At 69.0% G+C, this 52,510-nt stretch carries 59 protein-coding genes and 1 riboswitch (2 of these 60 only partly in view); of the genes, 34 read left to right on the top strand and 25 right to left on the bottom strand.

Annotated elements, in window-relative coordinates:
* Nucleotides 1-94, bottom strand: partial view of an ornithine carbamoyltransferase gene (gene argF, locus AC1Q87_RS07340; RefSeq protein WP_492608328.1) — the beginning only. 842 nt of this gene lie to the left of the window's left edge; only the first 94 of its 936 coding nucleotides appear in the window; it begins with the start codon at nucleotides 92-94; the stop codon falls past the left edge of the window.
* Nucleotides 95-206: 112 nt separating this feature from the next.
* On the bottom strand, nucleotides 207-1,385 hold the full coding sequence (locus AC1Q87_RS07345; RefSeq protein ID WP_492609262.1) for an aspartate aminotransferase family protein: 1,179 nt from the start codon (nucleotides 1,383-1,385) through the stop codon (nucleotides 207-209).
* 225 nt (nucleotides 1,386-1,610) lie between these two features.
* Between AC1Q87_RS07345 and AC1Q87_RS07350 the strand changes: the two genes are divergently transcribed.
* Entirely contained in the window at nucleotides 1,611-2,021 is a 411-nt protein-coding gene (locus tag AC1Q87_RS07350) for a YbaY family lipoprotein (RefSeq protein WP_492608329.1), read from the top strand.
* A gap of 17 nt (nucleotides 2,022-2,038) precedes the next feature.
* Here the strand turns inward: AC1Q87_RS07350 and AC1Q87_RS07355 are convergent, their stop codons facing one another.
* A complete protein-coding gene (locus tag AC1Q87_RS07355) occupies nucleotides 2,039-2,863 on the bottom strand; it encodes an ABC transporter permease (protein ID WP_492608330.1) in 825 nt (274 codons plus the stop codon).
* Between the two features lie 251 nt (nucleotides 2,864-3,114).
* Here AC1Q87_RS07355 and gcrA point away from each other — a divergent pair, with 251 nt between their 5' ends.
* From gcrA to AC1Q87_RS07375, 4 genes are all read left to right on the top strand, one after another.
* Nucleotides 3,115-3,630: a cell cycle sigma 70 cofactor GcrA gene (gcrA, locus tag AC1Q87_RS07360; protein WP_492608331.1), complete on the top strand. Its 516-nt coding sequence runs from the start codon at nucleotides 3,115-3,117 to the stop codon at nucleotides 3,628-3,630.
* Nucleotides 3,631-3,727: 97 nt separating this feature from the next.
* Entirely contained in the window at nucleotides 3,728-5,185 is a 1,458-nt protein-coding gene (xseA, locus tag AC1Q87_RS07365) for an exodeoxyribonuclease VII large subunit (RefSeq protein ID WP_492608332.1), read from the top strand.
* A 47-nt stretch (nucleotides 5,186-5,232) separates the two neighbouring features.
* A complete protein-coding gene (locus AC1Q87_RS07370) occupies nucleotides 5,233-5,451 on the top strand; it encodes a DUF2093 domain-containing protein (RefSeq protein WP_183771867.1) in 219 nt (72 codons plus the stop codon).
* 94 nt (nucleotides 5,452-5,545) lie between these two features.
* The gene (locus AC1Q87_RS07375; RefSeq protein ID WP_492608333.1) at nucleotides 5,546-6,292 is read left to right on the top strand and encodes a M23 family metallopeptidase; all 747 of its coding nucleotides are present in this window, start codon (nucleotides 5,546-5,548) and stop codon (nucleotides 6,290-6,292) included.
* Here the strand turns inward: AC1Q87_RS07375 and AC1Q87_RS07380 are convergent.
* Nucleotides 6,289-7,203 (bottom strand): lysophospholipid acyltransferase family protein, encoded by a 915-nt coding sequence (locus AC1Q87_RS07380; RefSeq protein ID WP_492608334.1) that lies wholly within the window; start codon nucleotides 7,201-7,203, stop codon nucleotides 6,289-6,291. The two genes, AC1Q87_RS07375 and AC1Q87_RS07380, sit on opposite strands and share 4 nt — an antisense overlap.
* Nucleotides 7,204-7,329: 126 nt before the next feature.
* On the opposite strand from AC1Q87_RS07380, the gene AC1Q87_RS07385 reads away from it, so the two are divergent.
* Complete coding sequence (locus AC1Q87_RS07385) at nucleotides 7,330-7,731, top strand: helix-turn-helix domain-containing protein (RefSeq protein WP_183771864.1); 402 nt, start codon at nucleotides 7,330-7,332, stop codon at nucleotides 7,729-7,731.
* An 80-nt stretch (nucleotides 7,732-7,811) separates the two neighbouring features.
* A complete protein-coding gene (gene hisN, locus AC1Q87_RS07390) occupies nucleotides 7,812-8,627 on the top strand; it encodes a histidinol-phosphatase (protein ID WP_492608335.1) in 816 nt (271 codons plus the stop codon).
* On the opposite strand, the gene AC1Q87_RS07395 is transcribed toward hisN, so the two are convergent.
* The 3 genes from AC1Q87_RS07395 to AC1Q87_RS07405 all read right to left on the bottom strand — a co-directional run bounded on the left by AC1Q87_RS07395 (nucleotide 8,628) and on the right by AC1Q87_RS07405 (nucleotide 11,007).
* Nucleotides 8,628-10,148 (bottom strand): alpha/beta fold hydrolase, encoded by a 1,521-nt coding sequence (locus AC1Q87_RS07395; protein ID WP_492608336.1) that lies wholly within the window; start codon nucleotides 10,146-10,148, stop codon nucleotides 8,628-8,630.
* 2 nt (nucleotides 10,149-10,150) lie between these two features.
* Nucleotides 10,151-10,462 (bottom strand): SCP2 sterol-binding domain-containing protein, encoded by a 312-nt coding sequence (locus AC1Q87_RS07400; RefSeq protein WP_492608337.1) that lies wholly within the window; start codon nucleotides 10,460-10,462, stop codon nucleotides 10,151-10,153.
* 101 nt (nucleotides 10,463-10,563) lie between these two features.
* A complete protein-coding gene (locus tag AC1Q87_RS07405) occupies nucleotides 10,564-11,007 on the bottom strand; it encodes a DUF3617 domain-containing protein (RefSeq protein ID WP_492608338.1) in 444 nt (147 codons plus the stop codon).
* Nucleotides 11,008-11,164: 157 nt separating this feature from the next.
* On the opposite strand from AC1Q87_RS07405, the gene AC1Q87_RS07410 reads away from it, so the two are divergent.
* Nucleotides 11,165-11,776: an MSMEG_1061 family FMN-dependent PPOX-type flavoprotein gene (locus AC1Q87_RS07410; RefSeq protein ID WP_492608339.1), complete on the top strand. Its 612-nt coding sequence runs from the start codon at nucleotides 11,165-11,167 to the stop codon at nucleotides 11,774-11,776.
* Here the strand turns inward: AC1Q87_RS07410 and AC1Q87_RS07415 are convergent.
* Together AC1Q87_RS07415 and AC1Q87_RS07420 are read right to left on the bottom strand one after the other, a co-directional pair.
* The gene (locus AC1Q87_RS07415) at nucleotides 11,773-12,666 is read right to left on the bottom strand and encodes a class I SAM-dependent methyltransferase (protein WP_492608340.1); all 894 of its coding nucleotides are present in this window, start codon (nucleotides 12,664-12,666) and stop codon (nucleotides 11,773-11,775) included. The genes AC1Q87_RS07410 and AC1Q87_RS07415 overlap by 4 nt on opposite strands.
* Nucleotides 12,667-12,733: 67 nt before the next feature.
* Nucleotides 12,734-13,576, bottom strand: a complete 843-nt coding sequence (locus AC1Q87_RS07420) for a class I SAM-dependent methyltransferase (protein ID WP_492608341.1) — start codon at nucleotides 13,574-13,576, stop codon at nucleotides 12,734-12,736.
* Between the two features lie 261 nt (nucleotides 13,577-13,837).
* On the opposite strand from AC1Q87_RS07420, the gene AC1Q87_RS07425 reads away from it, so the two are divergent.
* Complete coding sequence (locus AC1Q87_RS07425) at nucleotides 13,838-14,293, top strand: Hsp20 family protein (RefSeq protein ID WP_492608342.1); 456 nt, start codon at nucleotides 13,838-13,840, stop codon at nucleotides 14,291-14,293.
* A 117-nt stretch (nucleotides 14,294-14,410) separates the two neighbouring features.
* On the opposite strand, the gene AC1Q87_RS07430 is transcribed toward AC1Q87_RS07425, so the two are convergent.
* From AC1Q87_RS07430 to gpmA, 4 genes are all read right to left on the bottom strand, one after another.
* Nucleotides 14,411-15,178 carry a crotonase/enoyl-CoA hydratase family protein gene (locus AC1Q87_RS07430; RefSeq protein WP_492608343.1) on the bottom strand — a complete coding sequence of 256 codons (768 nt, stop codon included), beginning with the start codon at nucleotides 15,176-15,178 and terminating at the stop codon, nucleotides 14,411-14,413.
* A 62-nt stretch (nucleotides 15,179-15,240) separates the two neighbouring features.
* Entirely contained in the window at nucleotides 15,241-16,500 is a 1,260-nt protein-coding gene (locus tag AC1Q87_RS07435; RefSeq protein WP_492608344.1) for a pentapeptide repeat-containing protein, read from the bottom strand.
* A gap of 80 nt (nucleotides 16,501-16,580) precedes the next feature.
* The gene (locus AC1Q87_RS07440; RefSeq protein ID WP_492608345.1) at nucleotides 16,581-16,997 is read right to left on the bottom strand and encodes a bifunctional diaminohydroxyphosphoribosylaminopyrimidine deaminase/5-amino-6-(5-phosphoribosylamino)uracil reductase RibD; all 417 of its coding nucleotides are present in this window, start codon (nucleotides 16,995-16,997) and stop codon (nucleotides 16,581-16,583) included.
* Between the two features lie 23 nt (nucleotides 16,998-17,020).
* Complete coding sequence (gpmA, locus tag AC1Q87_RS07445; protein WP_492608346.1) at nucleotides 17,021-17,734, bottom strand: 2,3-diphosphoglycerate-dependent phosphoglycerate mutase; 714 nt, start codon at nucleotides 17,732-17,734, stop codon at nucleotides 17,021-17,023.
* Between the two features lie 102 nt (nucleotides 17,735-17,836).
* Here gpmA and AC1Q87_RS07450 point away from each other — a divergent pair, with 102 nt between their 5' ends.
* The 4 genes from AC1Q87_RS07450 to AC1Q87_RS07465 all read left to right on the top strand — a co-directional run bounded on the left by AC1Q87_RS07450 (nucleotide 17,837) and on the right by AC1Q87_RS07465 (nucleotide 22,082).
* The gene (locus AC1Q87_RS07450) at nucleotides 17,837-18,082 is read left to right on the top strand and encodes a hypothetical protein (RefSeq protein ID WP_492608347.1); all 246 of its coding nucleotides are present in this window, start codon (nucleotides 17,837-17,839) and stop codon (nucleotides 18,080-18,082) included.
* A 14-nt stretch (nucleotides 18,083-18,096) separates the two neighbouring features.
* The gene (locus AC1Q87_RS07455; protein ID WP_492609263.1) at nucleotides 18,097-19,059 is read left to right on the top strand and encodes a KpsF/GutQ family sugar-phosphate isomerase; all 963 of its coding nucleotides are present in this window, start codon (nucleotides 18,097-18,099) and stop codon (nucleotides 19,057-19,059) included.
* A gap of 96 nt (nucleotides 19,060-19,155) precedes the next feature.
* Entirely contained in the window at nucleotides 19,156-20,655 is a 1,500-nt protein-coding gene (locus tag AC1Q87_RS07460) for a phosphomannomutase/phosphoglucomutase (RefSeq protein ID WP_492608348.1), read from the top strand.
* Nucleotides 20,656-20,777: 122 nt separating this feature from the next.
* Nucleotides 20,778-22,082: a UDP-glucose dehydrogenase family protein gene (locus AC1Q87_RS07465; RefSeq protein ID WP_492608349.1), complete on the top strand. Its 1,305-nt coding sequence runs from the start codon at nucleotides 20,778-20,780 to the stop codon at nucleotides 22,080-22,082.
* Nucleotides 22,083-22,139: 57 nt separating this feature from the next.
* On the opposite strand, the gene AC1Q87_RS07470 is transcribed toward AC1Q87_RS07465, so the two are convergent.
* The gene (locus AC1Q87_RS07470) at nucleotides 22,140-22,295 is read right to left on the bottom strand and encodes a hypothetical protein (protein WP_492608350.1); all 156 of its coding nucleotides are present in this window, start codon (nucleotides 22,293-22,295) and stop codon (nucleotides 22,140-22,142) included.
* A gap of 258 nt (nucleotides 22,296-22,553) precedes the next feature.
* Here AC1Q87_RS07470 and AC1Q87_RS07475 point away from each other — a divergent pair, with 258 nt between their 5' ends.
* From AC1Q87_RS07475 to AC1Q87_RS07485, 3 genes are read left to right on the top strand one after another with little or no spacing between them, the layout of a single operon-like run.
* Entirely contained in the window at nucleotides 22,554-23,231 is a 678-nt protein-coding gene (locus tag AC1Q87_RS07475; protein WP_492608351.1) for a DUF969 domain-containing protein, read from the top strand.
* Nucleotides 23,228-24,178, top strand: coding sequence for a DUF979 domain-containing protein (locus AC1Q87_RS07480; RefSeq protein WP_492608352.1), 951 nt, complete (start codon nucleotides 23,228-23,230; stop codon nucleotides 24,176-24,178). The genes AC1Q87_RS07475 and AC1Q87_RS07480 overlap by 4 nt, the downstream gene beginning before the upstream one ends.
* A complete protein-coding gene (locus AC1Q87_RS07485) occupies nucleotides 24,156-25,169 on the top strand; it encodes a DUF2891 domain-containing protein (protein WP_492608353.1) in 1,014 nt (337 codons plus the stop codon). Before AC1Q87_RS07480 ends, AC1Q87_RS07485 begins: the two co-directional genes overlap by 23 nt.
* Nucleotides 25,170-25,287: 118 nt before the next feature.
* Here the strand turns inward: AC1Q87_RS07485 and AC1Q87_RS07490 are convergent, their stop codons facing one another.
* A complete protein-coding gene (locus tag AC1Q87_RS07490; protein ID WP_492608354.1) occupies nucleotides 25,288-26,310 on the bottom strand; it encodes an adenosine deaminase in 1,023 nt (340 codons plus the stop codon).
* Nucleotides 26,310-27,662: a phosphoglucosamine mutase gene (glmM, locus tag AC1Q87_RS07495; RefSeq protein ID WP_492608355.1), complete on the bottom strand. Its 1,353-nt coding sequence runs from the start codon at nucleotides 27,660-27,662 to the stop codon at nucleotides 26,310-26,312. Before glmM ends, AC1Q87_RS07490 begins: the two co-directional genes overlap by 1 nt.
* 111 nt (nucleotides 27,663-27,773) lie before the next feature.
* Between glmM and glmS the strand changes: the two genes are divergently transcribed.
* A complete protein-coding gene (gene glmS, locus AC1Q87_RS07500) occupies nucleotides 27,774-29,594 on the top strand; it encodes a glutamine--fructose-6-phosphate transaminase (isomerizing) (protein ID WP_492608356.1) in 1,821 nt (606 codons plus the stop codon).
* Between the two features lie 4 nt (nucleotides 29,595-29,598).
* Here the strand turns inward: glmS and AC1Q87_RS07505 are convergent, their stop codons facing one another.
* The gene (locus AC1Q87_RS07505) at nucleotides 29,599-29,889 is read right to left on the bottom strand and encodes a hypothetical protein (protein WP_492608357.1); all 291 of its coding nucleotides are present in this window, start codon (nucleotides 29,887-29,889) and stop codon (nucleotides 29,599-29,601) included.
* 281 nt (nucleotides 29,890-30,170) lie between these two features.
* Here AC1Q87_RS07505 and AC1Q87_RS07510 point away from each other — a divergent pair, with 281 nt between their 5' ends.
* Together AC1Q87_RS07510 and AC1Q87_RS07515 are read left to right on the top strand one after the other, a co-directional pair.
* Entirely contained in the window at nucleotides 30,171-31,040 is an 870-nt protein-coding gene (locus AC1Q87_RS07510) for a UTP--glucose-1-phosphate uridylyltransferase (RefSeq protein WP_492608358.1), read from the top strand.
* A gap of 12 nt (nucleotides 31,041-31,052) precedes the next feature.
* The gene (locus AC1Q87_RS07515) at nucleotides 31,053-31,913 is read left to right on the top strand and encodes an SDR family oxidoreductase (protein WP_492608359.1); all 861 of its coding nucleotides are present in this window, start codon (nucleotides 31,053-31,055) and stop codon (nucleotides 31,911-31,913) included.
* 132 nt (nucleotides 31,914-32,045) lie between these two features.
* Here AC1Q87_RS07515 and chrA read toward each other — a convergent pair whose 3' ends face one another.
* Nucleotides 32,046-33,386 carry a chromate efflux transporter gene (gene chrA / locus AC1Q87_RS07520; RefSeq protein ID WP_492608360.1) on the bottom strand — a complete coding sequence of 447 codons (1,341 nt, stop codon included), beginning with the start codon at nucleotides 33,384-33,386 and terminating at the stop codon, nucleotides 32,046-32,048.
* A 2-nt stretch (nucleotides 33,387-33,388) separates the two neighbouring features.
* Nucleotides 33,389-34,135 carry an alpha/beta fold hydrolase gene (locus AC1Q87_RS07525; protein ID WP_492608361.1) on the bottom strand — a complete coding sequence of 249 codons (747 nt, stop codon included), beginning with the start codon at nucleotides 34,133-34,135 and terminating at the stop codon, nucleotides 33,389-33,391.
* 84 nt (nucleotides 34,136-34,219) lie between these two features.
* Between AC1Q87_RS07525 and AC1Q87_RS07530 the strand changes: the two genes are divergently transcribed.
* The 3 genes from AC1Q87_RS07530 (at nucleotide 34,220) to infC (ending at nucleotide 37,008) form a co-directional block, all read left to right on the top strand.
* The gene (locus AC1Q87_RS07530; RefSeq protein ID WP_492608362.1) at nucleotides 34,220-35,398 is read left to right on the top strand and encodes a glycosyltransferase family 4 protein; all 1,179 of its coding nucleotides are present in this window, start codon (nucleotides 34,220-34,222) and stop codon (nucleotides 35,396-35,398) included.
* On the top strand, nucleotides 35,398-36,372 hold the full coding sequence (locus tag AC1Q87_RS07535) for a glycosyltransferase family 9 protein (protein WP_492608363.1): 975 nt from the start codon (nucleotides 35,398-35,400) through the stop codon (nucleotides 36,370-36,372). The genes AC1Q87_RS07530 and AC1Q87_RS07535 overlap by 1 nt, the downstream gene beginning before the upstream one ends.
* A gap of 114 nt (nucleotides 36,373-36,486) precedes the next feature.
* Entirely contained in the window at nucleotides 36,487-37,008 is a 522-nt protein-coding gene (gene infC / locus AC1Q87_RS07540; protein WP_056016982.1) for a translation initiation factor IF-3, read from the top strand.
* A 74-nt stretch (nucleotides 37,009-37,082) separates the two neighbouring features.
* Here infC and AC1Q87_RS07545 read toward each other — a convergent pair whose 3' ends face one another.
* Nucleotides 37,083-38,012, bottom strand: a complete 930-nt coding sequence (locus AC1Q87_RS07545) for a homoserine O-succinyltransferase (protein ID WP_492608364.1) — start codon at nucleotides 38,010-38,012, stop codon at nucleotides 37,083-37,085.
* Between the two features lie 44 nt (nucleotides 38,013-38,056).
* Nucleotides 38,057-38,163, bottom strand: a riboswitch (SAM-I-IV-variant riboswitch).
* 273 nt (nucleotides 38,164-38,436) lie between these two features.
* On the opposite strand from AC1Q87_RS07545, the gene AC1Q87_RS07550 reads away from it, so the two are divergent.
* Genes AC1Q87_RS07550 through AC1Q87_RS07560 form a run of 3 tightly spaced genes read left to right on the top strand, consistent with a single transcriptional unit; the run spans nucleotide 38,437 to nucleotide 41,832 of the window.
* Entirely contained in the window at nucleotides 38,437-39,678 is a 1,242-nt protein-coding gene (locus AC1Q87_RS07550) for an MFS transporter (RefSeq protein WP_492608365.1), read from the top strand.
* Complete coding sequence (locus AC1Q87_RS07555) at nucleotides 39,675-40,880, top strand: MFS transporter (protein WP_492608366.1); 1,206 nt, start codon at nucleotides 39,675-39,677, stop codon at nucleotides 40,878-40,880. The genes AC1Q87_RS07550 and AC1Q87_RS07555 overlap by 4 nt, the downstream gene beginning before the upstream one ends.
* 49 nt (nucleotides 40,881-40,929) lie before the next feature.
* A complete protein-coding gene (locus AC1Q87_RS07560; RefSeq protein ID WP_492608367.1) occupies nucleotides 40,930-41,832 on the top strand; it encodes an EamA family transporter in 903 nt (300 codons plus the stop codon).
* On the opposite strand, the gene AC1Q87_RS07565 is transcribed toward AC1Q87_RS07560, so the two are convergent.
* Nucleotides 41,829-42,536, bottom strand: coding sequence for a DUF1345 domain-containing protein (locus tag AC1Q87_RS07565; protein WP_492608368.1), 708 nt, complete (start codon nucleotides 42,534-42,536; stop codon nucleotides 41,829-41,831). The genes AC1Q87_RS07560 and AC1Q87_RS07565 overlap by 4 nt on opposite strands.
* Nucleotides 42,537-42,727: 191 nt before the next feature.
* Here AC1Q87_RS07565 and rpmI point away from each other — a divergent pair, with 191 nt between their 5' ends.
* The 6 genes from rpmI (at nucleotide 42,728) to AC1Q87_RS07595 (ending at nucleotide 47,895) form a co-directional block, all read left to right on the top strand.
* Nucleotides 42,728-42,928, top strand: a complete 201-nt coding sequence (gene rpmI, locus AC1Q87_RS07570) for a 50S ribosomal protein L35 (protein ID WP_492608369.1) — start codon at nucleotides 42,728-42,730, stop codon at nucleotides 42,926-42,928.
* Between the two features lie 13 nt (nucleotides 42,929-42,941).
* On the top strand, nucleotides 42,942-43,298 hold the full coding sequence (gene rplT, locus AC1Q87_RS07575; protein WP_056017012.1) for a 50S ribosomal protein L20: 357 nt from the start codon (nucleotides 42,942-42,944) through the stop codon (nucleotides 43,296-43,298).
* 118 nt (nucleotides 43,299-43,416) lie between these two features.
* Complete coding sequence (pheS, locus tag AC1Q87_RS07580) at nucleotides 43,417-44,520, top strand: phenylalanine--tRNA ligase subunit alpha (RefSeq protein WP_436062885.1); 1,104 nt, start codon at nucleotides 43,417-43,419, stop codon at nucleotides 44,518-44,520.
* Nucleotides 44,520-44,924, top strand: a complete 405-nt coding sequence (locus AC1Q87_RS07585) for an ASCH domain-containing protein (protein ID WP_492608370.1) — start codon at nucleotides 44,520-44,522, stop codon at nucleotides 44,922-44,924. The genes pheS and AC1Q87_RS07585 overlap by 1 nt, the downstream gene beginning before the upstream one ends.
* The gene (gene pheT / locus AC1Q87_RS07590) at nucleotides 44,921-47,296 is read left to right on the top strand and encodes a phenylalanine--tRNA ligase subunit beta (protein WP_492608371.1); all 2,376 of its coding nucleotides are present in this window, start codon (nucleotides 44,921-44,923) and stop codon (nucleotides 47,294-47,296) included. The genes AC1Q87_RS07585 and pheT overlap by 4 nt, the downstream gene beginning before the upstream one ends.
* Nucleotides 47,297-47,349: 53 nt before the next feature.
* Complete coding sequence (locus AC1Q87_RS07595; RefSeq protein ID WP_492608372.1) at nucleotides 47,350-47,895, top strand: TIGR00645 family protein; 546 nt, start codon at nucleotides 47,350-47,352, stop codon at nucleotides 47,893-47,895.
* Nucleotides 47,896-47,912: 17 nt separating this feature from the next.
* On the opposite strand, the gene AC1Q87_RS07600 is transcribed toward AC1Q87_RS07595, so the two are convergent.
* Nucleotides 47,913-48,671: an alpha/beta fold hydrolase gene (locus AC1Q87_RS07600; protein WP_492608373.1), complete on the bottom strand. Its 759-nt coding sequence runs from the start codon at nucleotides 48,669-48,671 to the stop codon at nucleotides 47,913-47,915.
* Nucleotides 48,672-48,691: 20 nt separating this feature from the next.
* Nucleotides 48,692-49,318, bottom strand: a complete 627-nt coding sequence (locus AC1Q87_RS07605) for a DUF1134 domain-containing protein (RefSeq protein ID WP_492608374.1) — start codon at nucleotides 49,316-49,318, stop codon at nucleotides 48,692-48,694.
* A gap of 144 nt (nucleotides 49,319-49,462) precedes the next feature.
* On the opposite strand from AC1Q87_RS07605, the gene lepA reads away from it, so the two are divergent.
* Nucleotides 49,463-51,268, top strand: coding sequence for a translation elongation factor 4 (gene lepA, locus AC1Q87_RS07610; RefSeq protein ID WP_492608375.1), 1,806 nt, complete (start codon nucleotides 49,463-49,465; stop codon nucleotides 51,266-51,268).
* Nucleotides 51,269-51,383: 115 nt separating this feature from the next.
* Here the strand turns inward: lepA and AC1Q87_RS07615 are convergent, their stop codons facing one another.
* Nucleotides 51,384-51,761 (bottom strand): DUF2784 family protein, encoded by a 378-nt coding sequence (locus AC1Q87_RS07615; RefSeq protein WP_492608376.1) that lies wholly within the window; start codon nucleotides 51,759-51,761, stop codon nucleotides 51,384-51,386.
* A gap of 107 nt (nucleotides 51,762-51,868) precedes the next feature.
* On the opposite strand from AC1Q87_RS07615, the gene AC1Q87_RS07620 reads away from it, so the two are divergent.
* Nucleotides 51,869-52,006: a hypothetical protein gene (locus tag AC1Q87_RS07620; protein WP_056017034.1), complete on the top strand. Its 138-nt coding sequence runs from the start codon at nucleotides 51,869-51,871 to the stop codon at nucleotides 52,004-52,006.
* A gap of 5 nt (nucleotides 52,007-52,011) precedes the next feature.
* On the opposite strand, the gene AC1Q87_RS07625 is transcribed toward AC1Q87_RS07620, so the two are convergent.
* Nucleotides 52,012-52,173, bottom strand: a complete 162-nt coding sequence (locus tag AC1Q87_RS07625; RefSeq protein WP_436062894.1) for a hypothetical protein — start codon at nucleotides 52,171-52,173, stop codon at nucleotides 52,012-52,014.
* 163 nt (nucleotides 52,174-52,336) lie between these two features.
* Between AC1Q87_RS07625 and AC1Q87_RS07630 the strand changes: the two genes are divergently transcribed.
* Nucleotides 52,337-52,510, top strand: partial view of a DUF983 domain-containing protein gene (locus AC1Q87_RS07630; protein ID WP_492608377.1) — the start only. It continues 207 nt past the right edge of the window; only the first 174 of its 381 coding nucleotides appear in the window; the start codon lies at nucleotides 52,337-52,339; the stop codon falls past the right edge of the window.

The following is a 52,510-nucleotide window of genomic DNA, read 5'->3' on the forward strand; positions in this document are numbered from 1 at the left end:
CGGCCTTGCGCGCCTTGGCGTCGTCGAGAATGGCGCGCAGGTCGGAAGCTTCGATCTTCCAGAGGTCGACAAAGTGTCTGACGGGTTGGGTCATGGTGGGGTCCCACTAACCCCGCTCATCCCGGCGACGGCCGGGACCCAGGTTCATCTGGAGAGAGCGGGGTGTTTCACCTGGGTCCCGGCCTTCGCCGGGAGGGCGGTTTCGTTTAGGCGGCGGCTTTGGCCTTGGCGCGGGCGGCTTCGCAGGCGCGGTCGAGTTTCTCGACCGCCTCACGGGCTTCCTCGAGCGTGAGGGTCAGCGGCGGCAGCAGGCGCACGCAGTTGTCGCCGCCGCCTGCGATCAGCAGATGCTGGTCGCGCGCGTGCTGCATGAACTCGCGGTTGTTGGTCGCGAGCTTCAGGCCGATCAGCAGGCCCTTGCCGCGGATGTCGAGCACGACGTCCGGATAGCGGTCCTTGAGGCCGTTGAACTGCTGGGTGAAGTAGCCGGCCAGCTCGCGGACGTGATCCATCAGCTCGGGCTTGGCGAGCTCTTCCATCGAGGCCAGGGCCACCGCCATGGCCAGCGGGTTGCCGCCGTAGGTCGAGCCGTGCGAACCGACGGTCATGCCGGCGCCGGCCGCCGCCGAGGTCACGCAGGCGCCGACCGGGAAGCCGCCGCCCAGGGCCTTGGCCAGGGCCACGATGTCCGGCTTCACGCCGGCCGCCCATTCCCAGGCGAACAGCTTGCCGGTGCGGCCCAGGCCGCACTGGATCTCGTCGAGGATCAGCAGCGTGCCGGTCTCGTCGCAGAGCTGACGCAGTTGCTGGAGCTGCTGTTCGCTCAGCGAGCGCGCGCCGCCCTCGCCCTGCACCGGCTCGACGATGATCGCCGCGGTGCTCGGGCCGACCGCGGCCTTCAGCGCGTCCATGTCGCCGAACGGCAGCTGGACGAAGCCCGGCATGCGCGGGCCGAAGCCTTCGAGATAGGCCGCGTTGCCCGAGGCGTTGACCGCCGCCAGGGTGCGGCCGTGGAACGAGCCGTCGAAGCCGATGATGTCGATCCGCTCGGGCGCGCCGTTGGCCCAGTGATACTTGCGCGCGGTCTTGATCGCGCACTCGATCGCCTCGGCGCCGGAATTGGTGAAGAACACCTCATCCAGGCCGGTGGCGTCGGTCAGCACCTTGGCCAGCTTTTCCTGGCCCGGGATCTTGAAGACGTTGGAGACGTGCCAGAGCTTCTCGGCCTGGTCCTTCACCGCCTGCACCAGCTTGGGGTGCGAATGGCCGAGCGCGTTCACCGCGATGCCGGCCATGCAGTCCAGATAGGCGTCACCGTCCGTGGTGAACAGGCGCGCGCCCTCGCCTCGTTCGAACGCCAGCGGAGCGCGGTTGTAGACGCCCATGATGTGGTCGCTGGGAACGGTCGCGGCTTGTTGCGCGGTCTTTTCAGTCACGGGGATTGCCCTCCGAAAACGTAAGCGTCCCCGCGGCGACGGCTGCGGGGACTGGAAGGCTTGGCGTTTTCCGCTGGGAACGGCGGTCTGTCAATGACCGCTTCTGTGAAGCTTCATGGACCACTTGGCCGCAGGGGTCCATGTTTGGCCACGTTTCTCACCGAGGAGGCCCGGATGAAGACTCTCTACGCTCTCGCTCCGCTCGTCGCCCTGGCTGTCGCAGGCTGCGCCAGCACAGCCCCCGCCCCGGCCGCCAAGGGCCAGGTCACCGGCTCAGTGCTCTATCGCGAACGGATCATGCTGCCGCCGACGGCGACGGTCACCGTCACCCTGGCCGACACCTCGCTGATGGACGCGCCGGCCAAGGTGATCGACACCCAGGTGCTCACCGGCGGCTCGCCGCCCTACAAGTTCACGCTGAACTACGACCCGGCCACGATCGTCGACAACCACACCTACACGGTGTCGGCGCGCATCGAGGTCGACGGCAAGCTGCGCTTCATCACCGACACCCACACCCCGGTGATCACCCGCGGCTCCCCGCACCACGTCGAGATGATCGCCGTGGGCGTGCCCCAGAACTGAGGTCTACGGGGCCGGCTTCAGGTCTTCAGCTTGTAGCCGGTCTCGAACATCCAAAGGCACAAGCAGGCGAAGGCGATCACGAGGCCGGCGGTCATGCCGACGCCAGCGATCAGCGAGCCCTCGGCGTGGCCGATGAAGCCGTAGCGGAAGCCATCGATCAGATAGAAGAACGGGTTGTAGTGGCTGGCCGTGCGGAACGGTTCTGGCAGCTTGTCGACCAGATAGAAGGTCCCCGACAGGAAGGTCAGGGGCATGATGATGAAGTTGGTGACCACCGCCATGTGGTCGAACTTCTCGGCCCACAGCCCGGCCATGATGCCCAGCATCCCCAGGATCAGCGCGGCCCCGATCCCGAAGTAGAGCACCGCCCAGACGTGAGTGATCGGCAGGGCGGCGAACGGCAGGATCGCCGCGAAGGTCACCGCCCCGACCACGACGCCGCGGGTCGCCGCGCCGAGCGAGAAGGCCAACACCTGCTCCAGCGGGGTCAGCGGCGGGGTCATGAAGTCCCCGACCAGGCCGTTGAACTTGGCCTGCAGCAGCGACGACGAGGAGTTGGCGAAGGCGTTGTTTAGGACCTGCATCATGATCAGGCCCGGCGCCACGAACACGGCGAACGGGGTGCCGTGGATCGGCGGCGCCGCGCCGCGCACCGCGACCACGAACACCATCATGTACAGCAGCGCCGTCACCACCGGCGCGGCCAGGGTCTGCATGCCCACCTTCCAGAAGCGGCGCACCTCACGGGTATAGAGGGTCCCGAACCCAGCCCAGTTGAACCCGTGATAGTCGCGGGGCTGCGGCGGGATGACGGCGTCGGCGGCGGCGGGCATGTCCTTCATGGGCCAGGATGTGCGCCCGCTTTGGCCAGTTCGCAAGCACCCGTCACGGCGCCGCTTGAAACGCGAACCCTGTGGACAGAATCAATATCTAGTTTCTGTGGACGAAGGTGAGGGCGCCTATTGTGGCCGTTAATGGATGGGTTACGATATCTAGTAGTTGATGGCGGTCAGGTTTTCGGACTGCCACAAGATGTAGATCCCGGCCACCCGCGGGGGCGGCGCTGGGAGCGTGCAAGCGGGTGGAGCCAGACATGGGTTGGACTGACGAACGCGTCGAGAGTCTGAAGAAACTCTGGCAAGACGGCCTTTCGGCCAGCCAGATCGCAAAACAATTGGGCGGGGTGACCCGCAACGCCGTCATCGGCAAGGTCCATCGCCTGGGCCTGTCGGGACGCGCCGCGCCGTCGAAGCCGGCCCGTCCGGCCTTCAAGGCGCCGCGTCCGGCCCGTCCGGCCGCCGCGGCTCCGGCCGCGCCGCGCCGCATCGCCGAACCGACCGCGGTCGCTGCGGCCGCGCCGTCGCCGACGCCGTCGCCGGTGCGCTACGTCGAGGAAGCCCCGGGCACCGCCACGGTGCTGACCCTGGGCGCGCACATGTGCAAGTGGCCGATCGGCGATCCGTCGAGCGACAGCTTCACCTTCTGCGGCCGGCGCCAGGACGACGGTCCCTACTGCATGGAGCACGCCCGCGTGGCGTACCAGCCGGTGCAGACCAAGAAGCGTGGCGGCGCCAACGAACTGGCCCGCTCGCTGCGCCGCTACATCTAGTATCCGGGGGGATGGGTTCCGGGCGCGCCGAGCGGCAGCTTCGCTGTCGGGCGCGCCCGAACTTCTTTTTGACGGCGCAGGCCGCTATCTCTGCCCTATGACCGACGTCGCGACCGACACCGACAGCAACGCCAAGGCCTACTCGGTCTCCGAACTGGCCTTCGCCTTGAAGCGCACCCTCGAGGACGCCTACGGGTTCGTCCGGCTGCGCGGCGAGCTCTCGAAGGTCACCCACCACTCCAACGGCCACGTCTACCTGACCATCAAGGACGAGCGCGCCGCGATCGACGGCGTGGTCTGGAAGGGATCGGTCAAGAACCTCTCCATCCGCCCGCAACAGGGCATGGAGGTCGTGGTCACCGGCAGGATCACCACCTATCCGGCCGGCTCGCGCTACCAGATGGTCATCGAGACCATGGAGGCGGCCGGCGTCGGCGCCCTGCTGGCCCAGCTCGAACGCCTGAAGGCCAAGCTGCATGGCGAGGGCCTGTTCGACCAGGCCCGCAAGCGGCCCTTGCCGACCATGCCGGCCGTGGTCGGCGTCATCACCAGCCCGACCGGCGCGGTCATCCGCGACATCCTGCACCGCATCCGCGACCGCTGGCCGTGCCGGGTGATCGTCTGGCCGGTCGTGGTCCAGGGCGATGCGGCCGCCGGCCAGGTCGCCAACGCCATCGCCCGCTTCAACGCCATGGCCCCGGACGGCCCCGTGCCGCGTCCCGATATCCTGATCGTCGCCCGCGGCGGCGGCTCGGTCGAGGACCTCTGGGCCTTCAACGACGAGGCCCTGGCCCGCGCCGTCGCGGCGGGGACCATCCCGCTGATCTCGGCCGTCGGGCACGAGACCGACACCACCCTGATCGACTTCGTCTCCGACCGCCGTGCGCCGACCCCGACCGCCGCGGCCGAGATGGCGACGCCGGTCCTGGTCGAGCTGAAGGCCTATATCGGCGACCTCTCGGCGCGCCTGCACCGCTGCGGCGGCCGGACGGTCGAGGACCGCCGCGGCCGCGTCGAACACGCCGGCCGCGCGCTGGCCCGCGTGCCGGACCTGGTCGAAATGGCCGCCCAGCGCTTCAACCTGGCCTCCAGCCGGCTGGGCGCGGGGCTGTCGCGCAACGTCGCCGCGCACCACACCGACCTGGTCCGGGTCTCCTCCCGACTGTCCCCCGGCCTCTTGCAGCGCCCGCAGCAGGTCCACGCCGACCGCCTGGCGCGCCTGGTCTTGCGGCTGAAGCCGGCGATGGCGCGCGGCCTGGACCGCACCGCCGAGCGGCTCTCCAGCCTCTCCAAGCTCTATGCCTCGGTCGATCCCAGCGCGCCCTTGAAGCGCGGCTTCGCCCGCGTGCACCGCGCCGACGGATCGCTGGTGCGTGAAGGCGCCGGCCTGGTCAGCGGCGAGGGCGTGCGACTGGTCTTCGCCGACCAGAGCCGCGAGGCGACCATCGACGGCACGCCCAGCGCCGCTCCGCCCGCGGCCCCGACGCCAGCCGCCAAGCCGGTCCGCGCGCCCAAGCCGCCGTCAGCCCCGTCCAACCAGGGCGACCTGTTCTAGCGGCGGCGCCCTGTTCTCGCCGCGTCCGTCGCGCTACATAGATTTCCATGAACGCCCACGACCGCGACCTCACCGGCTCCGACATCGCCTCGCTCCACTATGGCGACGGCGAATTCGTCGTGCTCAAGCCGGGACGCTACGTGATCTGCGCCGTCTCGAAGGTGAAGATCCCGGTGGAGGCCCTGCGCTACTGGAACCCAGCCCTCCAGGAAGCCTACGCCACGCCGGTCGAAGCGCTGGCGCGGTGGAAAGAGCTGCATCCCTGACGCGCCGCTGAGCCGCCGCACGGCGGTTCTCGGGCTGGCCTCAACCGCACTCGCCGCGCCCGCCAGGGCGGCCGACCTGGCGATGAGCGGCCGCATGCAGCAGAGCGGCTTTGCGATCGGCCGCACCTCGCCGCGTGCGCAGGTGTTCCTCGATGGCCAGAAGGTCACCCGCGCCTCGGATGACGGGTATTTCTATCTCGGCTTCGACCGCGACGCCGGGCCCAGCGCCCAGGTGCGCATCGACGCGCGCGGCGCCGACCTCATGCGGCAATTGCAGATCGACCGGGCCGAATACGACATCCAGCGCATCAAGGGCCTGCGCCAAGTCTATCAAGGTCAGGCCAGTCCCGAACTTGAAGCGCGGATCGCCGACGAGACCAAGCGCAAGTCCGCGGCCTTCGCCAGCGTCACCGACCGGGACGACTTCAAGAGCGGCTTCTCCGCGCCGCTGCGCGATTTCCGGGTCACCGCCCGCTTCGGCGGTCAGCGGATCATCGACGGCCGGCCGCGCCCGCCCCACTACGGCATCGATCTGGCCGCTCCGACCGGCACGCCGGTATCGAGCCCCGCCGGCGGCCTGGTGGTGCTGGCCGATCCCGGCATGCTGTTCGAGGGCGGGCTGGTCATGGTCGACCATGGCCAGGGCCTGGTCTCGGCCTACCTGCACCTCAGCCGCGTCGACGTCTCCAGCGGCCAGACCCTGGCCCGCGGCCAGCGCATCGGCGCGGTCGGCGCCACCGGCCGGGCGACCGGACCGCACCTGTGCTGGCGGCTGAAGTGGCGCGGGCGGCACATGAACCCTATGCTGATGGTCGGAGCGTCCGGCCCGGCCGCAGCCTAGCGATTGCGCCGATAGGTTTCGTTGGGCCAGCGCTTGTGGGTCCAGAACCATTCGGCCGGCCGCTCGCGCACCCAGCCTTCGATCATGGCGTTGATCTTGCGCACGCCCGCCTCGATGTCGGCGGTGGTGTTGCCGGTGTGCTCCAGGTGGATCGGGTCGTGCACGACCACCCGGAACCTGGCCTTGCGCCGGCGTTGCACCGACATCGGCTGCAGCACGGTGTTGTAGCGTAGCGCCAGGCGCGAGGGGCCGGGCGCGGTGTGGCAGGTCACCCCGAAGAACGGCGCAGCGACCCCGCCGTTGAACTTCTGGTCGTTCATCAGCGCCACCGACTCGCCGCGGCCGAGCGCGGCCAGCAGTTCGCGTGCGCCGTCGCCGCCCTTGGGCGCGAAGTAGCGGACGCCGTAGCGGAAGCGATAGTCGCGCACCCGCTTTTCGACATGCGGGTTGTTCATCGCCCGATAGGTGATCTGGCACTTCACCGGCGAATTGACGATCGCCGCCGGCATCACCTCGAAATTGGCGAAGTGACCCGAAACGAACACCACCGGCTCCTGGTTGGCGGCGATCTCGTCGAAGCGCTGGCCATTGACGATCTCGACCCGGCCCGGCGCGCCGATGATCCGGTCCATGATCAGCAGCTCAAGGAAGGTGCGCCCGGTATTGTCCCATTGCGCCTTCAGGAGATCGGCGATCTGCGCGTCCGGCGCTTCGGGAAAGGCGATGCGCAGATTGGTCTCCGCCACCTTCTGGGCGCTGGTCAGCGGCCCCACCGCCTTGAAGAACCACGCGCCGAAATCCGACACGAGATCGACCGGCAACATCCGCGCGAAGGCGATCACCACGTCGAAGGCCAGGGCCTCCAACCGCCACAAAAGATCCTGCGCCACCGGGGGCTTAGCCTGCGTCATGCCCTCTACTAGTCGCGTCGTTCCCTGTCGCGCAACGCGAACAGCGCTCGCTTGGCGCGCGACTTGCGAAAATCCCTGCAGGCCGTCTCGCTTTGGGACGGGCGGCAAGCAGAGGGATTGGGGGCGATGGAGTCCATGGGTAGCAATATCGACGTTCATCTCGGCAAGCGGTTGCGCCGTCGGCGGCGCCTGCTGGGGCTGACGCAACAGCAACTGGCCGGCGCCTGCGGCGTGCGGTTCCAACAAATTCAGAAGTACGAATGCGGCGCCAACCGCATCTCGGCGGCCCGCCTGTGGCAGCTGTCCGAGGCGCTCGAGGTGCCGGTCGGCTATTTCTACGACGGCCTCTCGGACACCGCGCAGCGCGAACATGCGCTGGGCGAAGGCCCGGGTGAAGCCGGCGGCGAGATGCTGGCCAGCAAGGAGACGCTGGACCTCATCCGCGCCTACTATCAGCTCGGCGAACGCCCGCGTCGCCGTCTGCTCGACCTCGCCAAGTCGCTGAACGGCGAACACGAGGCGGCCTGACGCCCGACTGCTTGCGCCCGACCGAGCGACCCCCGACAGGGGGATATCGCGGAGGCCGGCGGCAGGGTAAAGCGGATGCCATGCCCGCCCTTGCCGCCGGCCGTCTGGCCGAACTCGACGCTTTTCTTCTCGAACTCAACGCCGCCGCGGCGCGCGTGACCCTGCCCTACTTCCGATCCGACCACGGACTGGAGGACAAGGGCGGCGCGCGCGGATTCGACCCCGTGACCGCCGCCGACAAGGGCGCGGAAGCGGCGATCCGCGAACTGATCTCGGCCCGCTTTCCCGACCACGGGGTGATCGGCGAGGAGTACGGCGAGGACCGCCCCGACGCCGAGTTTGTCTGGGTGCTCGACCCGGTCGACGGGACCCGCGCGTTCATCGCCGGCCTGCCGCTCTGGACGACGCTGATCGGCCTACGCCACCAGGGCCGCCCGGTCCTGGGGTCCATCGGCCAGCCCTATCTGGACGAAGTCTTCATCGGCCACGCGGGCGGATCGCGCCTCGTCGCCAAGGGTCAGGTCACCCCGTTGAAGGTCCGTCCCTGTCCCAAGCTGACCGACGCGATCATCGCCACCACCGATCCTGAAGCCTGTTTCGACGGCGCCGAGCTGGGCGCCTGGACCCAGGTGCGCGCCGCTGCGCGACTGGCCCGGCTGGGCTGCGACGCCTACGCCTACGCCATGGTCGCCATGGGCAAGATGGACATGGTGATCGAGGCCGGCCTGAAGTCGTGGGACATCGAGTCCGCCATCCCCCTGATCGAGGGCGCCGGCGGCCTGGTCACCAACTGGCGCGGCCAGCCGGTGGGGCCGAACGGCGGGCAGATCGCCATCGCCGGCGACCGGGCCTGCCTCGACGAGGCCCTGGTCGCCCTCAAGCGATCGGCGAAATAGCTACTTCTTCGCCGGAGCCTTCTTGGCGGCGGCCGGCTTTGCGGTCGCCTTCGGTTTAGCGGCGACCTTCGGGGCCGCAGCCTTGGGGGCGGCCTTCGCAGCCGGCGCCTTCGCGGCGGGGGCGGGCTTGGCGGCGGCCTTCGGCGCAGCCTTGACGGCGGCTTTCGGAGCCGCGGCGGGCTTGGGAGCGGCGGCCTTGGGCTTGGCCGCAGCCTTCTCAGCCGCCGGCGCCTTGGCCGTCGCCTTCGGGGCCGGAGCGGCCTTCGGCGCAGCCGCCTTCGCAGCAGGTTTGGCCGCAGGCTTGGCGGCCGGCGCGGCCTTGGGTTTCGCAGCCGGCTTGGCGGCAGGCTTGGCTTCGGCCTTGGGCTTCGGCGCAGCCTTAGGCTTGGCGGCGGCCTTCGGCGCGGCGGGCTTCACCTCGGCGACAACCGCCGGAGCGGGTTCCGGCGCCTTCGGCGCGGGAGCGGGCTCAGGCTTCACCTCGACGACCGGAGCCGGTGCGGGAGCCGGCGCGGCGGCGGCCACCGGCGCGGGCGCAGGCTCGGCCGGTTTGGGCGCCGAAGACGCCGGGGCCGAGGGCGCCGGGGCCGAGCGGCCCAGCAGGGCGTCCAGCGCACGCAGGAAGATGTTCCGCATTGTGTCCGTCTCCATCAGGATTTCGTGGAACGCGCCGGCTACGCTGACGAACTCGCCCGCAGGCAGGTTCTTCGCAGCCACGCGCTGGGCGGTGTTGTCGACGAGTCTGTCCTGTTCGGCAGAGACGATGACGACCGGAATCGTGACGCTTTTCAAGTTCTCGGGCCGTGACAGATAGGCCGTGGCCTTGAGCGCGAAGTCGATCCACCCCCAAGTCGGCCCGCCAAGGTCGAGCTTCGGCTCGGCGCGAACCTGGGCCTTGGCTCGCTCATAGCGCGCGCGGTCGTGGGTGAGGATGTTGGTCTCGAAGGTCTCGGCCGGGCCGGCCGGCCGCGCGAAGGCGCCGCCGCGGCCGAGCAGAACGTTGAGGCCGGCCATCAGCCGCGCCGCCGCCGGGGGCGTCTTGCCAAGCTGCAGACCCAGCATGGGCGCGCAGAGGACCGCGCCTTGGAACTGCGCGGCCTCGCCCTTGGCCAGGGCCAGCAGGGTCAGGCATCCGCCCATCGAATGGCCGATGGCGAACCACGGCTTGGGCAGCCGCGTCTCATAGGCCGCCAGCAACGCGCGATAGTCGGCCAGGAAGGCGTCGTAGCCGCGCGCGTGGCCGGCCAGGCGGTCGGGCAGTTCGCGGTGTGACAGGCCCTGGCCGCGCCAGTCATGGGCCAGAACCACGAAGCCACGCGCGGTGAGGTCCTCGATGACCTCGAAATACTTCTCGATCGGCTCGGTGCGGCCGCCGCTGAGCACGATGGAGCCGCGAACCGCGCCGCGGGCCGGAAACAGCGCCGCCCGAAGCCGGGCCTTGCCCGCGCCCTCGAACCAGGCCGCTTCGGCGCCGGCCGGGACCGGCGCGCTTGGAATGGAGATCAAAGGCGCCGGCGACATGCTCATCCCAGTTTGGCGAACAACGCCTGCATCTGCGGCTGCAGCGACATGGCCAGGCCCATGTCCGAAACCTTGAGCCGGCCGGTGATGACCGCGGTCATGGGATTGAGCTCGCCCGCCCCCAGCGCCTTGAGGTCCTTGCGGCTGATCGAGACCGTCAGGTCCGCGGGCCCGTCCTCGTTGGTCACCGAGGCGCCGTCGATATGGATGAAGCCTTCACCGCGCAGATCGACCTTGAAGGTCTTGCCCAGGCCGGAGCCCTCGGCCACGGCGGCGGCCACGCGCTGGGTCAGTTCTTCCAAGGTCGTCGTCATACGCACCGTCTCACATGCTCGTGAGCGGCAGCTTCGCCTCAAGCGCGAGCCAAGTAAACGGCTCAGCCAGGGTTTGAGCGGGGATTTCGTCTCGCGCTTGGTTAAGAGGCGGGCGCCGCAGCCGGGCAGGTCTCGCTGATGCGCTTGGCGGTGGTGGTGGCGTTGGCGCTGAGCGGCACCCCGGCGTAGGTGGTGCTGATCTTGGCGTTCATGGTGAAGGTGGTCGGCGAGTAGGTGCCGGTCGCCTCCAGCGCCGCCTGGCTGCCGTTCTTGGTGGCGCAATTGCCCTTCAGGCGGATCTTGCCGTCCTTGAACACCCGGGTCGGGTAGTCGCACTTGTAGTGGCGGTTCGACGGCCCCATCACGAACTTCGAGACTTCCGACGGCGTGATGCAGCGCTTCTCGGTCTTGGTCTGGCTGATGATCGCCGAGACCTTGTTCGTCACCTCCCAGTATCCGGGCAGGATGGTCTGCTCCTGCGCGGCGGCGGGAGCGGCCAGCAGCAGGCCGGCGGGGATCAGGGCGAGCAGGGCGTTTCGGAGCATATCTGGCCTTTAGCGCATCGAGTTCGCGTCAAGCTAGCAGCTTGCACGTGACTGCATGCTGACAGAACCGGGCGCAGGCCCGTTCATCTTGGGATGACAGCGCGCCGGATCAAGCGCATCTTGCGAACAACTCTCAAGAAGGACGGGGAGACCGCCCATGAAGACCCTCGATCTCGAAGGCATCAACGAGCTCTATCGCCAACCGGGCAAGCTGGTGCTCGACAAGGTGCTGGACCATGTCGAGAAGCACGGCCGCGCCTTCATCGGCCTGTCGCCGTTCTGCGTGGTCAGTTCGGCCGGACCCGACGGCGCCATCGACGTCTCGCCGCGCGGCGGCGAGCCCGGCTTCGTGCATGTCAGCGAGGACGGCCGGACGCTCTATCTGCCCGACCGCCCGGGCAACAACCGGCTCGACACCATCCGCAACCTGCTGTCGGGGCCTGGCCGCATCGGCCTGATGTTCATGATCCCCGGCTTCGACGACGTGCTGCGGGTCAACGGCCGGGCCAGCGCCACCGCCGACCCCGACCTGCTCGCCAAGTTCGTCGAGTTCGGCAAGACGCCGCGGCTGGTGCTGATGGTCGCGGTCGAGGAGGCGTTCCTGCACTGCCCCAAGGCGATCATGCGGGCGCGGCTGTGGGAGGCCGACGCGCAGGTCGAGCGCACCACCCTGCCCTCGGGATCCGAAATGATCTTCGAGCAGCTGAACATGGGCAAGGTGCCGGTGCCGAACGAGCAGATCATCGCCAGCTACCGCGAGCAGCTCTAGGCGGCGGGCTTCACCAGCCTCAGGGTCATGCGGTCGCTCTCGCCGATGGCGTCGTAGGGCGCGCGGTCGAAGTTCGGATCGGCCGGCTCGCCGCGCGGCGCGGTGAGCCGCACCGGCGGCAACGTCCAGACCCCGAACGGGTGGTCGCGGTCGTCGGCGGCGTTGGCGTTGATCTCGCTGGTCTTGTCGAGGACGAAGCCGGCTTCCTGGGCCAGACGCACCGCGTAGGCCTCCTGGACATAGCCGTTGGCGGCGAGCACGTCCTGCACGCCGCCGGGCGCGGCGCGATGCTCCTCGATCCCCAGCACGCCGCCGGGCTTCAGCGCGGCGAAAGCGTCGCGGAAGGCCTTCTCCGCGATGCCGGCGGCCATCCAGTTGTGCAGGTTGCGCAGGAACAGCACCAGATCGGCGCTGCCGGCCGCCGCGACCGGGCCGCTGGTCGGGCCGAAGGCGGTGATCTCAACGTCGCCGTAGATCTTCGGCTTGGCCTTCAGGCGGGCGCGATAGGCCTCGACGATCTCGGTCGAGGCCGGGTCGGTCGGCTCGAGGTCCGCCGCGATCAACTTGCCTTTGTTGGCCGCCAGGTACGGCGCGAGAATGTCGGTGTACCAGCCGGCGCCGGGCCAGAACTCGACCACCGTCTGGCCGGGCTTCAGGCCCCAGAATTCCAGCGTCTCGACCGGGTGGCGCCAGGCGTCGCGGGCCTTGTCGGCGGGCGAGCGCCACTCGCCGGCGACGGCCTCGGCGAGCGTCATGTTGCGCGCGGCCTTAGTCGGCGCCGTCTTGGGCTCAGCCTCGCCCTTCTTGCCGCAGGCGGCCAGGGCCAGGGCCCCGATCAGAGCGCCCCGACGCGAGAAGGAAGCCGCCGAACTTGCAAGTACACGCCGCATGGAGATCCCGAACTGGCCATCGTCCCGAGCGGCTTACCTGACCCGGGACGATGGTCAAAGCGTGGCCCTACTGTTTGACGAACCGCAGGGTCATCCGGTCGCTCTCGCCGATGGCGTCGTACTTGGCGCGATCGAAGCTCGGATCGGGCTTGTCGGCGGCCGGCGAGCGGCGGACCGGCGGCAGGGTCCAGACACCGAACGGGTGGTCCTTTGTGTCCTTGGCGTTGGCGTTGATCTCGGACTTGGCGGCGAGCTTGAAGCCGGCCTTCTCGGCCGTGGCGATCACGAAATCGGTGGCGACGTAGCCGTCCGAGGCGCCGGGAACCTGGGCGCGGGTGGGGTCGGAGCGATGCTCCTCGACCGCCAGCACGCCGCCGGGCTTCAGCACGTCGTGGAAGTCCTTGAACACCTTGTCCAGCATGCCCGGTTGGCCCATCCAGTTGTGGACGTTGCGGGCGGTGATCACGACGTCGGCCGAGCCCGGCGCGCCGAGCGGACCCGACACCGGACCGAAGCCGACATAGGTGATCGGGCCGAACTTGGCCTGGTCGGCGTACTTGGCCTCGAAGTCGGCGCGGCCCTTGCGGGCGCCGTCCGACAGCTTGGGGTTCGCCACGTCGGCGACGCCGGCGACATAGGTCCCGCCCGTAGCCTTGGCGTAGGGGGCGAGGATCTCGGTCCAATAGCCCGAACCGGGCGAGATCTCGATGACCGTCGCCTTGGGCTTCACGCCCCAGAACTCGAGGCTCTCATAGGGGTGGCGCGCGGCGTCGCGAGCGACATGGTCGGCGCCGCGTTGCGGGCCGGCGATAGCGGCCTTGAGGGCGGCGTCTTCAGCCGAAGCGATCGCCGGCTGGGCGATGACGGCGATCGCCGCGGCGGTGGCGAGCGCGAACATACGGGGGGACATCTGCATCGAGCCTTCTGGTTGTTTTCCTGGACGCGGCGCAGCCTAGAGGGGTCGGCGCGGCTGGCAACCCGGCTTGCGCGCTCGCCAGCCAGACCATGCAAGATTGTTGCGCCCGGCAGGTCTTGAACGGCGCAAATCGCCTCCCACCTAGACATTCGAAGGCGCTGGACACCCGGGCCTTCCGGACACTGCCGAGGCCGATCCCGGCTCGCGCGCCGTCCGCCCATCGCAACCTTGCTTGAGACAAGAAGGTAACTGGAAATGCGTACGATCGACTTCTCCCCCCTCTATCGCTCTGTCGTGGGCTTCGACCGTCTAGCCTCGCTGCTGGAAACCGCCAGCGCTGACGCCGCGGCCGGCTATCCGCCCTACAACATCGAGCGCACCGACGAGAACGCCTACCGCGTCGAGATCGCGGTCGCCGGCTTCCGTCCCGAAGAACTGAACATCGAGGTCAAGGAAAACCTCCTGACCGTCCAGGGCCGCAAGGCCGCCAACGACGACCAGCGCCGGTTCCTCCACCGCGGCCTGGCCGAGCGCAACTTCGAGCGCCGGTTCCAGCTTGCCGACTACGTGGTGGTCACCGAAGCCAAACTCGCCGACGGCCTGCTGTCGATCTCGCTGAAGCGCGAGCTTCCCGAAGCGCTGAAGCCCCGCACGATCGAGATTTCGACCGGGGCCGAAGCCAACCTGATCGAAGGCGAGAAGGCCGCCTAACCTCCCCCCAGAGGCGGCCCTCCAGCCCTCCGGGGCGGCGCAGCGACCTGCGCCGCCCCACTCCCCTCCCAGACTGTGCAGGGCGGCTCCGAAAGGCGCCGCCCTTTCTTTTGGGCTTCAGAATGCTCCGTGCCGGCCTTGGCCGGACGTGAAGCGAGCCGCACCGTCGCGCGCCTCGCCGGTGGCGAGCGTCGCGCGGCCCAACTCGACCTCGAAGCGGGTGGCCGCTTCCCAATCCATCGACCATTGGGCGATCGCCGAGGTGCGGTCGTTGCGCAGGCAGGCTTGCGGAAACGCGCCGATCTGCGCGGCCAACTCCAACGCCGCCTCAAGCGCGCCGCCGCTGGGCGCCAGGCGATTGGCGAGCCCGATCTCGAACGCCTCGCGCGCGCCGACCGGGCGGCCGGTCAGGATCAGGTCCATGGCCCGCGAATGGCCGATCAGCCGCGGCAGCCGCACGGTGCCCAGATCGATCAGCGGCACCCCGAAGCGGCGGCAGAACACGCCGAACACCGCGTCCTCCGCTGCGACGCGCAGATCGCACCAGGCCGCGACCTCCAGCCCGCCGGCGACGGCATGGCCCTCGATCGCCGCGATCACCGGCTTGGAGAGCGCCAGCCGCGTACAGCCCATCGGCCCGAGATCGCCATCGCGATGGACCGGATTACCCCGCCCCTCGCTGACGCCCTTCAGATCGGCGCCGGCGCAGAACGCGCCACTGCGGCCCTGCAGCACGGCGACGTCGAGCGCGTCGTCGGCGTCGAAGGCCTTGAAGGCGTCGTAGAGTGCTTGGGCCGTCGCGCCGTCGACGGCGTTGCGGCGCTCGGGCCGCTCGATGGTGACGACCGCGGTGCGGCCGCGGACTTCGACGCTGACGGTTTGCATGGGCGCGGCCTCCTTGGCGGAAGCCGACGATAGCGCCTTGCCCGGGCGTCAGCCCAAGGGGCTCAGATCACGTCTTCGAGCCCGCGCGCGCCCCACTTCTGGGCGCCCGTCAGGTTGGCGTTGCGGACCATGGCGCTGGTGAAGTTGGCCCGGCTGAGGTCGGCGTCGACGAAGATGGCGTGACGGCAGTCGGCCCGCGCCAGGTCGGCGTTCTTCAACGTCGCGCCGGTCAGGTTGCTCGGCAGGGTGCGGTCGGCGCCCAGCAGCAGCGGGCCCATCTGGGCGTCGCGCAGGTCGGCGCCCGACAGCTTGGCCCCGATCAGGCGCGCGCCGCGCAGGTCGGCGCGGCGCAGGTTGCAGTTGCGCAGGTCGGCCCCGTCGAGCTGGGCGCCCTGCAACTGCACGCCTTCCATGTCGAGGCCGTAGAACACCGCGCCCTTGGCCGAGAGGGCTGTCAGGTTGAAGCCGCGAATGGTCTCCAGCGCCCGCAGGTCGGCGTTGTCGAACACGCTGGGCGTGCCCTCGGCGCCGCCGGTCTCGCACCACTTGGCGTGATCGCGGATCATGGTCTTGTAGGGCAGGTCCTGCACCGACTTGCCGACCGGGTCGTCGGTCAGCACGCCGCGCATGTCGGCCTGGGAGACGTTCCAGGCGAAGGTTTTGGCGCCGACCAGGATCACGTCGCGCATGTCCGCGCCGGCCAGATCCGCGCCGGACAGGTCGCAGCCGGCCATGTTGGCCCCGGACATGTTGGCCTGCTTGAGGTTGGCGCGCACCAGCTTGGCGTCCTTGAGGATCGCGTCGCTGAAGTCGGCCTTGATCGCCATGACGCCCGAGAGGCGCGAGCGTTCGAGATTGGCGCCGGCCAGGATCGCGCCCGACGCCTCGCCCACGCGGTTGATGTGCTCGAGCACCCGCAGGCCCTTGTCGCGGTCGCCGACGGCGATCGAGCCTTCGCGCAAGTCGGCCTCGAACATGTCGGCGCCGGTCAGGTTGGCGCCGCGCAGGCACGCCCCGCGCAGGTCGGCCCGGCGAAGCGAGGCGTCGGTCAGATTGGCGTTCTGCAGGTCGGCGCCGAACAGGTTGGCGTGGTCCAGGCGCACGCCCTGCATCTGGCAGTCGGCGAGCACCGCGCCGGTCAGATCGGCGTCGCAGAGATTCTTGCCGCGCAGGTCGAGCCCCGAAAGATCCTTCCAGGCGAACACGGCGCGAGCGCCGCCCGGCTTCGAGGTCCAAAGGCGGTCGTGCTTTGCGCAGACGGCGTCGAGCTCGTGCTGATCGAGCCTGCGCAACTCCTGGGCTGGAGCGCTCTGGGCGGACATCGGAAACCCCACTGACTTTCAGGGTCCGATCCTAGGTCCGCGTAATTAACACGCTCTTTCCGCGGGTTAGCTTGCAGTGGTTAATTTCGCGGCGGCTGATAGCTCTCATAGAGGCTCGCGGCCTCGTCGGCGAGCACGCCGAGGCGCACCGGAACGCCGGCTCCGGCCAGCCGCTCGGCGCCCTGGCCGGAGGCGTAGGGCGAGGCGTCCTCGCAGGCGATCACGACCTCGGCGACACCGGCGCTCACCAGCCGCTGCGAGCACGACGCTGCGCCGGACGAGCGTGCGCCGCACGGCTCCAACGTCACGTAGGCAATCGCGCCACGCGCATTTTCTCCCGCCTTTTCAATAGCCTGCTCTTCGGCGTGGGGCCGACCGCCCTTGGCGGTGACCCCCTCGCCGACGACCACGCCGTCCTTGACCAGCACGCAGCCGACGCTGGGATTGTCCCCGGTCAGACCAACGTGCGTCCGCGCCAGGGCGATGGCGCGACGCATGTGGGCAAGGTCGGCGTCCGACGTCATCCGATCGCCGGCAGGGCGGTGGCGCGGGCCTCGTCGAGATAGCGCGCCGAGGTCGGCTTAAGGTTAGCGTCGAGCTCGATCAGCAACGGATTTCCGGTGGGGATCTCCACAGCAATGATGCCTTCGTCCGACAGTCCGAACAGCAGCTTCACAATCGCGCGTAGAGAGTTGCCGTGCGCCGCAACCAGCAGGGTTTCCCCGGCCTTCAGGTGCGGGGCGATCTCGGCGTCCCAATACGGCTGCACGCGGTCGAGCGTGGTCTTCAAGCTTTCGGTGTCCGGCAGCACGGCGCCGGCGTAGCGACGGTCCTTGGAGAAGTCGAACTCGCCGCCCGGCGCCAGCGGCGGCGGCGGCACGTCGTACGAGCGACGCCACACCTTGACCTGGTCCTCGCCGTGCTTGGCGGCGGTCTCGGTCTTGTTGAGGCCGGTCAGGCCGCCGTAGTGGCGCTCGTTCAGGCGCCAGTCCTTGGTCTCGGGCACGAACACCTGGCCGGCGGCGGTCAGGGCCAGCCACAGGGTGCGGATGGCGCGGGTCAGGACCGAGGTGTAGGCGCGGTCGATCTGCAAGCCGGCCGCCTTGATCAGCTCGCCGCCCTTCTTGGCCTGGGCTTCGCCCTCGGCGGTCAGGTCCACGTCCACCCAGCCGGTGAAACGGTCCTCGAGGTTCCATTGACTCTGGCCGTGACGAAGAAGGATCAAGGTGGGCAAGGCGCGGCGCTCCATCTGGGGGTCGCCAGCGGGCTAAGGCCCGGCGCCCCCAGCGTCAAGGTCCGCTGGCCCCTGAGGGCGGCGCTGTCTATATGAGCACACATGTCCAATCGCCTGTTCTTCCCCTTCGCCGCGATCCTGGCGCTCGCGCTTGTGGCGCTGGGCGCCGTCTGGCCGCAGGGCCTGGGCGCACGCTCCCCGGGGCCGTTCGGCCACGCGCCGGTGCTGCAGACGGCTCAGGCCAAGGCCGCCATGCAGCGCGAGACCGACGCTTCCGAGCAGCGGCTCAAGGCCGCCCGCGAGGCGGTCGCCGACATCCAAACCCAGAAGCTCAGCCCCACGAAATGACGGACGCCGCCCAGATGACCCAATTCGACGCCGTCGCCGTGGGCCGGCGGGTGCTGACCGCCGAAGCCGACGCCCTGCGCCTGCAGGCCGACACCCTCGGCGAGGCCTTCGAAAAGGCCGTCGACCTGCTCTTCGCCGCCAAGGGCCGGGTGATCTGCACCGGGATCGGCAAGTCCGGGCACGTGGCCAAGAAGATCGCGGCCACCTTCGCGTCCACCGGCGCCCCGGCCTTCTTCGTGCACGCCAACGAGGCCAGCCACGGGGACCTGGGCATGATCGCCGAGGGCGACGTGATCCTGGCGCTGTCGAAGTCCGGCCAGAACCAGGAACTGGCCGACGTCATCGCCTATTCGCGGCGCTTCCACATTCCGCTGATCGCGCTCACCGCCTTCGCCGACAGCCCGCTGGGTCAGGCGGCCGACGTGGCGCTGCTGCTGGCCGACACCACCGAGGTCACCTCCGAGGTCAAGGCGCCGACCACCTCCACCACCTTGCAGATCGCCATCGGCGACGCCCTGGCCGTGTCGCTGCTGGAGCGCCGCGGGTTCAGCGCCAAGGACTTCAAGATCTTCCACCCCGGTGGCAAGCTGGGCGCGATGCTGCGGACGGTCGGCGACCTGATGCACGGCAAGGACGAGCTGCCGCTGGTCGGCGAGGCGACGCCGATGTCCGAGGCGCTGCTGGTGATGACCGAGAAGGCGTTCGGCATCGTCGGGGTCACCGACGCGAGCGGCGCGCTGAAGGGCGTGATCACCGACGGCGACCTGCGCCGCCATCTCGACGGCCTGCTGACCCACACCGCCGGCGACGTGATGACCGCCGGACCGAAGAAGACCGCGCCGCCGCAGATGCTGGCGGCCGAGGCTCTCGCGCTGATGAGCGACCCGCTGCCGATGGTCACGGTTCTGTTCGTGGTCGAGAACGGACGGCCGGTCGGCATCCTGCGGGTCCACGATCTGGTTCGCGCCGGGGTCTGACGGATCGTCACGAAACGGGCGCCGAAGGTTCGCATTCGCATGGTCTTAAGGTCTGCGGGCCTTTAAGAGCCACGAAACAGAGATAACGGAGTTACGATGCTGCCCGTCCCGCGCGCCGATCTCACGCCCAATACGTTCGAATACGAAGTCACCCCGCTGGTGAAGGCGACGGGCTTCCGCGAATACGACGCGCGCTGGCTGTTCGGCCCGGAGATCAACCTGCTGGGGATCGAGGCGCTCGGCCTCGGCCTGGGGACCTACATCCACGAACTCGGGCAGAAGAAGATCGTCGTCGGCCACGACTACCGGTCCTATTCGCTGTCGATCAAACAGGCGCTGACCGTCGGGCTGGTGGCCGCCGGCTGCGAAGTCGTCGACATCGGTCTGGCGCTGTCGCCGACCGCCTACTTCGCCCAGTTCGCGCTCGACGCGCCCTGCGTGGCGATGGTCACCGCCAGCCACAACGAGAACGGCTGGACCGGCGTGAAGATGGGCGCCCAGCGCCCGTTGACCTTCGGCCCGGTCGAGATGGGCCGCCTGAAGGAAATCGTGCTCGGCGGCGAGGGCAAGACCCGCGACGGCGGTTCGCTGACCCATGTCCAGGGCTTCGCCCAGACCTTCATCGACGACGTTTCGAAGCGCGCGCAGATCAAGCGGCCGCTGAAGGTCGTCTGCGCCTGCGGCAACGGCACCGCCGGGGCCTTCGCGCCGCAGGCCCTGCGCAACATGGGCGTCGAGGTCATCGAGATGGACTGCGACCTCGACTGGACGTTCCCGCGCTACAACCCCAATCCCGAAGACCATGAGATGCTCAAAGAGATGGCCAAAGCCGTCAAAGAGCACGGCGCGGACCTGGCGCTGGGCTTCGACGGCGACGGCGACCGCTGCGGCGTGGTCGACGACACCGGCGAGGAGATCTTCGCCGACAAGATCGGCCTGATGCTGGCCCGCGACCTCTCGGCCCTGCACAAGAACGCGACCTTCGTGGTCGACGTGAAGTCCACGGGCCTGTTCGCCACCGACCCGGTGCTGGCCGCCAACGGCGCGACCACCGTCTACTGGAAGACCGGCCACAGCTACATCAAGCGCAAGACCGCCGAGATCGGCGCTCTGGCCGGCTTCGAGAAGAGCGGCCACTTCTTCTTCAATCCGCCGCTGGGCAACGGCTACGACTGCGGCCTGACCGCGGCGGCCGCGATCCTGTCGATGCTGGACCGCAACCCCGGCAAGAAGCTCTCGGAACTGAAGACCGCCCTGCCGGTGGCCTTCACCTCGCTGACCATGTCGCCGCATTGCGCCGACGAAGAGAAGTACGGCGTTGTCGACGACGTGGTGGCCGAATACGAAGCGCTGGCGGCGGCCGGCGGTACGATCCTTGGTCGCAAGATCGTCGAGGTGATCACCGTCAACGGCGTGCGCGTGGCGCTGGAGGACGGCTCCTGGGTGCTGGTGCGGGCCTCCTCCAACAAGCCCGAGATCGTCGTGGTGGTGGAAAGCACCCAGTCTGAGGACGACATGCGCGCGCTCTTCCGCCAGGAAGTAAAGCCGCGCCTGGCCAGACGTCCGCAGGTGGGCGCCTATAATCAGGAAGTCTAGCGCCGCTGGCGCACAACTTGCTTACTCAAAAGACCAATGTCCTGTTCTGGATCGGCGTGCGATTGCGGGGGCGCTCGCGGCGTGGTGAAAGACGGGGCGGGAACGGATCTCAAGGATAACCCATGCACGTCACTATGATCGGCACCGGCTATGTGGGCCTGGTGAGCGGGGCCTGTTTCGCCGACTTCGGTCACACGGTGACCTGCATCGACAAGGACGCTAGCAAGATCGAGCGCCTGCGCGCCGGCGGCATCCCGATCTATGAACCGGGGCTCGACGTCCTGGTGGCCAAGAACGTGCAGGCCGGGCGCCTGTTCTTCGACACCGACGCCGCCGAAGCCGTCAAGAAGGCCGACGCGGTGTTCATCGCCGTCGGCACGCCCTCGCGCCGCGGAGACGGCCACGCCGACATGTCCTTCGTCCACGCCGCCGCCGAAGAGATCGCCGGCCTGCTGGACGGCTTCACCGTCATCGTCACCAAGTCGACCGTGCCGGTCGGCACCGGCGACGAGATCGAGCGCATTGTGAAGGCCAAGCGCCCCGACGCCCAGTTCGCCGTGGTCTCGAACCCCGAGTTCCTGCGCGAAGGCGCGGCCATCGAGGACTTCAAGCGCCCTGACCGCGTCGTGGTGGGCATGGAGGACGAGCGCGCCCGCCCGGTGATGACCGAGCTCTACCGGCCGCTGTTCCTCAACGAAACGCCGATCCTGTTCACCGGCCGGCGCACCAGTGAGCTGATCAAGTACGCGGCCAACGCCTTCCTCGCCATGAAGATCACCTTCATCAACGAGATGGCCGACCTCTGCGAGGCGGTGGGCGCCGACGTCCAGCAGGTCGCCCGCGGCATCGGCCTCGACAAGCGGATCGGCAGCAAGTTCCTCCACGCCGGTCCGGGCTACGGCGGCTCGTGCTTCCCGAAGGACACGCTGGCGCTGGTGCGCACCGCCGCCGACGCCGGCGCGCCGACCCGGCTGATCGAAACCACCGTTGCGGTGAACGATGCGCGCAAGAAGGCCATGGCGGCGAAGGTCGCCGACACCATGGCCGGCGACCTGACGGGCAAGACCGTCGGCGTGCTGGGCCTGACCTTCAAGCCGAACACCGACGACATGCGCGACGCGCCGAGCCTGGACATCATCCCGGCCCTGCAGGCCCTGGGCGCCAAGATCCAGGCCTTCGACCCGGAAGGCGCGCACGAAGCCAAGCACATGCTGCCCGGCGTCGAGTTCAAGGCCGATTCCTATGAGGCGGCGGCCGGCGCCGACGCGCTGGTGATCATCACTGAGTGGGATCAGTTCCGGGCGCTGGACCTCGACCGCGTGAAGGAGGTCATGAAGACCCCGGCGCTGATCGACCTGCGCAACATCTATCGCCCGGACGACGTGCGCGGACGCGGCATCAAGTACGCCTCGATCGGCCGCGCCTAGAAGATCGACAATCTGAGTACTGAAGGCGGCGCTCGCACGGGCGCCGCCTTTTTCGCGTCAGCCGACCAGCACGCGAATGAGGGTGTTGCCGATCCAAAGAGCGCCGGCCCAGAAGGCGATGGCGAGCATTCCGACAAAGGCGAGGCAGGCGATCGAGGTCAGGCCCCGAGCAGCTCCCCGCGATGCGCCTCCAAAGGCGACGGGTCGTGGCATGTTTCGCTCCCAGACTTTTCTTTTGTTCCCCATCGGTCGAGCGACGGGGACGGCAAGAGGCTGACACGAATTAACCGATCTGCAAAGACCCGCATCCTGACGCGACAAATAGGCGCAAGAACAGAGATCGTCGTCACGCCGATCTTCACTGTGGATAACTCGGTCGACCTTGACTCTTCCTGCGATTACGCAACGCGCGGCGACGGTTAGAGTTCACGATCTGCGCGCTGCTTGCGCATGCAAGGGAGCCCGCCCGCATTGCTTCCGTTGATCGGCATCGCCGTCGTCGTGGTCGGCTTCATGGCCCGGCTGAACCCGCTTCTGGTGGTCACCGTCGCGGCGCTGGTCACCGGCCTAGCGGGCGGCATGGGGCCGGTCGAAGTGATCGAGACCTTCGGCAAGGCGTTCAAGGAAAACCGTTATGTTTCAGTGGTCTGGGTGGTTCTGCCGGTCATCGGCCTGCTTGAGCGGGCCGGCCTGCAAGAGCGCGCCAAAGGCCTGATCGGCCAGGTCCGGGCGGCCACCGTCGGGCGCCTGCTGCTGCTCTACTTCATCCTGCGCCAGGCGACCGCGGCGCTCGGCATGACCTCGCTCGGCGGTCACGCCCAGATGGTGCGCCCGCTGATCGCGCCGATGGCCGAGGCCGCCGCCGAGACCCACCATGGTCCTCTGCCCGACGACACGCGTCAGACCATTCGCGCCCACGCCGCGGCGGCCGACAACGTCGCGCTGTTCTTCGGCGAGGACATCTTCATCGCCATCGCCTCCATCCTGCTGATCAAGGGCTTCCTCGAGCAGAATGGAATCATCGTCGAGCCCTTGCAGCTCTCGGTCTGGGCGATCCCGACGGCGATCGTTGCGCTGCTCGTGCACGGGACACGGCTGATGCTGCTGGACCGGCGGCTGGCCCGCACCCTGGCGGAGGGGCGGCCTTGATCGGGTTGGAGGTCCTCTATGTCATGGGCGGGGCGTTCTTCGCCGCGGTCGCCGTGCTCAGCGCCCGCGACGCCAGCAATCCCAAGCGCTGGAAGAACACCGCCTTCTGGGGCCTGTTCGCGCTGAGCTTCCTGTTCGGCTCGCACATTCCGGACTTCGCCAACGGCTTGATCGTCATCGCCATGGTCGCCGTCGCCGGCTTCGGCGGGCTGGGCCGCGGCGAGCCGGCGACCAGCAGCCCGGCCGAGCGCGCCGAGAGCGCGGCGCGGCTGGGCAACCGCCTGTTCCTGCCCGCCCTGGCCATCCCGGCCACGGCCCTGGCCGGGACCTTCCTCTTCAAGCGCCCGGAGCTGGCGGGGCTGGTCGATCCCAAGCAGGCGACGCTGATCTCGTTGATCCTCGGGGTGTTCGTCGCCCTGGCGATCGCCATGCCGATGCTGCGCGCGAGGCCCGCAACCCCTTTGCAGGAAGGCCGGCGGCTGCTCGACACGGTCGGCTGGGCGGCGGTGCTGCCGCAGATGCTGGCGGCGCTCGGCGCGGTGTTCGCCGCCGCCGGGGTCGGGGCGGTGATCGGCCAGCTGGCGGGCCAGTGGCTGCCGGACGGGAGCGCGCTGGCGGCGGTGGCGGCCTATACTTTCGGGATGGCTATCTTCACGATGGTCATGGGCAACGCGTTTGCGGCGTTCCCAGTGATGACCGCAGGCATCGGACTTCCGCTTATCGTTCAAAGGTTTGGCGGAGATCCGGCGATCATGGGCGCGATCGGGATGCTGTCGGGCTTCTGCGGGACGCTGATGACGCCGATGGCCGCCAACTTCAACATCGTCCCGGCGGCGCTGCTGGAGCTCAAGGACCGTAACGGCGTGATCCGCGCCCAGGTCCCGACCGCCCTCATCCTGCTGGTGGCCAACACGGCGCTGATGTATGTCCTCGTCTTCCGTTTCTGAGCTGAATCAAGAACTTGGTCTCAAGTTCGCGCGGCTGGCGCTGGGCCATGTGCGGCGGCCCTACCCGTTCAAGCTCGACCAGGTGCTGGCCGGCGACGAGGACGTGCTGCCGCCGCGAATGCTGCACCCGATCTTCCACGGCAGCTTCGACTGGCACTCCTGCGTGCACGGCTACTGGCTGCTGGCGCGGCTCTACCGGCGCCTGCCGATAGAACCTGCCGGTCGCGAAATCGCCAGCCTGTTCAACGAGATGCTCACCCTCGAGAAGGTCGCCGGCGAGCTCGCCTACCTGCGCCGGCCGACCAGCGCCGGGTTCGAGCGGCCCTACGGGTGGGCTTGGCTGCTGATGTTGGCGGCCGAACTGGAGCGCATCGAAGGCCAGCCGTGGGCCGCCAACCTGCGCCCGCTGGCCGAGGCTTTCGCCGAGCGGTTCAAGGCCTTCCTGCCCAAGGCGACCTACCCGATCCGCACCGGAACCCATTACAACACAGCGTTTGCGCTCGCCCTGGCGCATGATTACGCGGGCGAGGTCGGCGACCACGAGTTGGCCCGGCTGGTCGAGACGACGGCCCGCGGCTGGTATCTCGCCGACGCCGGCGCCAACGCCTGGGAGCCCAGCGGCGACGACTTCCTGTCGCCGACCTTGATGGAGGCCGAATGCCTGCGCCGGGTGCTGCCATCGGCAGATTTCCGGCTGTGGTTCTCCAGATTCCTGCCGAACGCCGCCGAGCGCCTGCCGGCGAGCCTGTTCACCCCCGCGAGCGTCAGCGACCGCAGCGACGGCAAGATCGCCCACCTGGACGGCTTGAACCTCAGCCGGGCGTGGTGCTGGCGCTCGATCGCCAAGTCGCTGGCCCTGACCGACCCGGCACGGCGCACGGCGCTGGCCGCGGCCGACGAGCACTTGGCCGCGGCGCTGGAGCATGTGGCCGGGGACTATATGGGCGAGCACTGGCTGGCGACCTTCGCGCTGCTGGCGCTGGAGGCCTAGCTCCAGTTTCTCCCCCTCTGGGGGAGGTGGCGCGCGCAGCGCGACGGAGGGGGCCTGCTGAGTCCGAAGTCCCCCTCAGTCAGCCGTTCGGCTGACAGCTCCCCCAGAGGGGGAGCAATTAGGGAGACTCAGTCCGCGCCACATAGGCGTCGATGTCGGCGAGGTGGCGGGCGATCTCGTCGGGGGCGAGGAAGGAACCGGTGAAGCTGTTCTTCGCCAGGGCGACCAGCTCGTCGCGCGAGAGGTCGAGGGCCTGCGCGGTCTCGATCCAGTTCTGGCCGAGATAGCCGCCGAAGTAGGCCGGGTCGTCGGAGTTGACCGTCGCGCGCAGGCCAAGGTCCAGCATCCGCTTGAGCGGATGGGCGGTCAGGTCGCCGACCACGCAGAGCTTGAGGTTCGACAGCGGGCAGACGGTCAGGGTCATGCCCTCGCGCGCCAGCCGCTCCGTCAGGGCGTCGTCCTCCAGGGCGCGGTTGCCGTGGTCGATGCGGTCGACCTCCAGCAGGTCGAGCGCCTCGTAGACATAGTCGGGCGGCCCCTCCTCGCCGGCATGGGCGACGACCTTGAGGCCGAGCTTGCGGGCGGCGGCGAAGACCCGGGCGAACTTGGCCGGCGGGTGGCCGACCTCGGAGGAATCGAGCCCGACCCCGGCGATGCGGTCGAGATAGGGCTTCGCCTGCTCCAAGGTCTCGAAGGCCTCCTCTTCCGAGAGGTGGCGCAGGAAGCAGAGGATCAGCTTGGAGGTGACGCCGAGGCTCTGCTCGGCCTCGTCCATCCCCGACAGCAGGCCTTCGATCACCACGCCGAACGGCACGCCGCGATCGGTGTGGGTCTGCGGGTCGAAGAAGATCTCGGCATGACGCGCGCCGTCGTCGGCGATGCGCCGGAAGTAGGCCATGGCCAGGTCGTGGAAGTCGGCCTTGGTCAGCAGCACCTGGGCGCCCTGGTAGTAGATGTCCAGGAAGTCCTGCAGGTTCGAGAACGCGTAGGCGGCGCGCACGTCTTCGACGCTGGCGAAGGGCAGCTTCACGCCGTTACGCTGGGCGAACTCGAACATCTGCTCGGGCTCGAGGCTGCCCTCGATGTGCAGATGCAGTTCGGCCTTGGGCAGGCCGCGGATGAAGGCGGCCAGGTCGCCCATCACGCCGCCGCCTTCTTCACCGCCCCGACGATGTCCTTGACCACCGCATGGACCAGCTTTTCGTCGTCGCCCTCGGCCATGACCCGGATCAGCGGTTCGGTGCCCGAGGCGCGGACCACGATGCGGCCCGTGCCGTTGAGGCGCGCCTCGGCGTCGGCGATGACGCCCTTGACGTGCTCGGTCTCCAGCGGCTTGCCGCCGGCGAAGCGGACGTTCTCGAGGATCTGCGGCACCGGCTCGAACTGGCGGGCCAGCTCGCTCATCGGCTTGTCGGAGTCCTTGAGCACGGCCAGCACCTGCAGCGCGGCCAGCAGGCCGTCGCCCGTGGTCGAGAAGTCGGACATGATCATGTGCCCCGACTGTTCGCCGCCGAGGTTGAAGCCGCCCTCGCGCATGCGGGCCATGACATAGCGGTCGCCGACCTTGGTGCGCTCGAGCTTGAGGTCGCGGGCGGCCAGGAAGCGTTCGAGGCCGAGGTTCGACATCACCGTGGCGACCACGCCGCCGCCGCTGAGGCGATCGCGCTTGGCCCAGTAGTCGGCGATCAGGGCCATGATCTGGTCGCCATCGACCACGTGGCCCTTCTCGTCGCAGATGATCAGCCGGTCGGCGTCGCCGTCGAGGGCCACGCCGATGTCGGCGCGGAATTCCTTGACCGCGCGGGCCACGGCTTCCGGGTGGGTCGAGCCGCAGTCCTCGTTGATGTTGGTGCCGTCGGGGCTGACCCCGATCTTGATGACCTCGGCGCCCAGTTCGTAGAGCACCACCGGGGCGACCTTGTAGGCGGCGCCGTTGGCGCAATCGATGACGATGCGCAGGCCGGCCAGCGACAGGCGGCGCGGGAAGGTCGCCTTGGCGATCTCGACATAGCGGGCCTGACTGTCGTCGACGCGCGAGACGCGGCCGAGCTCGGTCGGCGGGGCGAGGCCCACATGCAGGTCCTGACCCATCAGGGCCTCGATCTCGAGCTCACGGTCGTCGGAGAGCTTGTAGCCGTCGGGGCCGAACAGCTTGATGCCGTTGTCGGTGTAGGGATTGTGCGAGGCCGAGATCATCACGCCGAGGTCGGCGCGCAGGGAACGGGTCATCATCGCCACGCCTGGAGTCGGCATCGGGCCGAGCAGGCGCACGTCCATGCCGACGCTGGCGAAGCCGGCGACCAGGGCCGGTTCGACCATGTAGCCGGAGAGCCGGGTGTCCTTGCCGATCACCACCAGGTGCCGACGCTCGTCCTGGGACTTGAACAGCTTGGCGGCGGCGAGGCCGACGCGCAGGGCGACTTCGGCGGTCATCGGATGGCTGTTGGCCTGGCCGCGGATACCGTCGGTGCCGAAATAGGCGCGTTTGGACATTCGTGTTCCCGAAACGATGCGAAACTCAGATTTAGTCGACGCCGCGTTTGCGAATGCTAAAGGCGACGCAGGATTATCACGCTTTCGAGCGGCGAAAGGAACCAGGGCGGCATGTGCGGCATCATCGGAATCGTCGGCAAATCCCCGGTGGCCGGGCGCCTGGTCGAAAGCCTTAAGCGCTTGGAATATCGCGGCTATGACAGCGCCGGCGTCGCCGCGCAGGTGAACGGCGTGCTGGAGCGCCGCCGCGCGCCCGGCAAGCTGCGCGAGCTGGAAGCGGTGCTGGAGCGCGAGCCGCTGATCGCGACGACCGGCATCGGCCACACCCGCTGGGCCACCCATGGCGCGCCGACCGAGCGCAACGCCCACCCGCACATCGCCGGGCGCGTGGCGGTGGTCCACAACGGCATCATCGAGAACTTCGCCGAACTGAAGGCCGAACTGCAGGCCAAGGGCCGGGTGTTCGCCAGCGACACCGACAGCGAGGTGGTCGCCCACCTGCTCGACGAGAACCTGGAAAGCGGACTGGCCCCGCTGGCCGCGTTCAAGGCGACCCTGGACCGGCTGAGCGGCGCCTACGCCCTGGCCGTGCTGGTGACCGGCGACGGCGACGTGATCATGGGCGCGCGCAACGGCCCGCCGCTGGCGGTCGGCTATGGCGACGGCGAGATGTTCGTCGGCTCCGACGGCATGGCGCTGGGCCCGTTCACCAACCGCGTCGCCTATCTGGACGACGGCGACTACGTGATCATCGACCACGCCGGCGCGAAGATCTTCGACGCCAGCGGCGCGCCGGCCGACCGGCCGATCAAGACGCTCGCGGCCTCGGCCGCGGTCATGGAGAAGGGCAACTACCGCCACTTCATGGAAAAGGAGATTCACGATCAGCCCGAAGGCGTCCAACGCACCATCGCGGCCTATGTGGACGCCCTGACCGCCCGCACCGCGATCCCCGGGAGCATCGACTTCTCCAAGCTGGAGCGCATCCAGATTGTCGCCTGCGGCACGGCCTACATCGCCGGCATGCTGGGCAAGTACCTGATCGAGCGGATGGCCGACCTGCCGGTCGACGTCGAGGTCGCCTCGGAGTTCCGCTACCGCGAGCCGGCCCTGCGGCCAGGATCGCTGGCCATCGCCATCTCGCAGTCGGGCGAGACCGCCGACACCCTGGCCGCCTTCCGCTACTGTCAGGCCAAAGGCATGGCGAGCGCGGCCCTGGTCAATACGGTGGAGTCGACCATCGCCCGCGAGGCCGACGTGATCTGGCCGATCCATTGCGGTCCGGAGATCGGCGTCGCCTCGACCAAGGCCTTCACCGCCCAGGTCAGCATGCTGACCGCCCTGGCCGTCGCGGCCGCGCGGGCGCGCGGCAAGATCGACGAGGCCGAGGAGAACCGGCTGGTGAAGGTGCTGCTGGAGGCGCCGCGGCTGATCGCCGAGTCGATCAACCTGGAAGACGCCGTGCGGGCCATCGCGGTCGAGGTGTCGAAGGCGCGCGACGTGCTCTATCTGGGCCGCGGGCCGATGTATCCTCTGGCCCTGGAAGGCGCGTTGAAGCTGAAGGAAATCAGCTACATCCACGCCGAGGGCTATGCCGCCGGCGAGCTGAAGCACGGCCCCATCGCGCTGGTCGACGAGGCGACGCCAATCGTGATCCTGGCGCCCTTCGACAGCTATTTCGAGAAATCCGCCTCGAACATGAGCGAGGTCATGGCCCGAGGCGGACAGGTCGTCTTCATCACCGACCCGGAAGGCGAACGAAACGCGCCGGCCGGCGCGCGTGTCGTTGTGACCGCGCCCAGGTGCGACCCGCTGATCGCACCGCTGGTCTTCTCCGCGCCCATCCAGCTGCTGGCCTATTACGTGGCCGTCCAGAAGGGCGCGGATGTCGACCAGCCGCGCAACCTGGCCAAGTCGGTGACCGTCGAGTAGCGGCCTACTTGGCCGGCGGCGCAGCCGGCGGAACCTCGACGGCCGGCGGCGGGGTGGCCGCCATCGAACCCGTCGCCGGCGGCGTCGCCATCATGGCGTCGGCCGGGGGCGTGGTCGCCATCGAGCCGGCCGGCGGGGTCGCAGCCATCGAGTCTGCCGGCGGCGTCGCGGCCATGCTGTCCGCCGGCGGCGTCACGGCCGTATCGACGGGCTCCTCCGCCTTCTTGCCGCAAGCGGCCAGGGTCAAGGCGAGCGCGGAAGCGGCCGCAAGCGCGGTGTAGGTGCGAAGTTTCATGGAAAGCCCTTCATTCGAACTGTGAGTGCGCCTCGTGAACCGTTCACGGCCTCGTGAGTTCCGGCCGCGTGATCACGAAACACCTTTGAATAGCGTGCCATAGCTGAGCTTGAGCTCAAGCACCCACAGACAAACCTTAGCTTTCAGGCAACTCAATCCGTTGCAAAGCTCTTCCATCGTGCAATGCCTGAGCCTGGTCGAAACCTGATGTCCACTTTCGGCTGGCATGATGCGGCATCGCCTATCGAGCATCCCGTACGGGGGAATGCGGGAGAGCTTGGATGACCAAACGTGTGCGCAAGGCCGTGCTGCCGGTGGCTGGACTGGGAACCCGGGTCCTGCCCGTGGCGCGGGCCACGCCGAAGAACCTGCTGAACGTCTTCGACCGGCCGATCCTGTCCTATGTGGTCGAGGAGGCGCGCGCCGCCGGGATCGAGCACTTCGTGTTCATCACCAGCCGCGGCCAGGGACCGATCGAGGACTATTTCGACGGCAATCCCGAGATCGAGGGGGCGCTGGAAGCCAAGGGCAAGACCGACGTCCTGGCCGAGGTGCGCCGGGACATCCTGCCGCCCGGATCGATGAGCTTCATCCGCCAGATGGCGCCGCTGGGCCTGGGCCACGCGGTCTGGTGCGCCCGCGACATCATCGGCGACGAGCCGTTCGCGGTTATCCTGCCCGACATGTTGATGGCCGCGCAGACCCCGGCCCTGGCCCAGGCGGTCGCCGCCTACGACCAGGTCGGCGGCAACATCGTGGTCGTCGAGCCGGTGCCGGAGAGCGAAACCCACAAGTACGGCATCGTCGCCCTGGACGGGCGCGAGGGCCGGCTGAACCGCATGACCGCGATGGTCGAAAAGCCCAAGGCCGGGACCGCGCCGTCGAACCTGATCATCTCCGGCCGCTACATCCTGCAGCCCGAAATCTTCCCGCTGCTGGAGCGCCAGGGCAAGGGCGCCGGCGGCGAAATCCAGCTGACCGACTCGATGATCGAGCTGATGAGGGATCAGGACTTCCACGCGCTGGAATATGATGGCGTGACCTATGACTGCGGCGACAAGATCGGCCTGCTGCGGGCCAATGTCGCCTTCGCTTTGCAGCGTCCGGAGTTCGCCGACGCCGCGCGCCAGGCGATCACGGAGCTGCTCTAGGAGACTGCGAGCGTGCGACTGCTGGTCTACGGCTACGGCTTCGTCGGACGCGCCACCGCGCGGCGGATGGCGGCTGCGGGCTGGGACGTGGCGGCGACCTGGCGCGATCCGGACGCGGCCAAGGCGATGCGCGCCGAGGGCGTCGAGCCCCTGCCCGCCGAAGACAAGCAGGCGATCGCCGAGCGGCTGAGCGACGTGCAGGCCGTGCTGGTGACCCCGCCGCCAGGGCCCGAAGGCTGCCCGGCGTTGCAGGTGCTGGTTCCGGCCCTGGCCAAGGCCGGAGCCTTCCCCGACTGGATCGGCTACCTCTCGACGACCGGAGTCTATGGCGACCGCCGCGGCGGCTGGGTGTTCGAGGACGGCCGACTGGCGGCGCAGTCGCCGGAGGGCGCGCGGCGGGTGGCGGCCGAGCGCGACTGGCTGGAAGTCGGGCGCGGCATGGGCCTGACTGTCACCGTCCACCGGCTGCCTGGAATCTATGGCCCCGGACGCTCGGCGTTCGAGCGCCTGCGCGAGGGCCGCGCCAAACGCTACGACGCGCCGGGGCACGTGGTCGGGCGGGTGCATGTCGACGACGTGGCGGCGGGGCTGGCGGCCTCGATCGCCAGGCCGCGGGCCGGCGGGATCTACAACCTGGTCGACGACGAGCCGGCGGCGAACAGCGAGGTGATCTCCCATGCGGCGGCGCTGCTGGGCCTGCCCGAGCCGCCGCTCACGCCGCTGGACATCGACGCCCTGCCGATCAAGTCGCAGCGGTTCTACCGCGAGAATCGCAGGGTCTCGAACGCGCGGGCCAAGGCCGAGCTGGGCTGGCGGCCGGCCTATCCGACCTATCGCGAGGGTCTGGCGGCGATCCTGGCGGGCGAGAGCTAGGGTTAGATGCTCCCCGCTGGAGGAGCTGTCAGCCGCATGGCTGGCTGAGGGGGACTTTGACTCCCTCAGTTTTGAGAGCAGTCCCCCTCCTCGATGCTGCGCATCGATCCACCTCCCCCAAGAGGGGAGGAACTACGACAGCGATCCCAGCGCCAGGCCGCCGAGCGCGCAGGCGATCAGGGTCGTCGTCAGGCCGGCCTTGAAGCGCAGCATGGCGATCGCGGCCGCGGCGGCCAGCAGCGCCGGGCGCCAGTCGAAGCTGGCCAGGACCGGGACGTCGGGGCCCCAGCCGCCGAGCCGCACGACCTCGCCGAACAGCAGGTGCAGCCCGAACCAAAGCGCGAGGTTGGCGATCACGCCGACCACGGCGGCGGTGATGGCGGCGAGCGCGGCGGCGGCGGCGCGATGGCCGCGCAGCGCCTCGACATAGGGCGCGCCGAGGAAGATCCAGAGGAAGCACGGCGCGAAGGTGACCCAGGTGGTCAGCAGGGCGCCGAGGGTTCCGGCCGCCAGCGGGTCGAGGTCGCCGGCCTGGCGATAGGCGGCCAGGAAGCCGACGAACTGCAGCACCAGGATCAGCGGGCCAGGCGTGGTCTCGGCGAGGCCCAGCCCGTCGGCCATCTCGCCGGGGCGCAGCCAGCCGAAGCCGTCGACGGCGGCCTGGGCGACATAGGACAGCACCGCATAAGCGCCGCCGAAGGTGACGACGCCCATGGTCGAGAAGAACCCGGCCAGCCGCGTCCAGACGCTGGCTTCGCCGGTCAACAGGAACAGCACGGCGAGCGGCGCGAGCCAGACCGGCAGCCAGACCGCGAGCACTTGCAGGGCGCGGCCGCGCGAGGGCGCCAGGTGGCCGCCCTGCCCCGCGGCGATCACCGCGTCGACGAGATCAGGGACGTCGGGGACGTCCTGGCCCTGGGCCGGCGGCGCCATCAGGGCAGGCGCGAACCAGCCGAGCAGGCCGGCGGCGAGGATGACCAGCGGGAACGGCACGCGCAGGGCGTAGAGCGCCAGGAAGGCGGCGACGGCGATCAGGACGGCGGCCTGGGTCTTCAGCGCCCGGCGGCCGACCCGCAGCACCGCCTCGACGACGATGGCCAGCACCGCCGACTTCACGCCCAGGAACAGAGCCGCGGCCAGCGGCGTGGCGCCGAGCAGCACGTAGGCGATGCTGAGGCCGAGCATGACCAGGGCGCCGGGGATCACGAACAGCAGCCCGGCCAGCAGCCCGCCGGCGGTGCGGTGCATGAGCCAGCCGACATAGGTGGCCAGCTGCTGGGCCTCGGGGCCGGGCAGCAGCATGCAGTAGTTGAGGGCGTGCAGGAACCGCCGCTCGCCGATCCAGCCGCGCTCCTCGACCAGCACCTTGTGCATCAGGGCGATCTGGCCGGCCGGGCCGCCGAAGCTCAGGCATCCGATGCGCGCCCAGACCCGCGCCGCCTCCCAGAAGCTCGGGATCTGGGACGGGGGCATGCCTAGGCGCTGAGTTCGTCAAGGGCGGCGGTGAGACGGGCGAGGTCCTGCGGCCGCGACAGCCGGTGGTCGCCGTCCTTGATCAGGGAAAAGACCACGTCGTCGCCGCGGATCGCCTGGGCCAGCTCCAGCGCGTGGCGCCAGGGCACGTCGGGATCGGCCCCGCCCTGCAGGATGCGGACCGGGCAGTCGATGTTGACCGGCCCCGGCAGGATCGACCAGCGGGCGCCGTCCTCGAGCAGCTCGCGGGCGATGGGATAGGGCTCGCCGTACTCGGAGGGCCGCAGCCAGACGCCGGTCGCGGCCATCTGCGCGCGGTCGGCGGGGGTCATTTCCGGGGCCATCAGCTTTTCGGTGAAGTCGGGGGCCGGGGCGATCAGCACCATGGCCGCGACCCGCTCGGGCGCCGCGCCGGCCACCAGGCAGGAGATCCAGCCGCCCATCGACGAGCCGACCAGCACGGCCGGGCCCTCGACCAGGGTCTCCAGCACCGCCAGGGCGTCGTCGCGCCAGCGGGTGATCGTACCCTTGGCGAAGTCGCCCTCGGACTCGCCGTGGCCGAAATAGTCGAAGCGGACATAGGCGCGGCCCCGCGCCTGCGCCCAGTCGGCCAGGACCTGCGCCTTAGTTCCGGCCATGTCCGAGCGGAAACCGCCCAGCCAGACCACGGTCGGGCCTGCGCCGGCGACCGCCCGCCAGGCCAGTTTCGCCCCGTCGGGCCGTTCCAGAAATCCGCTCGTCTCAGCCATGCAGCGGTCATAACGCGCGGATGTGACATCGTTAAGCGCGCGCAGAGGGTTTACCAAACCGAGGCTTGCGCTATGCAGAACCTCGTGACGCTTCCCCCAGACTTCACTCTCCTGCAGGTCGTGCCGGAACTCGAAACCGGCGGGGCCGAACAGACCACCATCGACGTGGCCAACGCGGTCGTGCGCGCCGGCGGCAAGGCGCTGGTCGCGACCCGTGGCGGGCGCATGACCGCACGGCTGGAAGCCGATGGCGGGCGGCTGGCCCAGATGCCGGTGCAGACCAAGAACCCGCTGGTGATGCTGGGCAACGCCGCGCGGCTGGTCGACCTGATCCGCAAGGAGAAGGTGTCGATCGTCCACGCCCGCAGCCGCGCGCCGGCGTTCTCGGCGCTGTGGGCCGCGCAGGCGACCAAAACCCCGTTCGTGGCGACCTATCACGGCGTCTACGGGGCCAAGAACAGCGTCAAGCGCTGGTACAACGCGGTGATGACCCGCGGCGACCTGGTGATCGCCAATTCCGACTACACCCGCGACCACGTGCTGGCCGAGCACAAGCTCGATCCCGAGAGGATCGTCTCCATCCCGCGCGGCATCGACCTCGAGCGCTTCAACCCCAGCTGGGTGACGCCCGAGCGCGTGCAGGCGCTGCGCGAGGCCTGGGGCGTCGACGCCCGCGACCGCCGCGTGAAGCTGCTGCTGGCCGGGCGGCTGACCCGGATCAAGGGCCACCTGCTGATCATAGAAGCGGCCAAGCGGATGCGGGCGGGCGGCGTCGAGGACTTCCTGATCCTGTTCGCCGGCGACGATCAGGGCCGCACCGGCTATCGCGAAGAGGTCGAGGCGGCGGTGGTCGCCGCAGGCCTGGTGGAACACGTGCGGCTGGTCGGCCATTGCGACGACATGCCGGCCGCCTACCAGATCTGCGACATCGCCATGCTGCCCACCACCAAGCCGGAGTCGTTCGGGCGCACGGCGGTCGAGCCGCAGGTGATGGGCAAACCGGTGCTGGCCTCCGACCATGGCGGCACCACCGAGACGGTGCTGAACGGCGAGACCGGCTGGCTGGTCAAGGTCGACGACCCCGACGCCTGGGCCGCGGCGATGGGCAAGGCGATCGAGATCGGCGGGCCGCGGCTGGCGGCCATGGGCCAGGCGGCGGCGAACCGCGCGCGCCGGCTCTATTCGGTGGACGCCATGTGCGAGGCGACGCTGGACGCCTACGCCCGCGTGCTGGCCGCCCGCAGTTCGGGATTCCACGGCTGATGTCGCGCGAGATCAAGAAGATCCTGGTCATCAAGCTGTCGGCGCTGGGCGACTTCGTCCTGGCGCTGGCGGCGATGAAGAAGATCCGTCAGGCCCACAAGCGCGCGCACATCACGCTGCTGACCACCCCGCCGTTCGAGAGCCTGGCCAAGGCCTGCCCCTACTTCAACGCCGTGGAGACCGACGGCCGGCCCGAGGGACTGGGCGAGTGGCTGGCGCTGCGCAAGCGGATCAAGGCGGCCAAGTACGACCGCGTCTACGACCTGCAGACCTCGGCCCAGTCGGCGCGCATCTTTCACCTGCTGACGCCCTTCCCGCCCGAGTGGTCGGGCATCGCGGCCGGCTGCTCGCTGCCGCACAAGAACCCCAACCGCAACCGGATGCACACGCTGGAGCGCCACGCCGACCAGCTGAAGTACGCCGGCATCTGGCCTGACGCCCCGACCGAACCCGGCAGCGCGCCGGGACCGGACCTGTCGTGGGTGCTGCCCAAGCCGAGCCAGACGCGGCCGGTGCCGGGCGGTGTCCGCCCCAAGCCCTACGCCCTGTTCGTGCCCGGCGGCTCGGCCCACCGGCTGGACAAGCGCTGGAGCGCCGAACGCTACGGCCAGCTGGGCAAGATCCTGGCCGAACGCGGCTACGACATCGTCATCATCGGCGGGCCGCAGGAAAGCGCTCTGGCCCGCCAGATCCAGCGTGAGGTCGGGCACGTCCGCGACCTGACCGGACGCACCGACTTCGCCAAGGTCGCCATGCTGGGCGCCAAGGCCGCGCTGGTCGTCGGAAACGACACCGGCCCGCTGCACCTGGCCGCGGCCACGGGCGCTCCGACGGTGGTGCTGTTCTCCAGCGCCTCGGACCCGGAACTGGCCGCTCCGCGCGGGCATGTGACGGTGCTGCGGTCGGGCAGCCTGAGCGACCTTTCTGTGGCCGAGGTCCTACAGGCGGCGAACGCTTTGCTTCCTCAGGCCTAGCACCGCTTGATTGGGGGCATGGCCTTCGTCATATATGGCTGCCCGACCGGAGCCTCGCGCTGCCGGCCGCACGTGTTTCAACAGCTCTAGGAGCGAAAGCCTATTCGCCGCCCCATGCAGGCGCCGCCCGTCAAAGACGGACCGCGCATCAATGATGAGATCCGCGTCCCCAAGGTTCTGCTTATCGACCAGCACGGCGAGAAGCAGGGCGTGATGCCGACGTCGAGCGCCATGGAGGCCGCTGAGGAAGCCGGCCTCGACCTGGTCGAGATCGTGCCGAATGCGGATCCGCCGGTCTGCAAGATCCTGGACTATGGCAAGTTCAAGTTCCAGGAGCAGAAGAAGAAGAACGAGGCGCGCAAGCGCCAGAAGGTCGTCGAGATCAAAGAGATCAAGCTGCGACCGAACATCGACATTCACGACTACGAAGTGAAGACCAAGGCGATGCACCGGTTCTTCGACGAAGGCGACAAGGTGAAGGTCACCCTGCGCTTCCGCGGTCGCGAACTGGCTCACCCGGAACTGGGCATGAAGCTGCTCCAGAAGGTCAAGGCCGACTTCGACGAAGTCGCCAAGGTCGAGTACGAGCCGCGCATGGAAGGCCGTCAGATGATCATGATCCTGGCCCCGCGCTAGGACCGATCACATCGACAGATCGACGAACGGCCGCCCTTCGGGGCGGCCGTTTGCGTTTGGCGTCGCGCGAGCCGTCAGGCGTACACTTCCGTGCCGATGTTCCGCAGATCGTACGGCGTCGTGCGGTAGATCTCGTTGATCCAGTTGGCGAACAGCAAGTGGGCGTGGCTGCGCCAGCGGTTGCCGGGCGCTCGGTCGGGGTCGCCGCCCGGGAAATAGTGCCGGGGCTGCGGGGTGGCGGGATCCTTGGCGCGGTCGCGCACGAACTCGTCGGCGAGCGTGGCGGCGTCATATTCCAGGTGGTTGAACATCTGCAGCCCGCGCCGGACCGAGTCCTCGACGAGGCAGAGGCCGGCCTCGTCGGATTCCAGCAGCACCTTGAGCCCGGCGTGCTGGGGCAGTTCTTCGCGCCGCACCTCGGTCCATCGCGAGACCGGCACGTCGACCTCGTCGGACATGCCGCGCAGGTACGGAGAGGCGGGCGCGACCAGCCGGTGGGTGAAGACGCCCGAGCGCTTGGCCGGTAGCACGTGCTTGCCGACGCCGTGGAAGTGGCGCAGCGCCGCCTGGGCCGCCCAGCAGATGTTCAGGCTGCTGTGCACATGGCTCTGGGTCCAGTCGAAGATCCGCCGCAGCTCGTCCCAGTAGTCGACCTGCTCGAAGGGCAGCGTCTCGACCGGGGCCCCGGTGACGATGAAGCCGTCGAAGCGTTCGTGCCGGACCTCGTCCCAGGTCCGATAGAAGGCGGCCAGGTGTTCCGGCGGCGTGTTGCGCGGGGTGTAGCTGGCCAATTGGACCAGCGAGAGCTCGACCTGCAGCGGGGTGGCGCCCAGCAGCCGGGCGAACTGGATCTCGGTCTTCGGCTTGTCCGGCATCAGGTTGAGCAGCCCGATGCGCAGCGGCCGGATGTCCTGACGGGCGGCCTGGGTCTCGGCCATGACGATGACGCCCTCGGCCTCGAGGGTGGCGCGCGCAGGCAAGGCGTCGGGAATCTTGATCGGCAAGGCTCGGCCCTCAGTAGCGTTCTATTCGACCGGGACGGAGCTGGGATCACCCGTTTGGTTGCCGCCTCGGCCACATCCTCCCCTGGGGGAGCGCCACCTTGCTCGGGAAAGCAGGTTGGCGTTGGGCGACGCCCAACTCTTGATGCGAAACCAGCAATAGGAAATGCGGGCGCAGACCACAAGCCCCGACAAATCCGTACGCCGACCGGCGCAGCCGAACCGTCGGCACGAACCGGCCGGCTTGGGGGATTCGCAGGGTGGGATCGTGCCGTAGCGGCAGCGGGGCCGGAGGGGTTCGTGCGCGGCGGCTGGCGAGGGCCTTGTCGCGCCATACTGAGGCCTCGAAGCCGCACCCCGGTGTTCGAACAACCAAGCGCCGAACTCGGGCTTGCGGCGTAACGCAGGTCGTCTTAACAGCGCTCACATGTCCGACACCGCGCCGCGCGGGAAGGCTCCGTCCCGCTGGGCCGCGCCGTCCCTGATCGCCGTCATTTTTATCAATATGCTCGGCTTCGGGATCATCGTCCCGTTGCTGCCGTTCTACGCCAAGTCATTCAACGCGCCGGGCTGGCAGATCGGTCTGATCTTCGCGGCCTATTCGGTCGGCGCCTTCTTCGGCGAACCCTTCTGGGGCCGGTTGTCCGACAAGTACGGCCGCAAGCCGCTGCTGATCTCGACGATCTGCGGCAACTGCCTCTGCTACCTGGCCCTGGCCTTCGCCCCCAACATCTGGGCGGCGTTCGCGATCCGCTTGGTCGGCGGGCTGGCGGCCGGCAACGGCGCGGTCGTGCAAGGCTACCTGGCCGATGTCACCCCGCCCGAAAAGCGCGCGCGGCAGATGTCGTACCAGAGCGCGGCCTGGAACGTCGGCCTGATCGTCGGCCCGTCGGTCGGCGGCCTGTTCGTGCATACCGGCGCGGGCCCGGCCGGCTTCCGCATTCCGCTGTTCATCGCCTCGGGCCTGGCCCTGCTCTGCGTGATCGCGATCATGCTGTTCATCCGCGAGAGCCGCATCCGCGACACCAGCATCACCGATCGGCCCAGCCGCTGGTCGGCGATCGGCGAGGCGGTCAGCCATCCGGTGATCGGCCGCCTGATGCTGCTGACCTTCCTGGTCGGCTTCGCCTTCACCGGCATCGAGTCGATGTTCGGCCCGTGGGCCAACGCCCGCTTCGGCTGGGAGCCGCGCGACATCGGCGTCTGCTTCGCCTTCGTCGGGGTGGCCGCGTTCCTGACCCAGACGCTGGTGACAGGCCAGATGTCCGAGCGCTTCGGCGAAGGGCCGATGCTGGCCATCGGCATGAGCATGACCGTGGTCGGGGCGCTGCTGCAGACCGTCTCCACGGGCGGTCCGATGACCATCGCCCTGATGTGCTTCACCGCCGTCGGACAGTCGGTCGCGTACCCGAACGTCGGGGCGCTGATCTCACGCACGGCCGACCCGCATAAGCAGGGGCAGATCCTGGGCTTGAACAACGCCTGCGGCGCGGCCGCCCGCGTGGTCGGGCCGATCACGGCGGGCTTCGTGTTCGAGCACGTCCTCAACGGGCCCTTCATCATCGGCGCCCTGGTGGTGGCGCCGGCGATCTTCCTGGCGCTGTCGGCCAGCCGCAAGGCCCGGGCCCACCTGCAGGCGCAGCAGGCGCAGGCGGCGGAACAGCCATGACCCCCGCCCCCGTCTCGCGCGGGGAGGAGACACGGGCGCTGGTCGTCCTGCTGTCGGTGATCTTCCTCAACATCGCAGGCTTTGGCCTGGTGATCCCGCTGCTGCCGTTCTTCGGCAAGTCGCTGGACGCGCCGGCCTGGCAGATCGCCATCCTGTTCTCGGCCTTCTCGTTCGGGCAGTTCCTGGGCGAGCCGTTCTGGGGCCGGATGTCCGACCGGATCGGCCGTCGGCCGGTTCTGATGGTGACCATCGCCGGCGGCGCGCTGGCCTATGTGGCGCTGGCCTTCGCGCCGAACATCTGGCTGGCCTTCCTGGCGCGGTTCGTCGGCGGCTTCCTGTCCGGCAACATCTCGACGCTGCAAGGGGCGTTGGCCGACATCACTCGGCCCGAGGAGCGGGCCGCGAAGATGGGACTTATGGGCTCGGCCTTCTCGCTCGGCTTCATGGTCGGGCCGGCGCTGGGCGGGCTGCTGGCGCATCCGGAGCTTGGCCCCTTGGGCTTCCATATCCCGCTGTTCGCGGCGGCGGGCTTCGGGCTGCTGTCGGCGCTGGCGGTGATGGCGTTCGTGCGCGAGAGCCGGCCCGCGCCGCGGCAGGGCCCGCAGCCGAACCGCCTGGAGGTGCTTCGCATCTCGCTGGCCGACCCGATCATCCTGCGGGTGATGCTGATCAGCTTCGTGGTCATCTCGGGCTTCGCCGGGATCGAGGCGACCTATGGCCTATGGACCGAGCACCGGTTCGGCTGGGGCCCGCGCGAGATCGGCTTCGCGTTCATGGGCATCGGCGTGCTGGGCGCCTTCTGCCAGGCGGTGGTGACCGGGATGCTGGTGCGCCGGCATGGCGAGACCACGGTGCTGACCGCAGGGTTGGCCGCGATGTGGATCGGGATGCTCTTCCAGTTCTTCTCGCCCAACTGGCCGGTGGCGATGGTCGGCTTCGCCTTCGTCTGCTTCGGGCAGTCGATCTGCTTCCCGTGCCTGACGGCGCTGATCTCGCAGGCCGCGCCGCCCGAGCGGCAGGGCGAGACCCTGGGCCTCAACATGTCGAACATGGCGCTGGCGCGGATCGGCGGGCCGATCTTCGCCGGCCAGCTGTTCTCGCTGGTCGATCCCGGCGCAGCCTTCGTGGTCACCGCGATCCTGATCGTACCGGCGGCGGTGATGGCGCTGCAGATCCTGAAGCGGATGCCGCGTCCAGCGTAACGAGGGCTGCGTGACGAGACGGGGCGCCTTCCGCTACTAGGTGGCCGCCATGCAGTCCCCAGCCCCAGCCGGCGCCCCGCGCGCCCTGATCCCCTATGCGGCGCTTATCGGCGCGATCGTGTCGCTGTGCGTCGGCACCTCGTTCGCCAAGCAGCTGTTCCCGCTGGTCGGCGCGCAGGGGGCGACCGCCTATCGGGTCGGGTTCTCGGCGCTGCTGCTGTGCCTGATCTGGCGGCCGTGGCGCCAGCCGCTGACCCGCGACGATCTCAGTCGGCTGGCCCTGTACGGCGCGGTGCTGGGGCTGATGAACCTCTGCTTCTACATGGCGATCCGCACCATTCCGCTGGGACTGGCCATCGCCATCGAGTTCATCGGCCCGCTGAGCCTGGCGCTGATCCACGCGCGGCGGCCGATCCATTTCGTCTGGATCGGGCTGGCGGCCCTCGGCCTGCTGCTGTTGCTGCCGCTGCGCGACGCGGCCCATGCGCTCGATCCGGTCGGGGTGGGCTTCGCCGCCGCCGCCGCGGTCTGCTGGGCGCTCTACATCGTGCTCGGCAAGCGCACCGGCCACCTGCCGGCCGGCCAGTCGGTGGCGCTGGGCATGAGCACCGCGGCGCTGATCGTGGTGCCGTTCGGCCTGGTCGAGGCGGGCGCGGCGCTGTTCGACCCGAAGCTGCTGGCCCTGGGGCTGGTGGTGGCGATCGTCTCGAGCGCCATCCCCTACTCGCTGGAGATGGTCGCCCTGCGCGGCATCCCCAAGCGCAGCTTCGGGGTGATGCTGAGCCTGGAGCCGGCGGCCGGGGCGGTGGCGGGACTGCTGATCCTGGGCGAGCACCTGGCGCTCTCGCAATGGCTGGCGATCGGGCTGATCATCGCCGCCTCCGTGGGGGTGATCCTGACCGATCCGGCCGCGGCCGGGCAGCTCGCGGAGGATGGCGCGCCGGCGCCCTAGAACAGCCCGGCCAACAGGTTGATCGTCAGCGCCAGGACCACGGTGTTGAACACGAAGGCGACGACTCCGTGGACGGTGCCGATGCGGCGCAGCTCCTTGGACGTGAACGAGACGTCCGCGGTCTGGCAGGCGACGCCGATGACCACCGAGAAGTGCAGGAAGTCCCAGTAGTCGGGCAGCTCGCCGCCCGGGAACTGCAGGCCGCCGGCGTCACGCGGGGTGTCGTCGTCGGGGGCGTAGAACTCATGCGCGTAGTGCAGGGCGAAGATGAGCTGCACCATGAACCAGGACGCGGCGACCGTCGCGAAGACCAGGCCCACCCGCAGCCCCTTGATCAGGCCGGCGTCGGCCTTGGCGGCGGACAGCTCGCGCGCGATGACCCAGATGCTGGCGGCGGCGGCGGCGACGGCGAGCGCGAGGATCACGCCCTGCCCCTGGTCCTGGGTGGCGGCGACGGCGCGCATGCGCGCCGGGTCGGCGCCCCACATCATCGAGATCGCCAGGGCGATGAAGGTCAGGCAGGTGGCGTCCCAGGCGAGGATGGCGGCGGTCACCAGACTGAGGCTGTTGGGAATCAGCAGGCAAGCCGCCCAGACCAGCAGGCCGGCGCCTGCGCCCGCCAGCAACCGCGGCCGGGCGACGAAGGCCCCCAACATGCGTCGGCGGCGGGGCGCAGCGGCGGGCGGTGCGGGCGTGGACGCCATCGGGGCCTCGTTTCGGACCGGTCGGAGAACTATATCCCAGGCCAGCGCGAGTCGCCGCAGGCGGACTCAAAGCCTTGCCTTCCCTCACCCTTTCGCGTAAACGCCCCGCTCTTCGGAGTCGTCTGGCCAAAGGCATGCCAGGGCGGTTCATCAATACACCAGAGGACGGGGCCGCAAGGCTCCGCAGAGAAATGCCCAAACTGAAGACTAAGTCGGGCGTTAAAAAACGCTTCAAACTGACCGCGACCGGCAAGCTCAAGGCCGGCGTCGCTGGCAAGCGTCACCGCCTGATCAGCCACAACGCGAAGTACATCCGTCAGAACCGTGGCACCAAGGTGATGAGCGAAGCTGACACCAAGATCGTCAAGCTTTGGCTCCCCTACGGCCTTTAAGGAGAACTGACACATGGCTCGCGTGAAACGGGGCGTTGTCGCCCACGCCAAGCACAAGAAGGTTCTCGAGCAAGCCAAGGGCTTCTACGGGCGCCGCAAGAACACCATCCGCGCCGCCAAGGCGGCCGTGGACCGGGCCGGCCAGTACGCCTACCGCGACCGTAAGGTTCGTAAGCGCAACTTCCGCTCGCTCTGGATCCAGCGCATCAACGCCGCTGCGCGTCTGGAAGGCTTCACCTACTCGCAGTTTATCTTCGGCCTGGACAAGGCCGGGATCGAAATCGACCGCAAGGTCCTCTCGGACATCGCGGGTAACGATCCCACCGGGTTCAAGGCCATCGCCGACAAGGTTCGCGCCGCGCTGGCTTGAGGCCGTTTGAGTCGTCAGACTCACTGAGCATTCGAGAAGCCCTCCGGCGAGGACCGCCGGAGGGCTTTTTGCTGTCTCCGCTTCCCGCGCCTTCTTCGATCCCTTAGACGAGCCCGTCATGACCGCCCAACTCGAAGCTGACATCCTCGCCGCCGTCGACGGCGCGGGCGACGCCGCCGCCCTAGAGGCCGTGCGCGTCTCCGCCCTCGGCAAGTCCGGTTCCATTTCCGACCTGCTCAAGTCGCTGGGGGGCATGAGCCCCGACGAGCGGCGCGAGCGCGGCCCGCAGATCAATGGCCTGCGCGACCGGGTCCAGACCGCCATCGCCGCACGCAAGCAGGTGCTGGAGGCGGCCGAACTCGACGCCAAGCTGGCGGCCGAGAAGGTCGACCTGACCCTGCCCGCGCCGCCGCGCCGCAAGGGCAGCGTGCATCCGACCATGCAGGTCATGGACGAGATGATCGCGGTCTTCGCCGAGATGGGCTTCTCGGTCGCCGAGGGCCCGGACATCGAGACCGACTTCAACAACTTCACGGCCCTGAACTTCCCGCCCAAGCACCCGGCGCGGGAGATGCACGACACCTTCTTCCTGCCGGAGGACGCGAACGGCGAGCGCAAGGTGCTGCGCACCCACACCAGCCCGGTGCAGGTGCGGGTGATGCATGCGGTCAACGAGAAGCTGCCGTCCTGGATCGCCAACGGCCAGGAGCCGCCGATCCGGGTGATCGTGCCGGGCCGCACGTTCCGCAAGGACTCGGACCAGACCCACACGCCGATGTTCCACCAGATCGAAGGTCTGGTGATCGACAAGGCGATCCACATGGGCCACCTGAAGTGGACGCTGGAGACCTTCCTGTCGCGCTACTTCGAGACGCCCGAGGTGGTCACCCGCTTCCGTCCGCACCACTTCCCGTTCACCGAGCCCAGCGCCGAGATGGACGTGCAGTGCGACCGCTCCGGCGGCGAGGTGAAGATCGGCCAGGGCACCGACTGGCTGGAGATCCTCGGCTGCGGGATGGTGCACCCGAACGTGCTGCGCAACTGCGGCCTGGACCCGGACGTCTGGCAGGGCTTCGCGTTCGGCTGCGGCGTCGACCGGCTGGGGGTGCTGAAGTACGGCATGCCCGACCTGCGCGACATGTTCGCCAGCGACGTGCGTTGGCTGGAGCACTACGGCTTCAGCCCCTATGCGGCGCCGAACCAGGCCTCCGGCCTGAGCTGATGCCCGCTAGCGCCCACAGCACGCTGGAGCACTTCGCTTTCGGCGACAGCCCGGCAATGGCCGACGAGCTTCTTGCCCTGGTGCTCCAGGGTAAGAAGACCGCGACCTGCTGGCCCGCGTCGCAGGGACTGAAGGGCAGCGCGCTGGGGGCTCGCTACGTGGTGCTCGACGGCGCGGGCGCGCCCCGCGTCGTCATCGAGTCCACCGAACTGGTCCAGCGGCGGTTCGACGAGGTGCCGGCCGACTTCGCCGCCGAAGAAGGCGAAGGCGACCTGAGCTACGCCCACTGGGCCGCCGTCCACGAAGACTGTTTCACCCGCGAAGGCGCCTTCGCACCCAACATGGTGCTCTGGTGCGAACGCTTCCGCCTGGTCGAGATCATCGGCGAAGGAGCCGATCAATGAAGTTCACGCTCTCCTGGTTGAAAGACCACCTCGAAACCGACGCGACCACGCAACAGGTCGTCGACGCCATGACCATGGCCGGGCTGGAGGTCGAGCATGTCGACGATCCCGCCGCCAAGCTGGCCTCGTTCTCGGTCGCCAAGATCGTCGAGGCGGTGCAGCACCCGAACGCCGACCGCCTGCGCGTCTGCCAGGTGGACACCCGCGACGGCCGCAAGGAGATCGTCTGCGGCGCGCCCAACGCGCGCGCCGGGATCACCGTCGTCTACGCCCCGATCGGCGCCTATGTGCCCGGCCTCGGCGTGACCCTTGTCGAGAAGCCGGTCCGCGGCGTGGTCTCGCACGGCATGCTGTGCTCGGCCTCCGAGCTGGAGACGGCCTCGGAATCGGACGGCATCATGGAGCTGCCCGACACGCTGGCGGTCGGCACGCCGGTCGCGCAGGCCCTGGGCCTGGAAGCCGTCATCGACTTCGAAGTCACCCCCAACCGTCCCGACTGGCTGGGCGTGGTCGGCATCGCCCGCGACCTGGCCGCCGCAGGCCTGGGCAAGTTGAAGGACGTCTCGGTCGCGCCGGTGGCGGGCAAGTTCGCCAATCCGGTCGAGATCCGCCTGGACGGTTCGGACGGCTGCCGCCAGTTCACCGGCCGGCTGATCCGCGGCGTCAAGAACGGCCCCTCGCCGGCCTGGCTGCAGCAGAAGCTGACCTCGATCGGCCTGCGCCCCATCAACGCCCTGGTCGACGTCACCAACCTGATCTCCTACGACCGCGCCCGGCCGCTGCACGTCTATGACGTCAGCAAGCTTTCCGGCGGCTTCATCGAGGCCCGCGCCGGCAAGGACGGCGAGAGCGTCGAGGCGCTGGACGGCAAGACCTATGCGATCACGCCGGAGATCACCGTCATCGCCGACGGTTCGGGCGCCATCGGCCTGGGCGGCGTCATGGGCGGCCTGTCGACCGGCTGCTCGGACGAGACCACCGACGTGCTTGTCGAAAGCGCCTGGTTCGACCCGATCCGCATCGCCCAGACCGGCCGCACGACCGGCATCACCTCGGACGCGCAGTACCGCTTCGCGCGGACGGTGGATCCGGCCAGCCAGGTCCCGGGCCTGGAGCTGGCCACCAAGCTGATCCTGGAGCTCTGCGGCGGCGAGCCGTCGGAGGTGACCGTGATCGGCGAGGCTCCGGCCGCGCCGGAGGCCGTCGTCTTCGACCGGACCTATGTGAAGCAGCTGTCGGGCCTGGACCTGCCGGCCGCGCGCATCGACCAGATCCTGACCGACCTCGGCTTCGTCATCGACGGCGACAAGGTGCTGCCGCCGACCTGGCGCCGCGACGTGGAAGGCAAGGCGGACCTGGTCGAGGAAGTCGCCCGCATCGAGGGCTACGACGCCCTGCCCGCCTCGGCCCTGCCCGAAATGGCCCGGCCGGCCGGCGGCGTGCTGACCGCCCGCCAGACGCGCGTGCGCACCGGCCGCCGGGCGATGGCCGCCAAGGGCTATGCCGAGACCATCACCTGGAGCTTCACCAAGCGCGAGACCGCGGCCCTGTTCGGCGGCGGCCAGCCGGAGCTGGTGATCACCAACCCGATCGCCTCGGACCTCGACTGCATGCGGCCGTCGATCCTGCCGAACCTGATCGAGGCGGCCGGCCGCAACGCGCGGCGCGGCTTCCCCGACGTGGCGCTGTTCGAGATCGGCCCGCTCTATCGCGGCGACCAGCCGGCCGACCAGCTGACCGCGATCAGCGCCGTCGTCGCCCCGCATGCGCCGCGGCGCTGGGACGGCGGGGCGGCCGACGCCCTCTTCGAGCTGAAGGCCGACGTGCTGTCGCTGCTGGAAGACCTGGGCGCGCCGACGAGCTCGCTCCAGACCGTCCAGGGCGGCCTCGCCGACTGGTGGCATCCCGGGCGCTCGGCGGCGCTGCGGCTGGGCAAGAACGCGCTGGTCGAGTTCGGCGAAATCCATCCGCGCATCCTCAAGGCGCTGGACGTCGAGGGTCCGGTGCTCGGCTTCGAGCTGATCCTCGACAACGTGCCCGAGCCGAAGAAGAAGTCGACCAAGACCAAGCCGGCGCTGGAACTCTCCAGCCTGATGCCGCTGTCGCGCGACTTCGCCTTCGTGGTCGACGAGGCGGTCGCCGCCGGCGACCTGATCAAGGCCGTGGCCGGCGCCGACAAGGCGCTGATCACGGGGGCGCGGGTGTTCGACGTCTATCGCGGCCAAGGCGTGGCCGAAGGATCGAAGTCGGTGGCGGTGGAGATCCTGCTGCAGCCGCGCGAGAAGACCCTGACCGACGCCGAGATCGAGGCGCTGTCGGCCAAGGTGGTCGCCGCCGCTGAAAAGGCCGTGAGCGCCAAGCTGCGCGCTTGACGTAAAACTGCAGGTTGGGTCTCTCCTCACGCTTCAGGAGAGACCCCGACCGCATGCCCCAGACCCCGAGCCGCAAACCCAAGCCAGCCGCTGAGCGCTGGCTGGAATCCGGGCTGTTCCATTCGCGTTGGCTGATGGCGCCGTTCTATGTCGGGCTGGTCGGGGCGCTGGCCGCGCTGCTGGTGGTGTTCTTCAACGAGGCGGTCCACGAGCTGTCGGGCCTGCTGACCATGACGCCCAACCAGGCGATCATGATGGTGCTGAAGCTCATCGACCTGTCGCTGGCCGGCAACCTGCTGCTGATCGTGATCTTCTCGGGCTACGAGAACTTCGTCTCCAAGATCGACACCGACGACGATGAGGACCGGCCCGGTTGGATGGGCACGGTCGACTTCTCGGGCCTGAAGATGAAGCTGATCGCCTCGATCGTCGCGATCTCGGCCATCGCGCTGCTGAAGGCGTTCATGGAGCTGTCGGAAGGCAAGGAACTGTCGGACCGCAGCCTGATGTGGCTGGTGGTCATCCACGTGACCTTCGTGTTCTCCGGCGTGCTGCTGGCGCTGATGGACTGGCTGGCCGCCAAGGTCGACAAGCACTGAGGCCCGGACGCTAAGCGTCAGGCGCGGGCCAGCTCGTCGAGAAGGATGTCGCGGCAGAGGTCGGTCGCCTGGCCGAGCACGTCGTGGCCGCAGCCCGGCGCGATCTTCACCCGCAGGTCCGGATAGGCGGCGAGCAGAGCGTGATCGGCCTCGTCCATCAGCGAGGGGGCCATGGCCAGGTCCCGCGCCGGGGCCAAAGGCACGTCGCCGCAAACGACCAGGGCCGGCGCCTTCAGGCGGTCGAGCAGGCCGCCATAGCTGCGGTTCTGGACGATCGCCCCGTCGCGCCAGCCGAGCGCCTCGAACATGAAATCCGGAACCGGCAGCTCGCCGCGCGCGGCGGTGCGCTCGAGCGCGATCTCCAGCGGCCAGCGGCCGGTGGTGGCGAAGAAGGGATCGAAGGCGACCGCGGCGTAGCCGTGCGCCCCGAGCGCCAGGGCCAGCACGCCGCCCAGGCCCAGCCCGGCCACCAGCACCCGCCGGCCGGGGACCACCGTTCGCAGGCTCTGGTGCAGGCCGGCGACCAGCTCGTCCCAGCCGGGCGAGGACAGCGGCGGGGCGACGCCGTGGCCCGGCAGCGACGCGAGCATGACCTCGGCCTCGGGCTCCAGGCGCGCGAACCAGGGGGCCATGGCGCCGGGGGTGGAGAGCACGTCGTGGATCAGCACCACCACCGACTTGTGGCGATCGCGAAGTTCAGGCCGCGCGGCGAAGACCAGCTTGTCGCCGGCCGGGGTCATGCAATGGACCCACTTGGTGTCGCTGACCGGCCGCATTGCGCCGCCCCCCAGATTCCTCAGAACGGCAGGGTGCGCCGAGTCCTGCTGAATCCAAGATAGCCGACATTGGCGCCGAGGCGGACGCCGACGCCGGTGCGGATCGGGGCGAGGATGATGTCGTCCGAGCGCAGGTAGTTCACGCCCAGGCCGGCGACCAGATAGGCCGCGCCCTCGACGCCGGGGAAGCGCTGGAAGATCACTTCCGGGTACTGGAGATTGTAGCAGAGGGTGAAGACCCGGCTGGCGTTGCCGCCGAAGTCCCAGCCCACCGACGGGCCCTGCCAGAACACTTCGATCGGCTCGCGGTTCTTCATATAGAGCAGACCGCGGCCATAGCGCGCGCCGCCCACGAAGGCGCCGGAGGCTTCCTCGCCGGCGATGTAGGCGGTCGGACGGCCGTTGTCCTGGAAGACGCGCTCGACGGCGCCGCCAGCGGCCTCGGCGGTCACGCCCAGGAAGTCGGAGACGTTGTTGACGAGCTCGTCACGGCTGTAGGTCTCCGCCTGGCCGGTCGAATAGCTCGGATTGGCGGTGGCGCTCGGGCTCGGCGGCGGTAGTTCGCCCGGCCCGCCCGGCTGGGCGGTCGCGCAGCCCGCGGTTCCAAGCGTGGCCAGTCCCGAAACGATCAGCGTGCGGCGGTCCATGAAATTCCCTTGAAGCTTGAACGAGCCTCACATCCCCAGGGGGCATGAATGCGGCGGTCAGGCTTAACGGGCGATTAACCATGAGAGGCCCGTCGAAGACGGCCTACTCGCGAACCGCTCCGAATGTGGTAGAGGGCGGCCACCATGACGACGCCTCTGTCCCGCATCCGCAACTTTTCCATCGTGGCTCACATCGACCACGGGAAATCGACCCTGTCCGACCGGCTCATCCAGGAGACCGGAGCGCTGACCAAGCGCGAGATGACCGAGCAGGTCTTGGACAACATGGAGATCGAGCGCGAGCGCGGGATCACCATCAAGGCCCAGACCGTGCGCCTGGAGTACAAGGCCCAGGACGGGGAGACCTATGTCCTGAACCTGATGGACACCCCCGGCCACGTCGACTTCGCCTATGAGGTCAGCCGTTCGCTGGCCGCGTGCGAAGGCTCGATCCTGGTCGTCGACTCCTCGCAAGGCGTCGAGGCCCAGACCCTGGCCAACGTCTATCAGGCCATCGACAACAACCACGAGATCGTGCCGGTCCTGAACAAGATCGACCTGCCGGCCGCCGAGCCCGACCGGGTGCGCCAGCAGATCGAGGACGTCATCGGCATCGACGCCTCGGACGCGGTGCTGTGCTCGGCCAAGACCGGCGAAGGCATCGCCGAGGTGCTGGAAGCCGTCGTCGCCCGCCTGCCCGCGCCGACGGGCGACCGTGAGGCGCCGCTGAAGGCGCTGCTGGTCGACGCCTGGTACGACCCCTACCTGGGCGTCGTGGTGCTGGTGCGCGTCATCGACGGCGTGCTGAAGGCCGGCATGAAAGTGCGGATGATGAACGCCGGCGCCACCCACCAAGTGGACAAGATCGGCGTGTTCCGGCCCAAGCAGACCGAGGTCGCCGAGCTCGGCCCCGGCGAGATCGGCTACATCACCGCCCAGATCAAGCAGGTGGCCGACGCCGCCGTCGGCGACACCATCACCGAGGAAAAGCGCCAGACCGAACACTCCCTGACCGGCTTCCGCGTCGCGCAGTCGGTGGTGTTCTGCGGCCTGTTCCCGGTCGACGCGGCCGATTTCGAGGACCTGCGCGCCGCCATCGGCCGCCTGCGCCTGAACGACGCCAGCTTCACCTACGAGATGGAGACCAGCGCCGCGCTCGGCTTCGGCTTCCGCTGCGGGTTCCTGGGGCTGCTGCACCTGGAGATCATCCAGGAGCGCCTGAGCCGTGAGTTCGACCTGGACCTGATCGCGACCGCGCCGAGCGTGGTCTACAAGATCCACATGAACGACGGCAGCGAGATCGAGCTGCACAACCCGGCCGACATGCCCGATCCGGTGAAGATCGATTCGATCAGCGAGCCGTGGATCAAGGCGACCATCCTGACCCCGGACGAGTACCTGGGGTCGGTCATCAAGCTCTGCCAGGACCGCCGCGGCGAGCAGCGTGAGCTGAGCTACGTCGGATCGCGGGCGCTGGTGGTCTACGACCTGCCGCTGAACGAGGTGGTGTTCGATTTCTACGACCGGTTGAAGAGCGTCTCGAAGGGCTATGCGTCGTTCGACTACGTGATCGAGGGCTACCGAGTCGGCGACCTGGTGAAGATGTCGATCCTGGTCAATTCCGAGCCAGTCGACGCGCTGTCGATGCTGGTTCACCGCGACCGCGCCGAGACCCGCGGCCGCGGCATGGTCGAGAAGATGAAGGACCTGATCAGCCCGCACCAGTTCCAGATCCCGCTGCAGGCGGCGATCGGCGGCCGGATCGTGGCCCGCGAGACCATCCGCGCCCTGCGCAAGGACGTGACCGCCAAGTGCTATGGCGGCGACATGAGCCGCAAGCGCAAGCTGCTGGACAAGCAGAAGGCCGGCAAGAAGCGGATGCGCCAGTTCGGCAAGGTCGAGATCCCGCAGGAGGCCTTCATCGCCGCCTTGAAGATGGACGCCGACTAGAAAATTCATTCGTCATGGCCGGCCCTCGCGCCGGCCATCCATAGACATAGGTCGCGCCTGCGCGGCCCGTGCGTATGGGTCACCCGGACAAGCCCGGTGATGACGATCGGATTGATCAGCGCCGCCGCACGGGACCGGGCGGCACAATCCACCATAGCGCCAGCACATAGGCGAAAACCGCGGCGTAGGCCGCGGTGAACACCCACATCGGCAGCGGCCAGTAGATCAGGCCGTTGACGACCCGCATGATCAGCGGCTGCTCGGTCGGCGCGCCCGACATGTCGTCCTGCCAGATCGTCAGAAAGCAGGCGCGGCCGGCGAGCGCCTGCAGCGCCACCACGGCCAGCGAGGCCATGTGCAGCGCCCGCCACCATCGCACGCGCACGAACGCCCAGCCGCGCCACGCGCCGAGCGGGATGGCGACCAGTCCCAACAGGTTGAAGCCGATGACGGCCAGGTGGATGGCCAGCACCAGCGCGGCGACGCGGTCCATGCGTCAGCCTAACGCCGATCGCGCCGGTTGATCAGAGCCCCGGCGCAGGCCTAAAAATCGCCAGGAAGCTTGGCCAAGACGCGGCCGAACCATTCGGGGGACTTTCCATGCGCAAGATCATCGTTCTGGCCGCCGTCGCCGCTGCGCTGATGACCTCGGCCTGCAACACGGTGGCCGGCATCGGCCGCGACGCCCAGGCCGCCGGCGCGGCCGTGACCGGCGCCGCCAACGACATGAAGCGCTAAGCGCGTCAGGCGTCCTCCTCGCGGGACGCCTCCTCGGCGATACGGGCCTTGTCCTTCGGCGGCACCACCGCCGGATCGGCGCTGCGCGAAACGTCCTCGGCCGGGGTCGCGGGACCGACGTGGCCGTGCGGATCCTTCTCGGCAGGCGTGTGAGGTTGGTCGCTCATCGGGCGCTCCCTTGCACCGGGGAAGGACCGAAGATCGGTCGTCCGCCTGCAGATTTAAAGCCGGCGACGCGACGATGTTCCTGCAGATGCGGCCGCGCCGCCCCTTTCATTGACGTCCGTCAAGGCGCATATCCGGGCGCGACGTCACCCAGGTAGCGTGTCCATGTTCGTGCAATCGATGCTCCGCGGCCTGAAGGGCCGTTGCCCGGCCTGCGGTGAAGGCAAGCTGTTCAGCCGCTATCTGAAGGTGCAGCCAACCTGCGAGCACTGCGGGCTGGACCTGGCCAAGTACCCGGCCGACGACGGCCCGGCCTATTTCACCATCCTGATCGTCGGC

The organism is Phenylobacterium sp. GW823-FHT02A09 (assembly GCF_058797775.1).

Coding starts and splice junctions, on each gene's coding strand:
- infC (WP_056016982.1), top strand. CDS start 36,487: ATGCAGGCGCCGCCCGTCAAAGACGGACCGCGCATCAATGATGAGATC.
- AC1Q87_RS07600 (WP_492608373.1), bottom strand. CDS start 48,671: ATGCGGCCGGTCAGCGACACCAAGTGGGTCCATTGCATGACCCCGGCC.
- AC1Q87_RS07465 (WP_492608349.1), top strand. CDS start 20,778: ATGCACGTCACTATGATCGGCACCGGCTATGTGGGCCTGGTGAGCGGG.
- AC1Q87_RS07605 (WP_492608374.1), bottom strand. CDS start 49,318: ATGGACCGCCGCACGCTGATCGTTTCGGGACTGGCCACGCTTGGAACC.
- chrA (WP_492608360.1), bottom strand. CDS start 33,386: ATGCCCCCGTCCCAGATCCCGAGCTTCTGGGAGGCGGCGCGGGTCTGG.
- AC1Q87_RS07625 (WP_436062894.1), bottom strand. CDS start 52,173: ATGAGCGACCAACCTCACACGCCTGCCGAGAAGGATCCGCACGGCCAC.
- AC1Q87_RS07380 (WP_492608334.1), bottom strand. CDS start 7,203: ATGACGCAGGCTAAGCCCCCGGTGGCGCAGGATCTTTTGTGGCGGTTG.
- AC1Q87_RS07410 (WP_492608339.1), top strand. CDS start 11,165: ATGAAGACCCTCGATCTCGAAGGCATCAACGAGCTCTATCGCCAACCG.
- AC1Q87_RS07560 (WP_492608367.1), top strand. CDS start 40,930: ATGCAGTCCCCAGCCCCAGCCGGCGCCCCGCGCGCCCTGATCCCCTAT.
- xseA (WP_492608332.1), top strand. CDS start 3,728: ATGACCGACGTCGCGACCGACACCGACAGCAACGCCAAGGCCTACTCG.
- pheT (WP_492608371.1), top strand. CDS start 44,921: ATGAAGTTCACGCTCTCCTGGTTGAAAGACCACCTCGAAACCGACGCG.
- rplT (WP_056017012.1), top strand. CDS start 42,942: ATGGCTCGCGTGAAACGGGGCGTTGTCGCCCACGCCAAGCACAAGAAG.
- AC1Q87_RS07535 (WP_492608363.1), top strand. CDS start 35,398: ATGTCGCGCGAGATCAAGAAGATCCTGGTCATCAAGCTGTCGGCGCTG.
- AC1Q87_RS07405 (WP_492608338.1), bottom strand. CDS start 11,007: ATGCTCCGAAACGCCCTGCTCGCCCTGATCCCCGCCGGCCTGCTGCTG.
- AC1Q87_RS07485 (WP_492608353.1), top strand. CDS start 24,156: ATGTCCTCGTCTTCCGTTTCTGAGCTGAATCAAGAACTTGGTCTCAAG.
- AC1Q87_RS07490 (WP_492608354.1), bottom strand. CDS start 26,310: ATGGGCGACCTGGCCGCCTTCATCCGCGGCCTGCCCAAGGCCGAACTG.
- AC1Q87_RS07375 (WP_492608333.1), top strand. CDS start 5,546: ATGCAGCAGAGCGGCTTTGCGATCGGCCGCACCTCGCCGCGTGCGCAG.
- AC1Q87_RS07425 (WP_492608342.1), top strand. CDS start 13,838: ATGCGTACGATCGACTTCTCCCCCCTCTATCGCTCTGTCGTGGGCTTC.
- AC1Q87_RS07455 (WP_492609263.1), top strand. CDS start 18,097: ATGACCCAATTCGACGCCGTCGCCGTGGGCCGGCGGGTGCTGACCGCC.
- AC1Q87_RS07550 (WP_492608365.1), top strand. CDS start 38,437: ATGTCCGACACCGCGCCGCGCGGGAAGGCTCCGTCCCGCTGGGCCGCG.
- hisN (WP_492608335.1), top strand. CDS start 7,812: ATGCCCGCCCTTGCCGCCGGCCGTCTGGCCGAACTCGACGCTTTTCTT.
- AC1Q87_RS07615 (WP_492608376.1), bottom strand. CDS start 51,761: ATGGACCGCGTCGCCGCGCTGGTGCTGGCCATCCACCTGGCCGTCATC.
- pheS (WP_436062885.1), top strand. CDS start 43,417: ATGACCGCCCAACTCGAAGCTGACATCCTCGCCGCCGTCGACGGCGCG.
- AC1Q87_RS07345 (WP_492609262.1), bottom strand. CDS start 1,385: ATGGGCGTCTACAACCGCGCTCCGCTGGCGTTCGAACGAGGCGAGGGC.
- AC1Q87_RS07420 (WP_492608341.1), bottom strand. CDS start 13,576: ATGTCCCCCCGTATGTTCGCGCTCGCCACCGCCGCGGCGATCGCCGTC.
- AC1Q87_RS07415 (WP_492608340.1), bottom strand. CDS start 12,666: ATGCGGCGTGTACTTGCAAGTTCGGCGGCTTCCTTCTCGCGTCGGGGC.
- glmS (WP_492608356.1), top strand. CDS start 27,774: ATGTGCGGCATCATCGGAATCGTCGGCAAATCCCCGGTGGCCGGGCGC.
- AC1Q87_RS07430 (WP_492608343.1), bottom strand. CDS start 15,178: ATGCAAACCGTCAGCGTCGAAGTCCGCGGCCGCACCGCGGTCGTCACC.
- AC1Q87_RS07470 (WP_492608350.1), bottom strand. CDS start 22,295: ATGCCACGACCCGTCGCCTTTGGAGGCGCATCGCGGGGAGCTGCTCGG.
- AC1Q87_RS07440 (WP_492608345.1), bottom strand. CDS start 16,997: ATGCGTCGCGCCATCGCCCTGGCGCGGACGCACGTTGGTCTGACCGGG.
- AC1Q87_RS07555 (WP_492608366.1), top strand. CDS start 39,675: ATGACCCCCGCCCCCGTCTCGCGCGGGGAGGAGACACGGGCGCTGGTC.
- AC1Q87_RS07595 (WP_492608372.1), top strand. CDS start 47,350: ATGCCCCAGACCCCGAGCCGCAAACCCAAGCCAGCCGCTGAGCGCTGG.
- rpmI (WP_492608369.1), top strand. CDS start 42,728: ATGCCCAAACTGAAGACTAAGTCGGGCGTTAAAAAACGCTTCAAACTG.
- AC1Q87_RS07450 (WP_492608347.1), top strand. CDS start 17,837: ATGTCCAATCGCCTGTTCTTCCCCTTCGCCGCGATCCTGGCGCTCGCG.
- AC1Q87_RS07460 (WP_492608348.1), top strand. CDS start 19,156: ATGCTGCCCGTCCCGCGCGCCGATCTCACGCCCAATACGTTCGAATAC.
- AC1Q87_RS07525 (WP_492608361.1), bottom strand. CDS start 34,135: ATGGCTGAGACGAGCGGATTTCTGGAACGGCCCGACGGGGCGAAACTG.
- AC1Q87_RS07385 (WP_183771864.1), top strand. CDS start 7,330: ATGGAGTCCATGGGTAGCAATATCGACGTTCATCTCGGCAAGCGGTTG.
- AC1Q87_RS07510 (WP_492608358.1), top strand. CDS start 30,171: ATGACCAAACGTGTGCGCAAGGCCGTGCTGCCGGTGGCTGGACTGGGA.
- AC1Q87_RS07435 (WP_492608344.1), bottom strand. CDS start 16,500: ATGTCCGCCCAGAGCGCTCCAGCCCAGGAGTTGCGCAGGCTCGATCAG.
- AC1Q87_RS07505 (WP_492608357.1), bottom strand. CDS start 29,889: ATGAAACTTCGCACCTACACCGCGCTTGCGGCCGCTTCCGCGCTCGCC.
- AC1Q87_RS07400 (WP_492608337.1), bottom strand. CDS start 10,462: ATGACGACGACCTTGGAAGAACTGACCCAGCGCGTGGCCGCCGCCGTG.
- AC1Q87_RS07370 (WP_183771867.1), top strand. CDS start 5,233: ATGAACGCCCACGACCGCGACCTCACCGGCTCCGACATCGCCTCGCTC.
- AC1Q87_RS07355 (WP_492608330.1), bottom strand. CDS start 2,863: ATGAAGGACATGCCCGCCGCCGCCGACGCCGTCATCCCGCCGCAGCCC.
- AC1Q87_RS07620 (WP_056017034.1), top strand. CDS start 51,869: ATGCGCAAGATCATCGTTCTGGCCGCCGTCGCCGCTGCGCTGATGACC.
- gcrA (WP_492608331.1), top strand. CDS start 3,115: ATGGGTTGGACTGACGAACGCGTCGAGAGTCTGAAGAAACTCTGGCAA.
- glmM (WP_492608355.1), bottom strand. CDS start 27,662: ATGTCCAAACGCGCCTATTTCGGCACCGACGGTATCCGCGGCCAGGCC.
- AC1Q87_RS07585 (WP_492608370.1), top strand. CDS start 44,520: ATGCCCGCTAGCGCCCACAGCACGCTGGAGCACTTCGCTTTCGGCGAC.
- AC1Q87_RS07350 (WP_492608329.1), top strand. CDS start 1,611: ATGAAGACTCTCTACGCTCTCGCTCCGCTCGTCGCCCTGGCTGTCGCA.
- AC1Q87_RS07395 (WP_492608336.1), bottom strand. CDS start 10,148: ATGTCGCCGGCGCCTTTGATCTCCATTCCAAGCGCGCCGGTCCCGGCC.
- lepA (WP_492608375.1), top strand. CDS start 49,463: ATGACGACGCCTCTGTCCCGCATCCGCAACTTTTCCATCGTGGCTCAC.
- AC1Q87_RS07565 (WP_492608368.1), bottom strand. CDS start 42,536: ATGGCGTCCACGCCCGCACCGCCCGCCGCTGCGCCCCGCCGCCGACGC.